General features: G+C 63.7%; 57 protein-coding genes and 2 tRNA genes (1 of these 59 only partly in view). 41 read left to right on the forward strand and 18 right to left on the reverse strand.

Annotated elements, in window-relative coordinates; translation table 11 throughout:
- The 9 genes from A6B35_RS21565 to A6B35_RS21605 form a co-directional block, all read left to right on the forward strand.
- Positions 1 to 44 carry the final stretch of a histidine phosphatase family protein gene (locus A6B35_RS21565; RefSeq protein WP_006203391.1) on the forward strand. It extends 505 nt beyond the left edge of the window, so 44 of the gene's 549 nt are visible here — the last part of the coding sequence; its start codon lies off the left edge, out of view; its stop codon occupies positions 42 to 44.
- A 228-nt stretch (positions 45 to 272) separates the two neighbouring features.
- Positions 273 to 346: transfer RNA gene (locus A6B35_RS21570), tRNA-OTHER, on the forward strand.
- Between the two features lies 1 nt (position 347).
- Positions 348 to 414 (forward strand) — tRNA-Met (locus A6B35_RS21575).
- A gap of 373 nt (positions 415 to 787) precedes the next feature.
- A complete protein-coding gene (locus A6B35_RS21580; protein WP_006203390.1) occupies positions 788 to 1927 on the forward strand; it encodes a slipin family protein in 1140 nt (379 codons plus the stop codon).
- Positions 1928 to 2105: 178 nt separating this feature from the next.
- Positions 2106 to 2387, forward strand: a complete 282-nt coding sequence (locus A6B35_RS21585; protein WP_006203389.1) for an acyl carrier protein — start codon at positions 2106 to 2108, stop codon at positions 2385 to 2387.
- 56 nt (positions 2388 to 2443) lie between these two features.
- Entirely contained in the window at positions 2444 to 3634 is a 1191-nt protein-coding gene (locus A6B35_RS21590) for a beta-ketoacyl-ACP synthase (RefSeq protein WP_006203388.1), read from the forward strand.
- Between the two features lie 20 nt (positions 3635 to 3654).
- Positions 3655 to 4926, forward strand: coding sequence for a beta-ketoacyl-ACP synthase (locus A6B35_RS21595; RefSeq protein ID WP_006203387.1), 1272 nt, complete (start codon positions 3655 to 3657; stop codon positions 4924 to 4926).
- Positions 4927 to 4962: 36 nt separating this feature from the next.
- Positions 4963 to 5991 carry a zinc-binding dehydrogenase gene (locus A6B35_RS21600; protein ID WP_006203386.1) on the forward strand — a complete coding sequence of 343 codons (1029 nt, stop codon included), beginning with the start codon at positions 4963 to 4965 and terminating at the stop codon, positions 5989 to 5991.
- A 2-nt stretch (positions 5992 to 5993) separates the two neighbouring features.
- A complete protein-coding gene (locus tag A6B35_RS21605) occupies positions 5994 to 6989 on the forward strand; it encodes a lipid A biosynthesis lauroyl acyltransferase (RefSeq protein WP_006203385.1) in 996 nt (331 codons plus the stop codon).
- 21 nt (positions 6990 to 7010) lie between these two features.
- Here the strand turns inward: A6B35_RS21605 and A6B35_RS21610 are convergent, their stop codons facing one another.
- Positions 7011 to 7442 (reverse strand): L,D-transpeptidase, encoded by a 432-nt coding sequence (locus A6B35_RS21610; RefSeq protein ID WP_006203384.1) that lies wholly within the window; start codon positions 7440 to 7442, stop codon positions 7011 to 7013.
- 221 nt (positions 7443 to 7663) lie between these two features.
- Here A6B35_RS21610 and A6B35_RS21615 point away from each other — a divergent pair, with 221 nt between their 5' ends.
- The 5 genes from A6B35_RS21615 (at position 7664) to A6B35_RS21635 (ending at position 14050) form a co-directional block, all read left to right on the forward strand.
- Entirely contained in the window at positions 7664 to 8944 is a 1281-nt protein-coding gene (locus tag A6B35_RS21615) for an acetylornithine deacetylase/succinyl-diaminopimelate desuccinylase family protein (RefSeq protein WP_006203383.1), read from the forward strand.
- 151 nt (positions 8945 to 9095) lie between these two features.
- Positions 9096 to 10574, forward strand: a complete 1479-nt coding sequence (locus tag A6B35_RS21620; protein ID WP_006203382.1) for an ABC transporter substrate-binding protein — start codon at positions 9096 to 9098, stop codon at positions 10572 to 10574.
- Positions 10575 to 10617: 43 nt separating this feature from the next.
- A complete protein-coding gene (locus A6B35_RS21625; protein ID WP_006203381.1) occupies positions 10618 to 11565 on the forward strand; it encodes an ABC transporter permease in 948 nt (315 codons plus the stop codon).
- Positions 11562 to 12431 carry an ABC transporter permease gene (locus A6B35_RS21630; protein WP_006203380.1) on the forward strand — a complete coding sequence of 290 codons (870 nt, stop codon included), beginning with the start codon at positions 11562 to 11564 and terminating at the stop codon, positions 12429 to 12431. The genes A6B35_RS21625 and A6B35_RS21630 overlap by 4 nt, the downstream gene beginning before the upstream one ends.
- A complete protein-coding gene (locus A6B35_RS21635; protein WP_006203378.1) occupies positions 12428 to 14050 on the forward strand; it encodes an ABC transporter ATP-binding protein in 1623 nt (540 codons plus the stop codon). The genes A6B35_RS21630 and A6B35_RS21635 overlap by 4 nt, the downstream gene beginning before the upstream one ends.
- A gap of 112 nt (positions 14051 to 14162) precedes the next feature.
- Here the strand turns inward: A6B35_RS21635 and A6B35_RS21640 are convergent, their stop codons facing one another.
- Positions 14163 to 14594, reverse strand: a complete 432-nt coding sequence (locus A6B35_RS21640) for a TerB family tellurite resistance protein (RefSeq protein ID WP_006203377.1) — start codon at positions 14592 to 14594, stop codon at positions 14163 to 14165.
- Between the two features lie 234 nt (positions 14595 to 14828).
- Here A6B35_RS21640 and A6B35_RS21645 point away from each other — a divergent pair, with 234 nt between their 5' ends.
- From A6B35_RS21645 to A6B35_RS21655, 3 genes are all read left to right on the forward strand, one after another.
- A complete protein-coding gene (locus A6B35_RS21645) occupies positions 14829 to 14999 on the forward strand; it encodes a hypothetical protein (RefSeq protein ID WP_006203375.1) in 171 nt (56 codons plus the stop codon).
- Between the two features lie 143 nt (positions 15000 to 15142).
- Positions 15143 to 15913, forward strand: a complete 771-nt coding sequence (locus tag A6B35_RS21650) for a helix-turn-helix domain-containing protein (RefSeq protein ID WP_050900752.1) — start codon at positions 15143 to 15145, stop codon at positions 15911 to 15913.
- Between the two features lie 75 nt (positions 15914 to 15988).
- Positions 15989 to 16408 (forward strand): VOC family protein, encoded by a 420-nt coding sequence (locus A6B35_RS21655; RefSeq protein WP_006203373.1) that lies wholly within the window; start codon positions 15989 to 15991, stop codon positions 16406 to 16408.
- Positions 16409 to 16411: 3 nt separating this feature from the next.
- Here A6B35_RS21655 and A6B35_RS21660 read toward each other — a convergent pair whose 3' ends face one another.
- On the reverse strand, positions 16412 to 17887 hold the full coding sequence (locus tag A6B35_RS21660) for a cobyric acid synthase (RefSeq protein WP_006203372.1): 1476 nt from the start codon (positions 17885 to 17887) through the stop codon (positions 16412 to 16414).
- Positions 17887 to 18501, reverse strand: a complete 615-nt coding sequence (locus A6B35_RS21665) for a dimethylsulfonioproprionate lyase family protein (protein WP_006203371.1) — start codon at positions 18499 to 18501, stop codon at positions 17887 to 17889. The genes A6B35_RS21660 and A6B35_RS21665 overlap by 1 nt, the downstream gene beginning before the upstream one ends.
- Positions 18502 to 18646: 145 nt before the next feature.
- Between A6B35_RS21665 and A6B35_RS21670 the strand changes: the two genes are divergently transcribed.
- Together A6B35_RS21670 and mmsB are read left to right on the forward strand one after the other, a co-directional pair.
- Positions 18647 to 19813 carry an isobutyryl-CoA dehydrogenase gene (locus A6B35_RS21670; protein ID WP_006203370.1) on the forward strand — a complete coding sequence of 389 codons (1167 nt, stop codon included), beginning with the start codon at positions 18647 to 18649 and terminating at the stop codon, positions 19811 to 19813.
- A 20-nt stretch (positions 19814 to 19833) separates the two neighbouring features.
- A complete protein-coding gene (gene mmsB, locus A6B35_RS21675; RefSeq protein WP_006203369.1) occupies positions 19834 to 20718 on the forward strand; it encodes a 3-hydroxyisobutyrate dehydrogenase in 885 nt (294 codons plus the stop codon).
- Positions 20719 to 21199: 481 nt separating this feature from the next.
- On the opposite strand, the gene A6B35_RS21680 is transcribed toward mmsB, so the two are convergent.
- Genes A6B35_RS21680 through A6B35_RS21690 form a run of 3 tightly spaced genes read right to left on the reverse strand, consistent with a single transcriptional unit; the run spans position 21200 to position 24861 of the window.
- Positions 21200 to 22579 carry an aspartate aminotransferase family protein gene (locus tag A6B35_RS21680; protein ID WP_006203368.1) on the reverse strand — a complete coding sequence of 460 codons (1380 nt, stop codon included), beginning with the start codon at positions 22577 to 22579 and terminating at the stop codon, positions 21200 to 21202.
- Between the two features lie 51 nt (positions 22580 to 22630).
- Entirely contained in the window at positions 22631 to 22753 is a 123-nt protein-coding gene (locus tag A6B35_RS21685; RefSeq protein WP_006203366.1) for a hypothetical protein, read from the reverse strand.
- Positions 22754 to 22785: 32 nt separating this feature from the next.
- On the reverse strand, positions 22786 to 24861 hold the full coding sequence (locus A6B35_RS21690) for a prolyl oligopeptidase family serine peptidase (protein WP_006203365.1): 2076 nt from the start codon (positions 24859 to 24861) through the stop codon (positions 22786 to 22788).
- Positions 24862 to 24984: 123 nt separating this feature from the next.
- On the opposite strand from A6B35_RS21690, the gene A6B35_RS21695 reads away from it, so the two are divergent.
- Positions 24985 to 25524 carry a hypothetical protein gene (locus tag A6B35_RS21695; RefSeq protein WP_006203364.1) on the forward strand — a complete coding sequence of 180 codons (540 nt, stop codon included), beginning with the start codon at positions 24985 to 24987 and terminating at the stop codon, positions 25522 to 25524.
- A gap of 19 nt (positions 25525 to 25543) precedes the next feature.
- Here A6B35_RS21695 and A6B35_RS21700 read toward each other — a convergent pair whose 3' ends face one another.
- Positions 25544 to 26704, reverse strand: a complete 1161-nt coding sequence (locus A6B35_RS21700) for an MFS transporter (RefSeq protein WP_040583090.1) — start codon at positions 26702 to 26704, stop codon at positions 25544 to 25546.
- 75 nt (positions 26705 to 26779) lie between these two features.
- Positions 26780 to 27955, reverse strand: a complete 1176-nt coding sequence (locus A6B35_RS21705; RefSeq protein WP_006203362.1) for an MFS transporter — start codon at positions 27953 to 27955, stop codon at positions 26780 to 26782.
- Between the two features lie 246 nt (positions 27956 to 28201).
- Between A6B35_RS21705 and A6B35_RS21710 the strand changes: the two genes are divergently transcribed.
- From A6B35_RS21710 to A6B35_RS21720, 3 genes are all read left to right on the forward strand, one after another.
- Entirely contained in the window at positions 28202 to 29779 is a 1578-nt protein-coding gene (locus A6B35_RS21710) for a trimethylamine methyltransferase family protein (protein ID WP_006203361.1), read from the forward strand.
- A 93-nt stretch (positions 29780 to 29872) separates the two neighbouring features.
- Complete coding sequence (locus A6B35_RS21715) at positions 29873 to 32443, forward strand: GcvT family protein (RefSeq protein WP_006203360.1); 2571 nt, start codon at positions 29873 to 29875, stop codon at positions 32441 to 32443.
- 10 nt (positions 32444 to 32453) lie between these two features.
- On the forward strand, positions 32454 to 33809 hold the full coding sequence (locus A6B35_RS21720) for a M24 family metallopeptidase (RefSeq protein WP_006203359.1): 1356 nt from the start codon (positions 32454 to 32456) through the stop codon (positions 33807 to 33809).
- Positions 33810 to 33811: 2 nt separating this feature from the next.
- Here A6B35_RS21720 and A6B35_RS21725 read toward each other — a convergent pair whose 3' ends face one another.
- Positions 33812 to 34612: a phosphate/phosphite/phosphonate ABC transporter substrate-binding protein gene (locus tag A6B35_RS21725; protein WP_006203358.1), complete on the reverse strand. Its 801-nt coding sequence runs from the start codon at positions 34610 to 34612 to the stop codon at positions 33812 to 33814.
- Positions 34613 to 34696: 84 nt separating this feature from the next.
- The gene (locus tag A6B35_RS21730) at positions 34697 to 35707 is read right to left on the reverse strand and encodes a fatty acid desaturase (RefSeq protein WP_006203357.1); all 1011 of its coding nucleotides are present in this window, start codon (positions 35705 to 35707) and stop codon (positions 34697 to 34699) included.
- A gap of 228 nt (positions 35708 to 35935) precedes the next feature.
- Between A6B35_RS21730 and A6B35_RS21735 the strand changes: the two genes are divergently transcribed.
- Together A6B35_RS21735 and bmt are read left to right on the forward strand one after the other, a co-directional pair.
- Entirely contained in the window at positions 35936 to 36778 is an 843-nt protein-coding gene (locus tag A6B35_RS21735) for a helix-turn-helix domain-containing protein (protein ID WP_006203356.1), read from the forward strand.
- Between the two features lie 86 nt (positions 36779 to 36864).
- Positions 36865 to 37881 (forward strand): betaine--homocysteine S-methyltransferase, encoded by a 1017-nt coding sequence (gene bmt / locus A6B35_RS21740; RefSeq protein ID WP_006203355.1) that lies wholly within the window; start codon positions 36865 to 36867, stop codon positions 37879 to 37881.
- A 30-nt stretch (positions 37882 to 37911) separates the two neighbouring features.
- Here the strand turns inward: bmt and A6B35_RS36690 are convergent, their stop codons facing one another.
- From A6B35_RS36690 to A6B35_RS21755, 3 genes are all read right to left on the reverse strand, one after another.
- On the reverse strand, positions 37912 to 38061 hold the full coding sequence (locus tag A6B35_RS36690) for a hypothetical protein (RefSeq protein WP_120013064.1): 150 nt from the start codon (positions 38059 to 38061) through the stop codon (positions 37912 to 37914).
- Between the two features lie 340 nt (positions 38062 to 38401).
- Positions 38402 to 40510: a vWA domain-containing protein gene (locus tag A6B35_RS21750; RefSeq protein ID WP_006203353.1), complete on the reverse strand. Its 2109-nt coding sequence runs from the start codon at positions 40508 to 40510 to the stop codon at positions 38402 to 38404.
- A gap of 2 nt (positions 40511 to 40512) precedes the next feature.
- Complete coding sequence (locus A6B35_RS21755; RefSeq protein WP_006203352.1) at positions 40513 to 41073, reverse strand: RNA polymerase sigma factor; 561 nt, start codon at positions 41071 to 41073, stop codon at positions 40513 to 40515.
- A 169-nt stretch (positions 41074 to 41242) separates the two neighbouring features.
- Between A6B35_RS21755 and A6B35_RS21760 the strand changes: the two genes are divergently transcribed.
- The 6 genes from A6B35_RS21760 to A6B35_RS21785 all read left to right on the forward strand — a co-directional run bounded on the left by A6B35_RS21760 (position 41243) and on the right by A6B35_RS21785 (position 43586).
- A complete protein-coding gene (locus A6B35_RS21760; RefSeq protein ID WP_006203351.1) occupies positions 41243 to 41566 on the forward strand; it encodes an ArsR/SmtB family transcription factor in 324 nt (107 codons plus the stop codon).
- Positions 41563 to 41973 carry an SRPBCC family protein gene (locus A6B35_RS21765; protein WP_006203350.1) on the forward strand — a complete coding sequence of 137 codons (411 nt, stop codon included), beginning with the start codon at positions 41563 to 41565 and terminating at the stop codon, positions 41971 to 41973. Before A6B35_RS21760 ends, A6B35_RS21765 begins: the two co-directional genes overlap by 4 nt.
- A gap of 64 nt (positions 41974 to 42037) precedes the next feature.
- Positions 42038 to 42430: a VOC family protein gene (locus tag A6B35_RS21770; RefSeq protein WP_006203349.1), complete on the forward strand. Its 393-nt coding sequence runs from the start codon at positions 42038 to 42040 to the stop codon at positions 42428 to 42430.
- Between the two features lie 34 nt (positions 42431 to 42464).
- Complete coding sequence (locus A6B35_RS21775) at positions 42465 to 42686, forward strand: hypothetical protein (protein WP_006203348.1); 222 nt, start codon at positions 42465 to 42467, stop codon at positions 42684 to 42686.
- 8 nt (positions 42687 to 42694) lie between these two features.
- Positions 42695 to 43144 (forward strand): DUF1801 domain-containing protein, encoded by a 450-nt coding sequence (locus tag A6B35_RS21780; protein ID WP_006203346.1) that lies wholly within the window; start codon positions 42695 to 42697, stop codon positions 43142 to 43144.
- Between the two features lie 34 nt (positions 43145 to 43178).
- Positions 43179 to 43586 (forward strand): DUF1801 domain-containing protein, encoded by a 408-nt coding sequence (locus A6B35_RS21785; protein ID WP_006203345.1) that lies wholly within the window; start codon positions 43179 to 43181, stop codon positions 43584 to 43586.
- Between the two features lie 14 nt (positions 43587 to 43600).
- Here A6B35_RS21785 and A6B35_RS21790 read toward each other — a convergent pair whose 3' ends face one another.
- From A6B35_RS21790 to A6B35_RS21800, 3 genes are all read right to left on the reverse strand, one after another.
- Positions 43601 to 44332, reverse strand: a complete 732-nt coding sequence (locus A6B35_RS21790; RefSeq protein ID WP_081482194.1) for a dienelactone hydrolase family protein — start codon at positions 44330 to 44332, stop codon at positions 43601 to 43603.
- A gap of 108 nt (positions 44333 to 44440) precedes the next feature.
- The gene (locus A6B35_RS21795) at positions 44441 to 45121 is read right to left on the reverse strand and encodes a 4Fe-4S dicluster domain-containing protein (protein WP_006203343.1); all 681 of its coding nucleotides are present in this window, start codon (positions 45119 to 45121) and stop codon (positions 44441 to 44443) included.
- 96 nt (positions 45122 to 45217) lie between these two features.
- A complete protein-coding gene (locus A6B35_RS21800; protein WP_006203342.1) occupies positions 45218 to 46792 on the reverse strand; it encodes a trimethylamine methyltransferase family protein in 1575 nt (524 codons plus the stop codon).
- A gap of 275 nt (positions 46793 to 47067) precedes the next feature.
- On the opposite strand from A6B35_RS21800, the gene A6B35_RS21805 reads away from it, so the two are divergent.
- Complete coding sequence (locus tag A6B35_RS21805; protein WP_006203341.1) at positions 47068 to 47766, forward strand: corrinoid protein; 699 nt, start codon at positions 47068 to 47070, stop codon at positions 47764 to 47766.
- 90 nt (positions 47767 to 47856) lie between these two features.
- On the opposite strand, the gene A6B35_RS21810 is transcribed toward A6B35_RS21805, so the two are convergent.
- Complete coding sequence (locus A6B35_RS21810) at positions 47857 to 47997, reverse strand: entericidin A/B family lipoprotein (RefSeq protein WP_006203340.1); 141 nt, start codon at positions 47995 to 47997, stop codon at positions 47857 to 47859.
- A gap of 64 nt (positions 47998 to 48061) precedes the next feature.
- Between A6B35_RS21810 and A6B35_RS21815 the strand changes: the two genes are divergently transcribed.
- From A6B35_RS21815 to A6B35_RS21855, 9 genes are all read left to right on the forward strand, one after another.
- Positions 48062 to 48691, forward strand: coding sequence for a DUF1638 domain-containing protein (locus A6B35_RS21815; RefSeq protein WP_006203339.1), 630 nt, complete (start codon positions 48062 to 48064; stop codon positions 48689 to 48691).
- Between the two features lie 26 nt (positions 48692 to 48717).
- The gene (locus A6B35_RS21820; protein ID WP_006203338.1) at positions 48718 to 49296 is read left to right on the forward strand and encodes a DUF4893 domain-containing protein; all 579 of its coding nucleotides are present in this window, start codon (positions 48718 to 48720) and stop codon (positions 49294 to 49296) included.
- Between the two features lie 104 nt (positions 49297 to 49400).
- Positions 49401 to 50183: a formyl transferase gene (locus A6B35_RS21825; protein WP_006203337.1), complete on the forward strand. Its 783-nt coding sequence runs from the start codon at positions 49401 to 49403 to the stop codon at positions 50181 to 50183.
- A 137-nt stretch (positions 50184 to 50320) separates the two neighbouring features.
- Positions 50321 to 50623 carry a virulence factor gene (locus A6B35_RS21830; RefSeq protein WP_006203336.1) on the forward strand — a complete coding sequence of 101 codons (303 nt, stop codon included), beginning with the start codon at positions 50321 to 50323 and terminating at the stop codon, positions 50621 to 50623.
- On the forward strand, positions 50616 to 51212 hold the full coding sequence (locus A6B35_RS21835; RefSeq protein WP_040583088.1) for a methylenetetrahydrofolate reductase C-terminal domain-containing protein: 597 nt from the start codon (positions 50616 to 50618) through the stop codon (positions 51210 to 51212). Before A6B35_RS21830 ends, A6B35_RS21835 begins: the two co-directional genes overlap by 8 nt.
- A complete protein-coding gene (locus tag A6B35_RS21840; protein WP_006203334.1) occupies positions 51209 to 52300 on the forward strand; it encodes a methylenetetrahydrofolate reductase in 1092 nt (363 codons plus the stop codon). Before A6B35_RS21835 ends, A6B35_RS21840 begins: the two co-directional genes overlap by 4 nt.
- Before the next feature lie 80 nt (positions 52301 to 52380).
- Complete coding sequence (locus A6B35_RS21845; protein ID WP_006203333.1) at positions 52381 to 53355, forward strand: methyltetrahydrofolate cobalamin methyltransferase; 975 nt, start codon at positions 52381 to 52383, stop codon at positions 53353 to 53355.
- Positions 53306 to 55435, forward strand: coding sequence for an ASKHA domain-containing protein (locus A6B35_RS21850; protein ID WP_006203331.1), 2130 nt, complete (start codon positions 53306 to 53308; stop codon positions 55433 to 55435). The genes A6B35_RS21845 and A6B35_RS21850 overlap by 50 nt, the downstream gene beginning before the upstream one ends.
- A 184-nt stretch (positions 55436 to 55619) precedes the next feature.
- The gene (locus A6B35_RS21855) at positions 55620 to 55805 is read left to right on the forward strand and encodes a hypothetical protein (protein ID WP_040583118.1); all 186 of its coding nucleotides are present in this window, start codon (positions 55620 to 55622) and stop codon (positions 55803 to 55805) included.
- Positions 55806 to 55896: the final 91 nt, after the last annotated feature.

Genomic DNA, 55896 nt, shown 5'->3' on the forward strand with positions numbered 1-55896 from the left:
CGCAGGGCGACGGCTTGCGCGTGCTCGGCCGCGTCACCTTCTGACGGCACCGAAGGCCCTGCCCGGGCGCAGAGCGAGTGTTGCCGAAATGCCACCATCGAGGGAAGCCGCAAATATGCCGCGACAATGCCGCTTGCGACAACCCGTCGCAGGGGCTATAGGCGCGCTCCCGGTCACGAAAACCGAAGCGAGCACAACGGTTGGAGCTTTCGCCTCCGCCCGCGCAGGTGGCTTTGCCGTCCTGTGTACGGCGCCGTTTCGGGGTTGGGATCGCGGATGTAGCTCAGGGGGAGAGCGCCGGATTTGGGTCCGGAGGTCGCAGGTTCGAATCCTGCTGTCTGCACCACGGATAGCTCAGTTTGGGTAGAGCATCAGACTCATAATCTGACGGTCGAAGGTTCGAATCCTTCTCCAATGGCTGATAGGCCACCACCCTTTCACGGTGTTATCTGAAAAACGGTCCGGGGACCGGAATGCTGAAGACCTGACGGACGGCCGAAGCCTTCGGGCCGAGACCGCACCGAAAGGTCTGACGCCGTCGGCTCGCGGCCAGGCCCGCGGTGACGATCAAGGCGCAGCGTCGCCGGCAAGGGAAGCTTCGGCTTCCGGCGCCCGCTTCGCTGCCTCGCGATCCGCTCCCGAAGGTCCGCCGCGAATTGATGCCACCGGTCCCTGGATCATCGTGCCGGGACGTGAAGCAAGAGACGAAGCGAAACGAGAAACGAAAAGGAAGATCGACGCATGACGTGACGCCTCGCATGGGGCCATGCCCGACAGGAGTAAGACAATGACCATTCTCGATAAGGTTTTGGGACGCGAGCGCGTCCTTGTTAAGGAAAACGAGCGTGCCGTCACCCTCTACAAGGGTGAGATCAAGGCTGTCCTGATGCCAGGCGAGCACTGGCTCGCCAACCGGCGCCAGAGCCTTGAAGTCTCGCGGCACGATCTGAAGAACCCGGAATTCGTTTCGGCGTACGAGAAGGCGTTGTTCGACAAGCTCCCGGATGTGGCCGCGCGTCATTTCACCGTCATTCGCACCGGGCGCATGGATGTCGCCGTCATCGAGCGTGACGGCAACCTCCATGCCGTGCTGGCGCCGGACCGCAAGCTCGTGCTGTGGACGGATGCCGGACCGTGGAAGGTGACGCTGGTCGACACGGCCGCGGAACTGGCGATCGAGCCTGCGGTGATGCGCCGGCTCGGCCAGGCCCGGAAGACGGAACTGATGTCCGTCCATCCGGTCGTCGACGGCCAGGCCGGACTGCTCTTCGTCGATGGTGTCCTTTTGCGGACGCTCACGGCGGGCGTGCATGCGTTCTGGAATGTCGGACGCATGGTGCAGGTGAAGGTCGTCGACCTCAAGCGCCAGTCGCTCGATGTCGCCGGACAGGAAGTGCTGACCAAGGATCGCGTCACGATCCGCGTCAACATCGCCGCCGAATACCGGGTCGTCGATCCGGTCAAGGCGGCGAGTGCTGTGAAGGACTTCGCGGAAGCCCTCTACCGCGCCCTGCAGTACGCCTTCCGCAAGACGCTTGGCGCGCTGACGCTCGACCAGATCCTCGAGAAGAAGGTGACGGTCGACGAGGAGGCCGCCGGCAAGGTCCGCGCCGACATGGCCGAGATCGGGGTCGAGGTCAGCGATATCGCGCTCAAGGATGTCATCCTGCCGGGCGAGATGCGCGAAATCCTCAACCAGGTGGTTTCGGCCGAAAAGCAGGCTGAGGCCAACGTCATCCGCCGCCGCGAGGAGACGAACGCGACGCGTTCGCTGCTCAACACGGCCCGGGTGATGGCCGAGAACCCGGTGATGCTGCGTCTGAAGGAGCTCGAGGCTCTGGAGACCATCGCCGGCAAGGTCGAGCGGCTGACCGTCCACAACGGAACGGGCGGGCTGCTGAACGACCTGGTCAAGCTCCGCGACTGAGCTGACCTTGCGTCAAATGGGAAGGGCCGCCGGACAAACCGGCGGCCCTTCTTGTCTTTGCAAGGCAGGCATCCCATCTGCGCCCGGCGTATCAGGCCTTTTCCTGCCCGGAAAAACCGATTAGACAGCGCCCAAACAAGATGCGGACAGATTCCGCCCGCAACCGAAGGAAGAGCCCTTGTCCACCACGTTCGACAAAGTCGCCAAGATCATTGCCGACACCAGCGAGATCGATATCGAGACGATCACGCCCGAAAGCCACACCATCGACGATCTCGGCATCGACAGCCTCGATTTCCTCGACATCGTCTTTGCCATCGATAAGGAATTCGGCATCAAGGTGCCGCTGGAGAAGTGGACGCAGGAGGTCAATGACGGCAAGGCCTCGACCGACGACTACTTCGTCATGAAAAACCTGTGCGCCAAGATCGACGCGCTGGTCGCCGCCAAGACAGCCTGACGTCAGTTGAGCGCGTGACCTTGACGCGCTCTGCCGCCTAACCCACAAAGCCGCCCATGAGCAGCCCCCGCGACGTCGTCATCACCGGCATCGGCCTTGTCTCTTCGCTGGGAGAAGGTCCGGATGCGCACTGGCAGAAGCTCGCCCAGCCGGGCCTGCAGCCGGTGCTGGAGGCCGCGCGCTTTGCGCCCTACACCATCCACCCGCTGCCCGAGATCGACTGGAACCTGCAGATCGCCAAGCGCGGCGACCAGCGGCAGATGGAGACCTGGCAGCGGCTCGGCACCTATTCCGCCGGCCTGGCGCTGGACGATGCCGGCATCAAGGGCAATGACGAGCTCTGCGCGACCATGGACATGGTGGTGGCCGCAGGTGGTGGCGAGCGCGACGAGGCGGTCGATGCCGCGATCCTCGCCGCTTCGGAAAGCCGCAACGACCGCGACGTGCTGCTCAACGAGAAACTGACCACCGAATTGCGGCCGACCTTGTTCCTGGCGCAGCTATCGAACCTGCTCGCCGGCAACATCTCGATCGTCCACAAGGTCACCGGTTCCTCCCGCACCTTCATGGGCGAGGAAGGTGCGGGCGTCGCTGCCGTCGAGACCGCCGCCGCGCGCATCCGCTCCGGACAGTCGACGCATGTGCTGGTTGGCGGCGCGTTCCAGACCGAACATTCCGACATGCTGCTCGGCTACGAGCTGGCCGGCTATCTGCATCGCGGCGCCTGGAAACCGGTCTGGCAGAGGCAAGGTGCCGAAGGCGGCGGCGTGGTGACTGGCTCCGGGGGCGCATTCCTGGTGCTGGAGCAGCGCGAGCACGCTGAAAGCCGTGGCCGCAAGATCTACGCCGAACTCGGCCACATCGTCTCCGGACGCGCCAGGCGGCGGCTCGGCGAACTCGACGCCGAGATCGCCTCACTGCTCAGCCAGGCTGCATCGCCTGACGGTGAATTGCTGGCGATCTCAGGTGCTTCCGGCGCTCATGCCGCGACCGCCGCCGAGAAAGCAACTTTCGACGCCCATCCGGCGATTGCAGCGCGCGCGTTCTCAACGCTGACCGGCCACATGAAGGAAGCGCAGTTCCCCTTCGCGGTGGCGCTGGCAGCGTTGGCCGTCGACCGCAAGGCCGCCTATCCCGCCTTCGATGCCACGGTCGAAAAGCCGTTCGTTGGCGTTCCCAGATCCGTGCTTGCAACGGCGATCGGCTATCACCAATTCGAGGGCATGGGGCTGGTAAAAGCCGCCTGAGCTACGACCTAGGACAAAACATGGCCAATCTGAACGATCACATGGGCAGGCCAATCGTCGCCGTCACCGGTATCGGCGTGGTGACGTCGCTCGGCGTCGGCAAGGCCGACAACTGGGCGGCGCTCACATCGGGCAAATCCGGCATCCATCCGATCACCCGCTTTCCGGTCGATCATCTCAACACCCGCATCTCCGGCATGGTCGACTTCCTGCCGTCGAGCTCGCAGGGCTCCAGCCACCTCACCTACGAACTGGCCGAAACCGCCGCGCGTGAAGCCGTCGCGGAAGCCGGCCTCGAATCCGCCGATTTCGGCGGACCGCTTTTCCTCGCCTCGCCGCCGGTCGAGCTCGACTGGGCCGACCGCTTTTCGCTCTACAATTCCGACAAGCAGGACGCCGGCGCCGAAAGACTGCTGCGCGTGGCGCGCGCGCTGAAGGAACTCGACATCTTCGAGACAACGCAGTTCGGCTCTATCGCCGACCGGCTGGCGGACAGGTTCGGCACCCGCGGCCTGCCGATCACGCTGTCGACCGCTTGCGCCTCCGGCGCCACCGCCATCCAGCTCGGCGTCGAGGCGATCCGCCGCGGCGAATGCGACAAGGCACTGTCGATCGGCGCCGACGGCTCGGCGACTGCCGAGGCGCTGATCCGTTTCTCGCTGCTGTCGGCGCTGTCCACCCACAACGACATCCCGGAAAAGGCCTCAAAACCCTTCTCCAAGGATCGCGACGGTTTTGTGCTCGCCGAAGGCTCCGGTGCGCTGGTGCTGGAATCGCTGGAGGCCGCCCTTGCCCGAGGCGCCACCATTCTCGGCATCATGCGCGGCTGCGGCGAGAAGGCCGACGATTTCCACCGCACCCGCTCGAAGCCCGACGGTTCGCCGGCGATCGCGGCGGTGCGCGCCGCGCTCGCCGATGCCGGCCTTGGCGAAGACGAGATCGATTATGTCAACGCGCATGGCACCTCGACGCCGGAAAACGACAAGATGGAACATCTGTCGCTGTCGACCGTATTCGGCGAGCGGATCGGCTCGATGCCGATCTCGTCGAACAAGTCGATGATCGGCCACACGCTGTCGGCCGCCGGCGCCGTCGAGGCGGCATTTTCGCTGATGACGATGCGTGAAAGTGTCATTCCGCCAACCATCAACTACGACAATCCCGATCCGGCGATCGTGCTCGACGTCGTACCGAACAAGAAGCGCAATGCCGAGGTTGGCACGGTCCTGTCGAATTCCTTCGGCTTCGGCGGCCAGAACACTTGCCTTGTCATGGCGCGGGAACCGGTCTAAGCGAGCGCTTTCCGCTCAACAGAACCGACAGGCTCCATGCGCGCACTGCAACTTATCGAGGACCGCCGTCTTGAGACGGTGGACCTGCCGCCTCCCCCGCCGCCCTCGCTCGGCGAGGTAACGCTGCGCATCAGGGCCGTGGCGCTGAACCATATCGACGTCTGGGGCTGGCGCGGCATGGCCTTCGCCAAGCGCAAGCTGCCGCTGGTCGTCGGCGCCGAGGCCTCCGGCGAGGTCGAAGCCGTCGGCCCCGGCGTATCCAGCCTCCTGCCCGGACAATTGGTGTCGATCTACGGCGCGCGCACCTGCGGCCTTTGCCGCGCCTGCCGCGAAGGCCGCGACAATCTCTGCGAGCATGTCTCCGGTGTGCACGGCTTCCACCTGGACGGCTTCGCGCAGGAGAAGATCAACCTGCCGGCACGGCTTCTGGTCCCGGCTCCGCCCGGGGTGAGCGAGATCGGCGCCGCTGTCGCGCCTGTCACATTCGGCACGGTCGAGCACATGCTGTTCGACAATGCCAGGCTGCAGCCGGGCGAAACGATCCTCGTCCATGCCGGAGGCTCGGGCATCGGTTCCGCCGCCATCCAGCTGGCCAAGAAGATGGGCTGTACCGTGATCACCACGGTCGGCTCGAACGACAAGATCGACAAGGCCAAGGCGCTCGGCGCCGACCATGTCATCAACTACCGCGACGACCGTTTCGAGGGCGTCGTGCGCAAACTGACCAAGAAGAAGGGCGTCGACGTCGTGTTCGAGCATGTCGGCGCCGACACCTTTGCCGCCTCGATGCTGTGCCTGAAGCGCGGCGGGCGCCTGGTCACCTGCGGCTCTACGTCGGGCGTGTCGACGCAAATCAATTTGATGCAGCTGTTCCAGCAGCAGCTGAAGCTGCTCGGCTCCTTCGGCTGCCGCATGGAGAATATGGCCGACGCCATGCAGAAGATGGCGGCGGGCCTCGTCGCGCCGGTGATCGACACCGAAGTCGGCTTCGACGACATCGATGCAGCGCTGAAGCGCATGGAAGGCCGCGACGTGTTCGGCAAGATCATCCTGCGCGTCGATTAGGAATGGTCGCCAAAGCCTTCAAGAAAGTCCGCAGGGACCTGGCGTTTCGCTATGGCCGGCGGCTTCGCCAGATGGAGCACTGGCTGGTCGCGCGCGTCGCGATGACGATCATTTCGCTGCTGCGCCTTTTGCCGCCCGACAGTGCGCTCAACTTCGCCGACCGCGTCGCCCGCCGCATCGGCCCGCTGGTTGGGCGCCACCGCGTCGCGACAAGCAATCTGCGCCTCGCCTATCCCGAGAAGAGCGACGCCGAGATCGAGGCCATCGCCCTGGACATGTGGGGCAACATGGCCCGCCTCGCCGCCGAGTACATCTTCCTCGACGCGCTTTTCGACTATGATCCGAAAGCGACGACGCCCGGTCGGGTCGAGGTCCGCGGCGTAGAGCATTTCCTTGAGATCGCCGGCGAAGACAAGCCGCACATCCTGTTCACCGGCCATCTCGGCAATTTCGAACTTTTGCCGGTGGCTGCCGCCACCTTCGGCATGAAGATCACGGCGCTGTTTCGTCCACCCAACAATCCCTATCTGGCCGACTACATCCATTCGACCCGCCGTTCGACGATGGGGGCCTTGCTGCCCTCATCGACCGGCGCATCATTCGCCCTCGCCGCCATTCTGGAGAATGGCGGCAATATCGGCGTGCTGGTCGACCAGAAATTCTCGAGCGGGCTGGAGACCACTTTCTTCGGCCGCCCGTGCCAGAGCAATCCGGTGCTGGGCATGCTTGCCCGCCACTATGATTGCGACGTCTATCCGGCGCGCTGCGTCAGGTTGCCGGGCAACCGGTTCCGCCTCGATATCGAGGACAAGCTGACCTTGCCGCGCACCGCGGGCGGCAGCGTCGACGTGCCGGCCACCACCCAGCTACTCGCCGACGTGGTCGAGCGCTGGGTGCGCGAGGATCCGGGACAGTGGATGTGGTTCCACAAGCGATGGGAAATCAGTGGCCGGCGTCGCCGCCAGCGCGGGCGGGCAACGGACGCTACCCGCCAGTAACCACAAGCGTCGGGCCCGGACCTAATCCGTGACGACGATCCGCGTGTTACCGTAGCCGGCTTCCCGCACCATCGAGTAGAAGGTCGCGGCATTGGCCGTGTGCAGGCGCACGCAGCCATGCGAGGCCGGGCGCCCAAGATACTTCACAGCACCCGTGCCGTGGATGGCGTAGCCACCGCGGAAGAACACCGAATAGGGCATCGGCGACATGTCATATTTGCGCGAATACCACATCCGCGCCGTCCATTGCGGGCGGTACTTGCCGCGCGGCGTGATGTAACCCTTGCGGGCGGTGGACACGCTCCACCGGTAAACCACCTGACCATAACGGCTGACGGTCATCGTCTGCGAAGATATGTCGATGTTGGCGACGAGAGCGGCTGCCTTGCTTTCGATTGAAGTGCCGAACAGCGCCGTTGCCAGTATCGCCGCCATGAGAACGGTCTTTTTCATGCGATCAAACCCCTTTGATTGCCCTTGCCCGCTGCCATCACGCTATTTTTCATGCTTTTAATGGCAGGTGAATGAAGTAACACACACTCATTGATAAATTCGCCAATCTAAAGCAGCGAATTTGAACGATTTTCCCGTCATAGTTGCCGCTGTGACACGCAGGTTCAGCGGCCTCAGCATCATGCTTGCAAAATGACCCAGTTCGCTGCTCAACTCCGGGAATGAACGAACGACTCCTCAAGGCCGTCGACGCTCGGGTCGACGACCTGGTTGCACTGACCGCCGAGCTGATCCGCTTTCCGACCATCAATCCGCCCGGCGAGGCCTACAGGCCGTGCGCGGAATACATCGGCGCGCGACTGAAGAAGCACGGGTTCGAAACCGAGTTCATCCGCGCCGAAGGCACACCCGGCGACACCGACCGCTATCCTCGTGTCAATGTCGTCGCCCGTTTCGACGGCCGCTCGCCCGGCGCCTGCGTGCATTTCAACTCGCATATCGATGTCGTCGAGGCCGGCGACGGCTGGAGCGTCGATCCCTTCGCCGGCCTGGTGAAGGACGGCAAGGTCTATGGCCGCGGCGCCTGCGACATGAAGGGGGGCCTGGCTTCCTCGATCATTGCTGCCGAAGCCTTCATGGAGATCTTCCCGGACTTTCCGGGCGCCATCGAAATATCGGGCACGGTCGACGAGGAGTCCGGTGGCTTCGGCGGCGTCGCCCATTTGGCCAAGCTCGGCTATTTCTCGAAGCCCAGGGTCGACCACGTCATTATTCCCGAGCCGCTGAACAAGGACCGCATCTGTCTCGGCCATCGCGGCGTCTGGTGGGCGGAGATCGAGACCAAGGGCGAGATCGCACATGGCTCGATGCCGTTCCTCGGCGACAATGCCGTGCGCCACATGGGCGCCGTGCTGCAGGCCTTCGAGGATGAATTGTTTCCCGCACTTGACCGCAAGATGACGCGCATGCCGGTGGTGCCCGAAGGCGCCAGGCGCTCGACCATGAACATCAATTCGATCCATGGCGGCCAGACCGAGGATTTCCGGCCTGGGCTGCCCTCACCCAACGTGCCCGATTCCTGCCGACTGACCATCGACCGCCGCTTCCTGCTCGAAGAGGATCTTGCCACGGTCAAAAGCGAAGTGACCGATATCCTCGAGCGGCTGAAGCGGGAGCGCAAGAAATTCGACTACGAGATTCGTGACCTGATGGAGGTGCTGCCGCTGATGACCGAGCGCGACGCGCCGGTGGTCAAGGCGGTGGCGCAGGGGATCATGGCGATCTTCGACCGCGAACCGGACTATGTGATCTCGCCCGGCACCTACGACCAGAAGCACGTTGCCCGCATCGGCCACATCTATGACTGCATCGCGTACGGTCCGGGCATTCTCGATCTCGCGCACCGGCCCGACGAATGGGTTGGCATTGCCGATATGGTGGAATCGGCCAAGGTGATGGCGATCGGGCTCAACGTGCTCCTGCGCGGCACGGCAACGGATTAGTCCGCCGACAAAGGGGATAAGCGCTAATCGGCTACGCAATGCCAACAGGAAAAACATTCCCCCTGGTGCTGCCCGGCAGCACGAAACGCAATTTACTCCACCTCGAAATCACGCTTCTATCCACCCGGTTTGAGCATATGGGAGTTGCACGATGAAATTGTGGAAAACCATTCTGGCCGCTGCGGCCCTGGCGCTTGCCGCCAGCACCTCGTCATTTGCCGCGCGCACCGACCTGGTCATCGGCATTCCGCTCGAACCCCCGCATCTCGACCCGACCGCGGGCGCCGCGGCGGCGATCGATGAAGTGCTCTACGCCAACGTGTTCGAGGGCCTGACCCGCATCGGCCCAAACGGCGAGGTGCTGCCTGATCTCGCAGAGAGCTGGGCCATTTCCGATGACGGCAAGGTCTACACCTTCAAGCTGCACGCTGGCGTGAAATTCCACGACGGCACCGATTTCAATGCCGACGACGTAAAATTCTCGCTCGACCGCGCCAGAGCCGACAATTCGGTCAATGCGCAGAAGGGCCTGTTCGCGGCCATAGACAAGGTCGACGTGGTCGACCCGGCGACAGTGAAAGTCACGCTGAAGAACCCGCAAGGCTCCTTCCTCTACAATATGGGCTGGGGCGACGCGGTGATGGTGGCGCCGGAGTCCGCCGACACCAACAAGGAAAAGCCCGTCGGCACCGGCCCGTTCAAGTTCCAGAGCTGGGCCAAGGGGTCGTCGATCACGCTGGTCAAATCGGACAATTACTGGGGCGCGCCCGTGGCGCTCGACAAGGCCGAGTTCCGCATCGTTCCGGATGCCGCGGCCGCCGTGCCGGCACTGCTCTCCGGTGACATCCAGGCCTTCCCGTTCTTCGATCCCGACAGCGTCGCCCAGGTCAAGGACGATCCGCGCTTCAAGGTGGTGATCGGCTCGACCGAGGGCGAGACTATCCTGTCGATCAACAACAAGAAGCCGCCCTTCGACAAGCTGCAGGTCAGGCAGGCGATCTCCTACGCGCTCGACCGCAAGGCGATCATCGACGGCGCCTCGGCCGGCCTCGGCGTGCCGATCGGCTCGCATATGTCGCCAGCCAACAAGGACTATGTCGACCTCACCGGTCGCTATCCGCATGATGTCGCCAAGGCCAAGGAACTCTTAAAGGAGGCCGGCCTCGAGAACGGCTTCAAGGCAACGCTGAAATTGCCGCCGCCCTCCTATGCGCGGCTCGGAGGCGAGATCATCGCCTCGGAGCTTCGCGACGTCGGCATCGATCTGGAGATCATTCCGGTCGAATGGGCGCAGTGGCTGGATCAGGTGTTCACCAAGAAGGACTACGACCTGACCATCGTCTCCCACACCGAGCCCAACGACATCGATATCTATTCGCGCAAGGACTACTACTTCAACTACGACAATCCGGCCTTCGACAAGATCATCGCCGATCTGAACCTCACCTCCGATGAGGCCAAGCGCAAGGAGCTTCTGGGGCAGGCGCAGAAGATCCTCGCCGACGACGCCGTGGTCGGTTTCCTCTACGAGCTGCCGAAGGTTGGTGTCTGGGACGCCAAGCTGCAGGGGCTTTGGGAGAATGCGCCGATCCAGGCCAATGACCTGACCAAGGTGAAGTGGAGCGAGTGACGGCTGCTGGCCAAAGGCGAAACTTGCGTTCTCTCACACCGCCATGACCGCCTACCTCCTCAAACGCCTCATCATCGCACTCGCCACGCTGGTGCTGGCCTCCATGGTGGTGTTCGCCGTGCTTGAGATCATTCCCGGCGACCCGGCGCGGCTGATGCTGGGCCTGAACGCCAGCGCCGATCAGGTCGAGGTGCTGCGCAACCAGATGGGCCTCAATGCGCCTCTCGCCATTCGCTATCTGCACTGGGCCGGCGGCTTGCTCAGCCTCGATTTCGGCCGCTCTTACACTTATTCGGTGCCTGTCATCGATCTCGTGCGCGAGCGCATCGTCGTCTCGCTGCCGCTGGCGCTGATCGCGCTCGCTCTCTCCACGATCATCGCCATTCCCGTCGGGCTCTATTCCGCCAGCCGCCGCGGCCGGGCCGGCGATGCGATTGCCATGGGCGTCACGCAATTCGGTGTCGCCGTGCCGAACTTCTGGTTCGCGCTGATGCTGATCTACCTCTTTGCCGTCTGGCTGCGACTGGTGCCGGCCGGAGGCTTTCCGGGCTGGAGTGCCGGCGTCTGGCCGGCATTGAAATCGCTGCTGTTGCCGGCCGTGGCACTGGCGCTGCCGCAGGCGGCGATCCTCGCCCGTGTCGCCCGCTCGGCACTGATCGAGGTGCTCAACGAGGACTATATCCGAACCGCCCGCGCCAAGGGCCTGCCCTACCGTGCCGTGCTCTGGCGGCATGCGCTGCGCAACGCCATGATCCCGGTGCTGACCATTCTCGGCTTGCAGTTCGCCTTTTTGCTCGCCGGCACCATCATCATCGAGAATGTCTTCTACCTGCCCGGCCTGGGACGCCTGGTCTTCCAGGCGATCACCCAGCGCGACCTGATCGTCGTCGAAAGCGTCGTCATGCTGCTGGTCGCCGCCGTCATTGCCGTCAACCTCCTTGTCGACCTCTCCTATGCGGTGGTCGATCCGCGCCTGAGAAGCAGGCAATGACGCTGCACGTCGACATCCCCGAAGAAACCCTTGCCAGCATTCTGGCCAAGGCGTTGCGCAATCGATCGTTCCTCATCGGCCTCGCCATCACCGCGCTGGTGGCGGCGGTGGCGATCCTCTCCTATGTCTGGACGCCCTACGACGTCACCAGACTGGTGATATCGGACAAGACGCAAAGCCCGTCGCTGGCGCATTGGTTCGGCACCGATCATTTCGGCCGCGACATCCTGTCGATGATCATGGTCGGCGCCCGCAACTCGATCGCGGTGGCCCTGGTCGCGGTCGGCATCGGCATGGGTGTCGGCGTGCCGCTCGGCGCCTTTGCCGCGGCGCGCGGCGGCCTCATCGACGAAGTGCTGATGCGCATGAACGATCTCGTCTTCGCCTTCCCGGCCCTGCTGTCGGCGATCATGATCACCGCCATCTTCGGGCCGGGCGCCATCAACGCCATCATCGCCATCGGCATCTTCAACATCCCGGTGTTTGCGCGTGTGGCGCGGGCCGGCGCACTGGCGATCTGGCCGCGCGAATTCATCCTCGCCGCGCGCGCCGCCGGCAAGGGCAGCACGCTGATCACCATCGAGCACATTCTGCCGAACATCGCCACGCTGCTCCTGGTGCAAGGCACGATACAGTTCGCGCTCGGCATCCTCGCCGAAGCCGGGCTTTCCTATGTCGGCCTCGGCGCCCAGCCGCCGATGCCGAGCTGGGGCCGCATGCTGTTCGACGCCCAGACCCGCATGGTGGTGGCGCCGTGGATGGCGATCTTCCCGGGCATGGCGATCGTCGTCACCGTGCTTGGCCTCAACCTGCTCGGCGACGGCATCGCCGACATCCTCGACCCGAAATCGCGGCGGCAGCGATGAGCCTGCTCGAGATCGAGAATCTTTCACTGGCGATCGGCGACACGCCGATCCTGAAAGGTGTCGAGCTTTCCGTCGCGCCCGGCGAGGTGATGGGCCTGGTCGGCGAATCCGGCTCCGGCAAGTCGATGACGGCGCTAACAGTGATGCAGCTCCTGCCTTTCGCGGCGCGCGCCACTGGACGCGTCACCTTCGACGGCATCGACATTCTCGCCGCCAGCGAGGACCAGATGTGCGCGCTGCGCGGCGACGACATCGGCATGGTGTTCCAGGAGCCGATGACCGCGCTCAACCCGGTCAAGACCATCGGCGAACAGGTGGCCGAGGGCATCCGCTGGCATACAAGGTCAAGCCGCGCCGAGGCCGAGGACCGGGCGCGAAAAATGCTCGACCGGGTCGGCCTGCCGGCAGCACTATTCCCGCTGTCGCGCTATCCGCATGAACTCTCCGGTGGCCAGCGCCAGCGCGTCGTCATCGCCATCGCCTGTGCGCTGAAGCCGAAGCTTTTGATCGCCGACGAGCCGACGACGGCCCTCGACGTGGTGCTGCAGGCGCAGATCCTCGATCTCTTGCGCGACCTTGTCGCAGAAAACCGCATGGGCCTGCTGCTGATCTCGCACGATCTCGCGGTCGTGACGGAGATGGCCGATCGCATCACCATCCTGCGCCATGGCGAGGTCATGGAGGCCGGCGACACCGCGCGAACGCTGTCCGAACAGCTCCACCCCTACACGCGCCAATTGGCGCAGGCCTCCATGCATGTGCCGGCCCGCCCCAAAACGCACGCTGCTGGCTCGGCCAAGCCACTGCTTCAGGTCGAAGGCGTGACGCGCGATTACCCGGGACGGCGCATGTCCCTGTTCAAGCGCGCCACACCGGTCCGCGCCGTCGACGACGTGTCCTTGTCAATCGCGCCTGGCCAATCAGTGGCGCTGGTCGGCCGATCCGGCTGCGGCAAGTCTACCCTCGCCCGCATGATCCTGGCGCTGGACAGATCGACTTCAGGAACGATCCGCTTTCGCGGCGAGACCATCACCGGCAAGAGCGAGACCGAACTCAAGCCGGCGCGGCGCGACATGCAGGTGGTGTTCCAGGATCCTTACGGCTCCTTCGATCCGCGCCAGAAGGTCGAAAAACTCGTAGCCGAACCGCTGCATGTGCTGGACAAGAAGCCAGCGCCTGCGGAGCGCCGCGAGATGGTGGCGCATGCGCTGCACGAGGTCGGCCTCGGCCCGCGCGACATGGACAAATACCCGCATGAATTTTCCGGCGGCCAGCGTCAGCGCCTGTCGATCGCCCGCGCTATCATCACCCGCCCGAAACTGGTCGTCGCCGACGAGCCGGTCTCGGCGCTCGACGTCTCGATCCGCGCCCAGATCCTCGACCTGTTCGCCGAGCTCAACCAGAAGCTCGGCATCGCCTATCTGTTCATCACCCACGACCTGACCGTCGCCCGCGCCATCACCGACGAGGTGCTGGTCATGCATGACGGCAGGATCGTCGAGCGCGGCATGACGAGCGAGGTCCTGGATCATCCGCAATCGGAGGCAGCCAAGGCCCTGGTCGCCGCCGCTCCCGACTTGCATCGGGCCATCGCGCGGCGATTGCAGGAGCAAGGGTGAGCGACCGGCTCGCGAAGCGATTTCATCGTGGAGGTGGCACGATGAAAGGTCAGCGAGCGCCGGGGTCCTGCGAAGCAGCGGGGACCCGAACGGGCGACCGTCGAAACAAAGCCTATTCTTCCGGCTTCACCACATCGACCGGGCTGATGTCGAGCAGGTCGAGCGTGCGGCGCAACAGCCGCACCTCGCTCTCGGCCAGTTGCGAGTCGGCCTTGGCGATCTCGGCCATATGGCGGGCGAGCAGCTTGCGCCGCTCGACGTCGAGATCGCGGAATTGCGCAACGGCCTGCGAGCCGTTGGTCTCGTAGCCGAATTCGTTGAGATACTCGATGACGTTGTCGATGCTGGCCTCGGGAATGCCAAAGGCCTCCTTGCAGATGCGGCGGAAGGCGACCATTTCGCTCTCCGAGACCGAGCCGTCGGCCAGGATCATGCGAAACAGCATCAAGAGTTCCGCTGACAGTACCGGGTCGTCGGCGACCTTGCGCACACCGGGATCGCCTTCGAAGATCGAGCGTATCTGGTCAAGCAATGCGAACGCCATCAGAGCCCCTTTTCCGATTCTTGTAGAATAGGTAGCGCGGAATCGGCCTTGCGCAAACGGGGTAGCGGTGGTCGAACGCGCACAATTCTTTCGACGGGCAAAATCCTCCTCGCCCGCGTGGCGTTCGCGATAAAGCGCCCAGCCGACGCGGCGAACCCGCTGCGCACCTTGATTGGTGTATGACCCCGCGCCTGTTAGAATGCCGGCGTACGAATCATGTTGGAGGAGCCACACATGAATCTTAGTGCACCCACTCAGCTTATTTTCATTATAGCCCTTGTCATCGCCATCATCGGCGTTCTCGCTGCTCTTGGCGTTCTTGCGTTCATTCCCCTCGCATCAGTTTGGATCGTGCTCATCGCCTACATCGTGCTTGCCGGCGGCTGCATGATGCGCGGCGCCTAGGCACTTCAAGATCTCAGGTAACCGCGAAGCGCCCGGTCCCAAGCCGGGCGCTTTTGATTTTGACGCATGGTCTGCTAGTTTCCTTTGCCGGAGGAGACGCCGTGGCCACCGATAGCGAAGAGCCTTATCCGAGCCGGTTCGAGATGGTGCGTCGCCTACCCGGCCCGCAGCTTCAGGGCGCGGTCACCGACATGTGCGGCTACCGCGAGACGATTTCAGGCCATTTCCGCAGCGTCGAATATGCCTCGCTGACCGTGCCGCTGGTCATCAGCTTCGCTGAGCCTTTCGCCATCGGTCTGGGCAAGAACCCTGGCGGCAACGACCGCTTCGCCAGCTTTGCCGCCGGCCTTTTTGCCGGGCCGGTGATGATCGAATCCTTCGGCGGCGCCTGCTGCGTGCAGATCAACTTCACGCCGCTCGGCGCCCGCCGTTTCTTTGGCCAACCGATGAGCGAATTGACTGACCGCATGGTTGGCCTCGACGATGTGCTTGGCCTCGAGGGCAACACGCTGCGCGAAAGGCTCGGCGATGCGCGGGATTGGAGCGCTCGCTTCGCCATTGCCGAGAGCTTCGTCGCTGCCCGGTTGGCTTCGACGGATCCCATGCAGGCCGAAATCGGCTGGGCCTATGACAGCATCATCGCCTCCGGCGGGCGCACCCGCGTCGCCACGCTGGCCGGAAGACTAGGCTGGAGCCGCAAGCACCTTGCGCGAAAATTTTCCGACGCGGTCGGCGTAGGCCCGAAGACACTGTCGCGCATCGTCCGCTTCAACCGCGCGCTTGGCCTCTCGAGACAGGACAACAGCGATTGGGCCGACATCGCTGCCGATTGCGGCTATGCCGACCAGGCGCATCTGGTGCGCGAGTTCCGCGACCTCGCAGGCGAGACGCCGACCGCAATCGCCGCCGGGTAACATTTCTTCAAGACGCCGCAGCGACCTTTGCCCAGACTGGGTTATCGACCAACCCTAGTTGAAGGAGGTTCCCCAATGCCCACGACCAGCGAAGCACCCCGGCTCTACCCTGCCTTGCGCTACAAGAATGCGGCAAAAATGATCGACTGGCTCGGCGATGCGTTCGGCTTCACCGTTCGCGCCCGCTATGGCGAGGGTGACGTCGTGCACCACGCCGAACTCGTCTTCGGCTCCTCGATGATCATGCTGGGCACCGCGCGCGAGGACGATTACGGCAAGATGGTTGGCGAGCCGGGCTCAGGCGGTGGCAAATCGATCTACGTCGCCGTCGACGATGCCGACGTCGCCTATGCCAAGGCCAAAAAGGCTGGCGCCACGATCATCCAGGAACTTGTTGACCGCGATTACGGCAGCCGTGAATTCATCTGCCGCGATCCCGAAGGCAATGTCTGGTCCTTCGGCACCTACTGGCCGAAGGCCGGGGAAAAGGCTTAGCGCCTAGCGTGCCAGCGCGAAAATCGCGTCGCAGTCGAGGTGGGTTTCCAGCTCGACTGCGACCTCGTCCAGCGCCCGTTCGACCTCAGCGCGATAGTCGATGCCGCCGCCCCTGACACCGAGGCTTTCCAGGAATTTCGTCCGGAAGGCGTCGGCGGAAAACAGCCCGTGCAGATAGGTGCCCATCACCTTGCCGTCGGCGGAAACCGCTCCGTCCTCGACGCCATTGATGATCGCCGACGGTCGCGCCATGTCGGGACCGGTGGTGCGGCCGAGATGGATCTCGTAACCTTCCAGCGGCAGGTCGAACTGTACCGACCGGGCGCTGGAATTGCGCACGATCTTTTCCGGCTCCATCACCGTTTCGAAGTCGAGCAAGCCAAGGCCCTCTGTTTCGGTGACGCTGCCTTCAATGCCGTCGGGATCGCGCACCATGCGGCCCAGCATCTGAAAACCACCGCAGATGCCGACGACATGGCCGCCGCGTTTGCGATGCGCGAGAAGGTCGCGATCCCAGCCATTCTCGCGAAATTTCAGCAGATCGCCGATCGTCGATTTGGAGCCGGGAATGACCACCAGCCCGGCGGCTTCCGGGAACCGCTGTCCGGGCGGCACGAACACCACCTCGACCTGCGGTTCGGCCTTGAGCGGATCGAGGTCGTCGAAGTTGGCGATGCGGCCAAGCATCGGCACGGCCACTTTCAGCGCACGCTTCTCGCCCGATGCCAGCCGTTCGAGCACCACCGAATCCTCCGAAGGCAAGCGCGCCGCAGCCTTCAGCCACGGCACGACGCCGAAGCAGGGCCAGCCGGTGAATTTTTCGATCGCCTTGATGCCGTCGTCGAACAGCGAGACATCGCCGCGGAACTTGTTGATGAGGTAGCCGACGATCATGCGCCGGTCGTCTTCCGGCAGGATCAGATGCGTGCCGGCGACCGAGGCGATGACGCCGCCGCGGTCGATGTCGCCGACCAGGATCACCGGCACGTTGGCGCGCGTCGCAAAGCCCATATTGGCAATGTCGCGGCTCCTGAGATTGATTTCGGCCGGCGACCCCGCGCCCTCAACGATGACGAGGTCGGCGCCCTCGCCGACCTCGTCCCAGGACTCCAGCACAGCCTCCATCAGCCGGCCCTTCATGGCCTGATAGTCGCGCGCCCTGGCCTCGCCGAACACCTTGCCCTGCACCACCACCTGCGAGCCGATATCGGTCTGCGGCTTGAGCAGCACCGGGTTCATGTGGACAGACGGCGCAACACCGCAGGCGACCGCCTGCAGCCATTGCGCGCGGCCGATCTCGCCGCCGCCGGCATTGTTGTCGCCGGGAATGTCGGCGACGGCGGCGTTGTTGGACATGTTCTGCGGCTTGAACGGCCGCACCTTCAGCCCGCGTTTCTTCGCGGCGCGGCAGAGACCCGCGACCAGCACGGTCTTGCCGACATCAGAGCCGGTGCCTTGCAGCATGATCGCCCTGGCCATCACGCCCTGCCCTGTGCGACGGTGCCGGTGATTTCGGACTTCTGCGCCAGCGGCCCACCGCGCCAGATATAGAGCGCCAGCAGCGGCTCCTCGGCCGTGCGCATGGCATGGCTGACATTCGAGGCATGGTGGATCACCTCGCCGGCCTCACGAACTTCAAAGCCGCCCTCACCCGTGCGCCACTCCGTGCCGCCGGTCAGCGGAACGTAGATCTCCTCGGCAATGTGATTGTGGTCGGGATAGACGATGCCAGGCCCAAGGATCAACAGGCCGGCCGCGACCTCGTCATTGGCGAAATGGCCGCGCGTGCCGAACACCTCCAGCCAGCCATATTTTTCCAGGAATGCCGCGCCGAAATCGGTCACGCTGTAGGTCTGCCCCCAGCGGAATTCGTTCCGGCGCCGGGCCAGCAGCCGCGCCAGCGGCTTGGCACTGGCCGGAGCAAGCTCGACGATACGGTCGAGGTAACGAAGGCAAGGCAGCGCATGCGGCGCCAGTGCACGGGCCGGCATGTTCCACTCGATCCGCGCCACCGCTTCCCGCACCAGCGGACTGTCCACCGTGTCCAGATAGCCACGGAAGCCATCGAGGAGGTCATCGAAATGTGTCGGCACGCTATGCTCCGCTGATCCATTCGCGCACAGCCGCTGCGCAGCAGGCTGGGTTGCGCGGCGGCATCATTGGTCTAGATTGAGCGGCGCGCAAAGCCAAAAACGACAGGCCAGCCGACTGGCTGGCCAAGGACATAGGGAGCACGCCATGGACGCCGCGGTCGATGCGAGCACCAGCCAGTTCGAACTCAACGAGGAGCAGCGTGCCATCCAGGAGATGGCACAAGCCTTCGCCACCGACCGCGTCGCGCCGAATGCGCTTGACTGGGACCGGGCGAAGCATTTCCCCGCCGATGTGATCCGCGAGACAGGCCCGCTCGGCCTTGGCGGTATCTATGTTCGCGACGATGTGGGCGGCTCGGCCTTGGGGCGGCTCGACGCCGTGCTGATCTTCGAGGCGCTGTCGCGCGCCGATCCGGCCTTTTCCTCCTTCATCTCGATCCACAACATGGTGGCGTCGATGATCGACCGCTTCGGCAGCGAGGAGCAGCGCCAGCGCTTCCTGCTGAAACTGACCTCAATGGAGTGGCTGGCCAGCTACTGCCTGACCGAACCAGGTTCAGGCTCGGACGCAGCGGCGCTGAAGACGCGTGCGGTGAAAAGCGGCAGCGACTATGTGCTGAACGGCGCCAAGCAGTTCATCTCTGGCGCCGGCGACAGCGACCTCTATGTGGTCATGGCGCGCACCGGCGCCGACGGGCCGAAGGGCATCTCTACCTTCGTCGTGCCAAAGGATGCGCCGGGCCTTTCCTTCGGCGCCAACGAGCACAAGATGGGTTGGCACATGCAGTCGACCCGCCAGGTCATCTTCGAGGACTGCAAGGTGCCGGCGGAAAACCTGCTTTCGGGCGAAGGCGCCGGTTTCGGCATCGCCATGGCCGGCCTCGATGGCGGCCGGCTCAATATCGCGGCCTGTTCGCTCGGCGGCGCGCAATCGGCGCTCGACAAGGCGCTCGCCTACACCGCGGAGCGCAAGGCCTTCGGGTCGAAGATCAATCAGTTCCAGGCCCTGCAGTTCAAGCTCGCCGACATGGAGACCGAGCTGCAGGCGGCCAGGATGTTCCTCTACACCGCCGCCTCGAAGCTCGACCGCAAGGCACCCGACGCCGGCAAATGGTCGGCCATGGCCAAGCGCTTCGTCACCGACACCGGCTTCAATGTCGCCAACGAGGCCCTGCAGTTGCATGGCGGCTACGGCTATTTGCACGACTACGGCATCGAGAAACTGGTGCGGGACCTGCGCGTCCACCAGATCCTCGAAGGCACCAACGAGATCATGCGGGTCATCATCGCCCGCGCGCTGATCGGCCGCTGAGCAGAACCGGAGACATTTCGATGACCACCATCGCCTTCATCGGCCTCGGCAACATGGGCAATCCAATGGCCGCCAATTTGGTCAAGGCTGGGCATGCAGTGCACGGCTTCGACCTGCTGCCGGAGAACCTCACCGTCGCCAGGGAGCATGGCGTCGTGATCATGGCCAATGCGGTTGCCGCGGTGAAGGACGCCGATGCGGTCATCACCATGCTGCCGGCCGGCAAGCATGTGCTCTCGGTCTATGAGGACATCGCACCCAAGGCGAAGAAAGGCGCGCTGTTCATCGATTCCTCGACCATCGACGTCGAATCGGCGCGCAAGGCGCATGCCATCGCCAGCAGGCATGGGCTGGCGTCGATCGACGCGCCGGTCTCCGGCGGCACCGGCGGCGCCACCGCCGGCACGCTGACCTTCATGGCCGGCGGCTCGGACGACGCATTCGCGGCGGCCGAGCCGGTCCTCAAGCCGATGGCCGGTCGCGTCGTCCATTGCGGCGGCGACGGCGCCGGCCAGGCAGCAAAGATCTGCAATAACATGATCCTCGGCATCTCGATGATCGGCGTTGCGGAAGCTTTCGTGCTGGCGGAAAAACTCGGGCTTTCGCACCAGGCGCTATTCGATGTCGCGTCCACCTCGTCGGGCCAATGCTGGTCGCTGACCAGCTACTGCCCGGTGCCAGGGCCGGTTCCGGCGTCACCTGCCAACCGTGATTACAAGCCCGGCTTTGCCGCCGCACTCATGCTGAAGGACCTGAAGCTGTCGCAGGAGGCCGCCCAAGGCGCCGGCGCAGTGACGCCGCTCGGCGCCGAGGCGACGCAGCTCTACGCGCTGTTCAACGCGCAGGGGAATGCTGGCGCCGATTTTTCCGGCATTATAAATTTCCTGCGCGGCGCTTCCAATTAAGCTTCGAATTTCACAGCGCTTTTTTCGCTTTTCTCGGCGGAAAGAGCGCAAATTTAGATTTGCTTAAGTTCTCGATAACCGGCCGGTAACGATGTGCCTATAAAACGGACAGCGAGGCGGACATATCGCATCCGCCCGGCGCTCCGGATCAGGTCTCGCGTACCGGAGCCCGTAAGTTTCGCAAGTGTTTTGTTGGCGAAACGCCATGCGTATCTGGCAAAGCCGCGTTCCCGGTGGGGCGCGGTTTTTGCGTTTCCGCCGGCTCAACTGGCGAGTCTCATATTCCGACTGCCGCGTCCGGAATCGCTACATGGTCTTCATTGACCATGATGATCGGCGCTTTGACCCTTCGATCGCGGGCTGGTTGAGCGGTGTACGGCCATGATCCTCCGTATCGGCAAAATTGCACTGCGGGTTCTAGACCATGATAGCCGGCAATGGAATCAGCCGGGCGTTATCGCTTGACGCCCGGCCGTACAGGTCAGCGCTTGCGCAGATCCACCTCCGCCAGGTCGAGCGCCTTGGCGATGCGCTCGCAGGCCATGTCGATCGTCTCACGCGTCCAGATCAGCGGCGGCGACAGGATCATCGTGTCGCCGGTGGCGCGCAGCATCATGCCTTGCGCGATGGCGTGGTCGCGAACGACGACGGCCGCACTGCCCGACGGTAGGTAACGCTCCTTCGTCGCCTTGTCCTTGACGATCTCGATCGCCCCCATCAATCCGATCGAGCGCACTTCGCCGACCAGATTGTGGCCGGCGATGCGCTCCTGCAGCGCCTGGGCGAAGTAAGGTCCGGTGTCATTTTTGACGCGGTCGACCAGGCCTTCCCGCTCGATGATCTCGAGGTTCTTCAGCGCCACCGCGCAGGCCACGGGATGACCGGAATAGGTGTAGCCGTGGTAGAACTCACCGCCCTTCTCGACCAGCGTCGCCGCGATGCGGTCCCCGACCAGAAGCGCCGACAGCGGCTGATAGCCGGAGGTCAGCGCCTTGGCCGTGGTGATGGTGTCGGGCTCGATGCCGAAGGTTTGCGCGGCAAACCACTCGCCGGTGCGGCCATAGCCCGTGATGACCTCGTCCAGCATCAGCAGCACATCGTATTTGCGGCAGATGCGCTGCACTTCCGGCCAGTAGCTCATCGGCGGGATCTTCACCCCGCCCGCGCCCATCACCGGCTCGCCGATGAAGGCCGCGACCTTGTCGGCGCCGGCTTCGAGGATGGCGTCCTCGACCGCCTTGGCCGCGCGCAGGCCGAAATCGTGGTCGCTTTCGCCGGGCAGCGCCAGCTCATAGGCATAGGGCATCATCACATGGACGATGTTGGGCACCGCGCCGCCGAGCTGCTTGTGCATCGGCTCCATGCCGCCGAGCGAGGTGCCGGCGATGGTCGAGCCGTGATAGCCCATCTTGCGCGAGATGATGCGGTTCTTCTCCGGCTTGCCTTCCAGCGCCCAGTAGTGGCGCACGAGCCGCAGCGCCGTGTCGTTGGCCTCTGAGCCCGAAGAGCCGTAGAACACCTGGCTGACGCCCCTGGGCGCCAGTTCGGCGAGCTTCTTCGACAACAGCACCGGCGTCGGTGTCGAACATTTGAAGAAGGAGTTGTAGTAGGGCAGCTCCTTCATCTGGGTATAGGCGGCCTCGGCCAGCTCGTCGCGGCCGTAGCCGACATTAACGCACCACAGCCCAGCCATGCCGTCGAGGATTTCCGTGCCGTCGGCGTCGTAGATGAACGGCCCATTGGCATGGGTGATGATACGCGAGCCGGCCTCGCGCAATTCCTTGTGGTCGGTGAACGGATGCAGGTGGTGCGCGGCGTCGATCTGCTGAAGCTGCTTCAGCGAATAATTCTGATAGGTCATGATTTTGGTCTTTCCTCTGGAACCAATCCGGCAGGAGCCGGGGCGGATTCGTCAGAGGAAGACCGGTGGCGAATAGCCGATGCGGGCGCACAGGCGCAGAAGCTCGGCACGCAGCGTGCGGGGTGACGGCGTCACCGCCACCCCGAATGCGCTGGATGTCTTCATCAGAGCCATGGCGGCACCTTAAGCCGCCCGAGGCCTTGTGTTCAAGCCGTCGCGGTCAAAGCCCGCTGCAGAAAGACATAGCGCATCGCGGCCTGTGCCGCTTGCGGCCGGCGATCGCCGCGCCCGCCATGCCCGCCCTCGGTCTCCTCGAAGAACAGCGCTTTCGCATGGCCGGCGGCCTGCAGCCGCGCCGCCATCTTGCGCGCGTGGCCGGGATGGACGCGATCGTCGGCGGTCGAGGTGGTCAAGAACACCGGCGGATAGGCGGCGTCGGCCTCGACATGCTGGTAGGGCGAGTAGGCGCCAAGCCACGCCGCCTCTTCCGGCTTCGAGGGATCGCCATATTCGGCCATCCAGGAAGCGCCGGGCGGCAGTTCGGTGTAGCGCAGCATGTCGAGCAGCGGCACGTCGATGATGACGGCACCAAATAGCTCAGGGCGCTGGGTCAGCGAAACGCCGGTGAGCAGGCCGCCATTCGAGCCGCCCTGGATACCGAGCGAAGCCGCGGTGGCGATGCCGCGCCTGACGACATCCTGTGCAACCGCGGCGAAGTCGTCGAAGGCGTTCTGGCGGTTGCCCTTGAGCGCCGCCTGGTGCCAGGCCGGGCCGAACTCGCCACCGCCGCGGATGTTGGCCTGCACATAGGCATTGCCCTTCTCCAGCCAGAGCCTGCCGCGCACGCCGGCATAGCCGGGCAGCAGCGGCACTTCGAAACCGCCATAGCCGTAGAGCAGCGTCGGCACCGGCCCTTTCTGGTCGCGCCGCCGGACGACGAAATACGGGATCATGGTGCCGTCCTTCGAGCGCGCCTCGAACTGCTCGGAGACATAGGGCGAAGCGTCGAAACGCGCCGGCTGCGCCTTCACCGTCGCCAGCGTCTCGCCATCATTGTCCGACCAGATGATCGAGCTCGGCGTCAGGAAATCGGTGAAGGAGAAGGACACGCTGGCGCCGAAATGCTCGGCATGGCTGATGCCGACATTGCCGTTTTCGGGCAGCGCGACGGGCTTCAGCGACCAGCCGCTGCCGACGCGGTCGCAGGCGATGACCTTGCCGCGCACATTGTCCATCAGATTGATGAACAGTCGCTCCTCTGTGCGCGCGAGCCCGGCGATCGAGACCCGGTGCGCCGGTTCGAGCACGGTTTCGACAGGCCCCAGCACCCCGGTTTCGATCCAGCGCTCGAAATCCACCGAATACAGAGCGTCGGACAGACAGTGCGTGCCGTCAGGTGCAGTCCACGGGCTGCGCACGCCGAAGATGAGCTGCCCCTTGAAGATAGCCGTGTCGGTGACGTCGTCCGGCAGCGGGATGCGCCTGTTCTCGCCTGAAGGCAGCCGCAGGAAGCTGTGCGAGGAGAAGAAGTCGATGGTGCGGGCGAGGAACAAATGCCGCCTGTCGCCGTCGATCTCGACCCCGCCGCCGGCCGCGAGATCCTGTTTTTCGGCCTCGAAGATCGGCGTCGCGTCCTCCAGTTTCGTGCCGCGCCGCCAGAGCTTGACCACGCGTGGATAGCCGGACTGGGTCTTGTCCTCCTCCTCGAAGGCGGCCGAGACAATGACAGTGTCCCTGTCCAGCCAGGAGAAGCCCGACTTCGAGGCTGGCGCGCGAAAGCCGTCCTCGACGAAGGATTTCGCCGCGATGTCGAACTCGCGCATCTCGCTGGCATCGCCGCCATCCGGTGACATCGAGACCAGGCAGAGGGTGAAGTCGGGATAGAGGCGGCTCGCCCCGCTGAACACCCATTTGATGCCCTCTTTGGCCGAGAGCACGTCGAAGTCGATGATCGTTTCCCATTGCGGTTTGTCGGTCTTGTAGGAGGCGACCGTCGTGCGGCGCCAGAGGCCCAGAACATTGGTCCTGTCCTGCCAGAAATTGTAGACATGGCCATTGAGCGCGGCGCCAACGGCGATGTTGTCCTCGGCCGTCATCAGGTCGAGCGCGGTTTCGAACGCCGCCTGGTAGGACGGGTCACCCTGCAATTCGCCGACCGTCACTTCATTCTGGCGATGCACCCAGTCGAGCGCCTGTTTGCTCGTCCGGTCTTCCAGCCAGAGGAAGGGGTCCTGGGTCTCCCCGGCTGGCTCTTGCAGCCTCGGTGCGATCGACTTGGTCATGTGGCCTCCGGAAAAATTCGTCAGCTGGGTGCCACAAACATCGGCATGGCGCTACCGACATTCAACCGGAACAGGTAAAAACGATTACACCCTGCCATCTGCCCGAGCAGCGAAGAAACCCTGATGCAACGGCTTTACATCGCAGTCGAAAAATTTGGCCCGTCCGGCGGCATTGGATGGAAAAAGTACGTCGAGTGGTCGGGCCTCACCCAACTCACCGAGGTCGTCACACTCGATGGTATGCTCTGCCACTTCGCACTCCCGGAAACGAAAGACACTCACTGGCCCCATATCGTTCACGAAGACAACATGCTCAATTTCTTCGTGGATTTGGACTTCCTCCTTTCCGAGCTCGACGACACGATCAATCTGAACATTCTTGGTGTGATCCGACGACCTTCGGCGGATGTAAGCTTGCTTGATTGGGACGGGTTCGTATTCCTTGGGTACGACCTTATGGACAAGGACGTCGGCAACAGTGCATTGACCAATTGCGGAGGCTTTCCGGAAGCATTCGCGAACTCGGAACTGTCCAGCGTCGGACTGATCTCGAACTTTGAGCGCGCCGTGGAAATTCAGCGGGCGCTGCGCACTAAATATTATCCGCCGGAACACCACGCCGATTGCGATCTTTGGGCCATTTTCAGACGGCAAAACGACTGAGGGGCTGCCCCACCTCGCCTTACACCATCCGCCGACGCAAGATGGTAGCCACCGCCAGCGCCAGGCAGATAGCGCCGAGCGTGAACGGCAGGCCGGGCGCGCCGATCACATCCATGACGCCGCCGGTGAGCGGCGGCACGAGAATGCCGCCGACGCCCCACATCAGCGAGAAGGCGGCATTGCCGGCAACCAGCGCCGAGCCTGTAAAACGCTCGCCAAGCTCGATGATCGACATCGTGTAGATGCCATAGGAAACCGCGCCCCAGAGGAAGACGCACGGCCAGATCAGCGGCGTCTCGATGAGCAGCGGCAACAGCGCGCAGCCGAGCACGGTCAGCGACACGCAGATGAACCGCACCAGCCGCGCTGTCAGCCTTTCCGCCAGCAGGCCGAGCGGCACCTGCATGGCGATGTTGCCGGCAATCATCACGGACAGCAGCGCCGACATACGGACTTCGGCAATGCCGTAATGGGTGCCATAGACCGGAAGCAGCGCCAGAACCGCCTGCTCGAAGCCGGCGGCCACGACGACCGTCGACAGCAGCAGCCAGGCCATCGGCATGAACCCCATCACCGAAACCCCGTGCCCGGCCTCGTCGACCTTAGGCAACCGAGGCAGCACCAGCGCCAGGCAGCCACCGCAAAAAACGAAGGCGGCAATCCCCACCAGAAACGGCGGCCAGCCTTCGGTGCCGACGGCAAGCAGGCAGAGCGGACCGGCGGCGAAACCGGCCGAAATGATCGTCGAATAGACGCCCATGACGCGACCGCGCCGCGACGGTGGGGCAAGTGCGATCACCCAGATCTCACTAAGAACATAGAGCGGGTTGGTGACCACGCCGATCAGGAAGCGCAGCGGGAACCACAGATAGACGTTCTGCGTCCAGCCGATCAACGCCAGCACGAGTGCGGATAGGGCTGCGCAGGTCAGCGCCGTGCGCCCTGCCCCGAACCGCCGTGCCAGGCCAGGTATCAGTGGCGACGACAGGATGAAGCCGACAGGCGTCATCGCCGCCGAAAGCCCGATCATGGCCGGCGAGACGCCCTGGCGCTGCAGGATGAAGCTCAGCAGCGGATAGGAAAGCCCTTGCGCGATGGCGAAGACGGAAACGGTCGCGATCACACCCGTGATCGCCGCCCATTGCATCGGCTCGTCTCTGCTCGTTTCCGCCAAATCCATGTGGGCAGCCTTAGCGGCTCGCCTCGACGGTCGTAAGCCCCGCCGGCGAAAACCGCTTGCTCCAGCCAAAGCCTGTCAGGAGTTTTTGCGCCTGGCCGAGCGATACAGCGCGAAGGCAATCAACACCGCATCGAGCCCGGCGATCACCGCCGGCACGCCGAGCGGGCCGATCGCCTGCATCAGCGCGCCCGCGCCGGGCGGGCCGACGATGCCGCCGGCACCCCACATCAGCGCGAAGGCGGCGTTGCCGGCGACAAGCGCTGTTCCCCTGAAGCGACTGCCAAGCTCGACCAGCGCCATCGTGTAGACGCCGTAGCCGACCGCGCCCATCACCACCAGCACCGGCCAGACCAGCGGCGTCGTGATCAGCACCGGCAGCGACAGCGCGCAAGCCGCCGTCGCCAGCGCGCAAAAAACGATCATCGCCCGGCCGCCGAAGCGTTCCGCCATCAGCCCAAGCGGGATCTGCAAGAGGATGTTGCCGGCCGACAGCGCCGTCACCAGCGCCGCCAGCTTCGCCTCGGGTAAGCCGTAGCCGGTACCGAAGACAGGGATAAGCGCATAAGTGCTTTGCTGCACCGCCGCCGAAACCAGAACCGCCAGCAGCAGCGCCGGCGCCAGCCTGGCGAAGCCGACAAGGCCGCCGGAGGCCTGGCCGTCTTCCTCGAAGCCGGTGAGCTTCGACGACACGGCGCGCAGGATCAGCGCGCAGAGCGCAAAACCTGCAATCGCGGCGATGAAAGGAGGCCATCCCGACGCGCCGACGGTGATCAGGATCAATGGCCCCGCCGCGTAGCCGGCGCCCATCAGCGCGTTGAACACCCCCATCACCCTGCCCCGGCGCGACGGTGGCGCCAGCGACAGCGCCCAGACCTCGCCAAGCACATAGAGCGGGTTGATGACCACGCCGACGAGGAAGCGGAGGATGAACCACGCAACCCAATCCTGCAGATAGCCGATGGCCAAAAAGCACACCGCGCCGGCCAGCGAACAGCCGACGGCGAGATTGCGCGCCCCGAAGCGCCGCACGGCAGCCGGCACGAACGACGCCGAGAGAATCAGGCCAACCGGCATCATCGCGGCGGAAAGCCCGATCAGCGCAGGCGACATGCCTTGCCGCTGCATCAAGAGCGTGAACAGCGGATAGCTCAGCCCTTGCGCGGCGCCGAACATGGCGAGCGCCGCAGTGACGCCGGCAAGCGCCGCCCATTGCGTTGCCGCCTCGCCATCTCGCGAATCGGTCGCGACCATGCTGCCATCCCTGTGAAAACGCCTACCTGCGGCCGGTAAGCTATCCGGCTAGCGGTTCGATCTGGGAAAAGGAAGGGCCGCCCCGGCAAATCCGCTGCGCCAAGTCACCTGGGCGACGCAGGTACCAGCAATCCTGCTGCCCTTCCGGCATGTCGCTTCCATCGCCCTAGTGGTCGCCGCCTCCGTACCGGCAGCATTGCCGCCGGTCCATTATGCCGCCCACTTTCGCATTCCATGAGGCCTGTCATGACCGCCGCCCTTCATCCCGCCGAACCGGCACTGGCAACCGACCGCGCCCGTCGCGGCGGCCGCGCGGGAAAGCGCGCCGGCGGCTCGGCCGCGTTCGAGCAGCCGCCCTTTCGTCAGCTCAGAAACCCTCTGACGCCGACCAAGCTGGTCTCCGACGACGAGCTGGAATCGATCCACCTCGCCTCCTTGCGGGTGCTCAGGGAAATCGGCGTCGACGTGCTGCATGACGAAGCAAGACGCATCATGAAGGCCCATGGCGCCGATGTGCGCGAAGGCAGCGAGCGGGTGCGCTTCGACAGCGACATGATCCTCGAGCTGGTTTCGAACTGCCCGTCTGAATTCACCATCCATGCCCGCAACCCCGCGCACAATGTGCGCTTCGGCGGCAACAATCTGATCATCTCGATGATGGCGTCGGCGCCTAACTGCTCCGATATCGATCGCGGCCGCCGGCCCGGCAACCAGGCGGACTACCGCAACTTCCTGCGGCTGACGCAGATGCACAACATCCTGAACTGCACCGGCGGCTACCCGGTCGAACCGATCGACATCCATCCGTCGGTCCGCCACCTCGAATGCATCCGCGACCTCAGCCTGCTTACCGACAAGGTGTTCCACATCTATTCGCTCGGCAAGGAGCGCAATGTCGACGGCATCGAGATCGCCAGGATCGCACGCGGCATCAGCCACGAACAGTTGCTCGAGCAACCGTCGGTCTTCACCATCATCAACACCAATTCGCCGCTCAAGCTCGACGTGCCGATGATGGAAGGCATCATCCAGATGTCGAGCAAGGGCCAGGTCGTCATCGTCACCCCGTTCACGCTCTCCGGCGCGATGGCCCCGGTGACCATCGCCGGCGCGCTGGTGCAGCAGAACGCCGAGGCATTGTCCGGCATCGCCTTCGCGCAGATGGTGAGGAAGGGCGCGCCTGTCGGCTATGGCGGCTTCACCTCCAATGTTGACATGAAGTCCGGCGCGCCGGCCTTCGGCACACCCGAATACATGAAGGCGCAGCTGGTCGGCGGCCAGCTCGCCCGCCGCTACAACATCCCCTACCGCACCTCCAACACCTGCGCCGCCAACACGGTCGACGCGCAGGCCGCCTATGAAAGCGTGTTCTCGCTTTGGGGCGCCATCCAGGGCGGCGGAAATCTGATGATGCATGCGGCCGGCTGGCTCGAAGGCGGCCTGCGCTGCTCCTACGAGAAGACTATCCTCGACATCGACCTGTTGCAGATGGTGGCCGAATTCCTGACCCCGCTCGACCTGTCCGAGGAGGCGCTGGGCTTCGACGCCATTCAGTCGGTCGGCCCGGGCGGCCATTTCTTCGGCACCCAGCATACGCAGGACCGTTACAAGACCGCCTTCTATTCGCCGATCCTTTCCGACTGGCGCAATTTCGAGACCTGGGCGGAAGCTGGATCGCCGACCGCGATCGAGAAGGCAAACAAGGTCTGGAAGGAGCGGCTGGCTTCCTATGAGGAACCTTACATCGACCCGGCGATCCGCGAGGAACTCAACGACTTCGTCGACAAGCGCCGCGCCGAAGGCGGCGCGCCGACCGATTTCTGACCGACAAGTAGCGGCACGTTGACTTCCGTTTCGAGGCGCGCGCATCGCTGACCAATAACCTGATTCAATTTACGCAAAGACGGACCTATCTTCATGAAATCTAACGTTAAAGCGGTTGTCATCGGCGGCGGTGTCGTCGGCTGCTCGGTGCTCTATCACCTGGCCAAGGCCGGCTGGACCGACATCATGCTGATCGAGCGTTCGGAGCTGACCTCCGGCTCGTCCTGGCACGCGGCGGGCGGCTTCCATACGCTGAACGGCGATCCCAACGTCGCCAAGCTGCAGGCCTATACGGTGCAGCTCTACAAGGAGATCGAGGAGATTTCCGGCCAGTCCTGTTCGCTGCACCTCACCGGCGGTGTGATGATGGCCGATACGCCCGAGCGCATGGACTTCCTGCGGCTCGCCCACGCCAAGGGTCGCTATCTCGGCATGGACACCGAACTGATCACACCGTCTGAAGCCAAGGCGATGTTTCCGCTGATGGACGAGAGCAATTTCGTCGGCGCCATGTGGGACCCGGTCGAAGGCCATCTCGATCCCTCCGGCACCACCATCGCCTACTCCAAGGCGGCGAAGAAGCTCGGCGCCGAAATCGTGCTGCGCAACCGCGTTGTCGAACTGACGCAGGAGGTCGACGGCACCTGGAACGTCGTCACCGAGCAAGGCACGGTCAAGGCCGAGCATGTCGTCAATTGCGGCGGCCTGTGGGCGCGCGAGATCGGCCGCATGGTCGGCGTCGAACTGCCGGTCCTGGCCATGGAGCACATGTACCTGCTCACCGAGCCGATGCCGGAGGTCGAGGAATTCAACAAGTCGACCGGCCGCGAGATGATCGGCGTGCTCGACTTCAAGGGCGAGATCTACACCCGCCAGGAACGCAACGGCATCCTGCTCGGCACCTACGAGAAAGCCTGCAAGCCGTGGTCGCCGGTCAACACGCCGTGGGATTTCGGTCACGAGCTGCTGCAGCCCGACATCGACCGCATCGCGCCGTCGCTGGAGATCGGCTTCAAGCATTTCCCCGGCATCGAGAAGGCCGGCATCAAGCAGATCATCAACGGCCCCTTCACCTTCGCGCTCGACGGCAACCCGCTGGTCGGCCCGGTGCAGGGCCTGACCAATTTCTGGTGCGCCTGCGCCGTCATGGCCGGCTTCAGCCAGGGCGGCGGCGTCGGTCTCGCGCTGTCGAACTGGATGGTCCATGGCGATCCCGGCTTCGACGTCTGGGGCATGGATGTCGCGCGCTTCGGCGAATGGGCGAGCCTGCGCTACACCAACGCCAAGGTCCGTGAAAACTATTCGCGCCGCTTCTCGATCCGCTTCCCCAACGAGGAATTGCCGGCCGCTCGACCCGCCCAGACGACACCGCTCTACGACACCATGCTCGCCAACAACGCGGTGATGGGCGACAGCTGGGGCCTGGAGACACCGCTCTGGTTCGCACCGAAGGGCAAGGAGCCGAAGGACATCGTCTCCTTCCACCGCTCGAACGATTTCGGCCCGATCGGCGAGGAAGTGCGCGCCACACGCGAGCGCGTCGGCGTCACCGAGATCGCCAACTTCGCCAAATACGAAGTGTCCGGACCGGCGGCGGAGGAGTTCCTCAACAGGCTGATGACCAACCGCATGCCCAAGATCGGCCGCATCGTGCTGACGCCGATGGTCAACGAATTCGGCAAGCTGATCGGCGACTTCACCATCGCCAAGGCCGGTGAAGACCGCTTCATGATCTGGGGCTCGTCCGCCGCGCAGAAGTACCATATGCGCTGGTTCGAAAAGCATCTGCCGAAGGACGGTTCGGTGCGCATCCACCGCTTCGACCAGACGTTGGTGGGTCTTTCGATCGCCGGACCGAAATCCCGCGACCTTTTGCAGAAGTTGGTCGATGTCGACATCTCGACCAAGGCCTTCCGCTTCATGGATTTCCGCGAGATGGCGGTCGGCGGTGCGCCCTGCATGGTCAACCGCATCACCTATACCGGTGATCTCGGCTACGAAATCTGGATGGCGCCGGCCTATCAGCGCCTGGTCTACAAGGCCATCAAGGACGCCGGCGAGGAATTCGGCCTGGTCGATTTCGGCATGCGCGCGCTCTTGTCGATGCGCCTTGAGAAGAACTTCCCGACCTGGTTCCGCGAGTTGCGGCCGATCTACGGCCCGTTCGAAGGCTCGATGGACCGCTTCATCAAGCTGGAAAAGAACGACTTCATCGGCCGCGAGGCATCGGCGAAGGAGCACGCCGAAGGACCAAAACTGCGCCGCGTTTCCTTCATCGTCGACGCGGCGGACGCCGACGTCATGGGCGACGAACCGATCTGGGCCAAGGTCAGCAAGGATTACGGCACGGTGGAAAAGCCGCATGGCTACGGCGCGCCACGCTTCGACACATCAGGCACGGAAGTGCGCGGCTCGAAGGCCGCCGAAGGCGCTTCGGCGGTGCGCGGCATCGTCGACGGCGACTGGCGCGTGGTCGGCTGGGTCACGTCGGGCGGCTATGCGCACTATGTGCAGAAGTCGATGGCGCAAGGCTACGTTCCGGCAGCGCTGTCCGAGGATGAAAGCGCCGGCCTGTTCGAGATCGAGATCCTCGGCCACCGTCGCCCAGCCCGCATCAATGTCGAAGCTCCCTTCGATCCGAGCGGCGAGAAGATGCGGACCTGAGGTTTCGACCATGGACAGCGCGGCGCCAAAGGGCAGCTTCGGCCGGCATCGCAAGATCATGCCGTTCGAGCCCGGCTCGATCGAGGCGCTGCGCGAGGACTCGCGCCAGAAGGCGGCTTCGCTCAACCAGCATGTTCTTGGCTACGGCGCGATTGCCGAAGACGAGTGGGCAGCGGCAGGCATTGCCGCGCCCGATCTGCCGGCGATGCGCAAATACCGACTCGAGCGCATCCGCGCCGAGCTGAAGCGTCGTGGCTATGCCGGCGCCCTGCTCTACGATCCCGTCAACATCCGCTACGCGACCGACTCGACCAACATGCAGCTCTGGGTCGCGCACAATCCGACCCGCCACTGCTTCGTCGCCACCGAAGGCCCGGTCGTGCTGTTCGACTATTTTTCCTGCGAGCACCTGTCCGACCATTCGGGCGTCGTCGACGAAGTACGCCCGGCCGTGTCATGGATGTATCTCTACAGCGGTGAACTGACGGAGCTGAAAGTGCGCCGCTGGGCCGCCGGCATCGCCGATCTGGTCAGGGAACATGGCGGCGGCAACAGCCGCATCGCGGTCGACCACATCAATCCGGAAGGCGTCGAGGAACTTGCCCGCCTTGGCATCTCCATCGGCAATGGTGAAGCCGTGATGGAGAATGCGCGGCTGATAAAATCATCAGACGAGATCCTCGCCATGCGCCGCGCCATCGTCGCCTGCGAGGCGGCAATGGGCGAGATGGAGCACGCGCTGAAGCCTGGCATTTCCGAAAACGAACTATGGGCCGAACTGCACCGCGGCAATATCGCGCGCGGCGGTGAATGGATCGAGACCCGGCTGCTGTCATCAGGTCCCCGCACCAATCCCTGGTTCCAGGAATGCTCGTCGCGTGTCATCGAAGCGGGAGACCTGGTCGCCTTCGACACCGACCTGATCGGCCCTTACGGCTTCTGCGCCGACCTGTCGCGCACCTGGCTTTGCGGCGACGGGCGGCCGACGAACGAGCAACGCGATCTCTACCGCATCGCCGCAGACCAGATTGCCCACAACACCGCGCTGATGCGGCCGGGCACGTCCTTCCGCGACCTTGTCGTACGCTCCGCGGTACCGCCTGGCGATTGCTTTCCGACCCGCTACGGCGTGCTCTATCACGGCGTCGGTCTGGCCGACGAGTATCCGACGCTGCCGCATGCGAGCGACTGGACGGCGGATACGCCGGACGGCGTGATCGAACCTGGTATGGTGCTTTGCGTCGAAAGCTATATAGGCCGGCTGGGCGGGCACGAGGGCGTCAAGATCGAGGAGCAGATCCTGATCACCGAGACCGGCAACGAGCAGCTGTCGACCTACCCGCTCGACGAGCGGCTGCTGGGCTGAGCCTATCGGAGACCCGCGACGGCTTCCCGCAAGGCGGCCACCGTCTTCTCCGGCGTCGTCCTGGCGGTGATCAACGGCAGGCCCTTGCGCCGGCCCGTCCAGCCGACGACCTTCACGTGCCGCGCCGCCGGCTCGAAGCGCTGCGCCAGCGCCCAGCTCTCACAGTCGATGGCCGCAACATCCGCCTTGCCCTCGGCGATGGCGACGATCGAGGACCGGTGGCCGCCGCTCAGGCTGCGCGATGCAAAGAGGTCGAGGCTTTCGCCCATCGCTTCAAGATCGCGCTTCAATCCGAGGAAGCCCGACATGGAACCCGTGTCGTTGAAGGTGAAGCGCTTGCCGCGCAGGAGATCGAGCGGGATCAGCGGAGCGCCGTCATCCGGCGACGCAACCGATGGGCCGCCATCCGCCGGCATCACCAGCGCGCTTGAATAGAGTTCGCCCTGCCCGCCTTCATAGGCATCGTAGCTCGGCTGGGCGACCACCTGCACGTGTTCGGCGAGTCCAAGCTCCATCGGCCCCCAGCAGGTCTGCCCGAAGAGCAGCGCCGGGTGCAGCCAGAGCTTGTGAAGGTCCAGTTCGTCCGGCGGCAGCGTCGCCGGATCGGGCGCGATGACCATGCCGTCGCCGTCACGAATGCCGCCCGGCACCGGCGGCAGATCGCCATTGGCACGCGCGATCGTCTCCGGCGCATCGATCCCTCGCTGCCGGAAGGCGTCCCGCAGCCGCGCCCATCGGGCATCGACCTCGCTCCGCATTTCGGGCCAGTCATACATCGGCAACGCCGCAACGAATTCGCTCATGCCGGGATTGGACCGCTATTGTTGGAAACTGACAAGATCATGGACGCCAAGCGCCCGGCTATCCCGCCGGCAATGCCGCAGAAATCATTCCTTCGGCGGCTCGGCGGGAACCGGCGCACTGCCAAGCCCCGAGAGGCTGCGCGCCCTGACGCGTGGCTTGAACGCCCGGCCCGGCTCCGGCGCGCGCCGCAGCACCGGGTGGACGATCGGCTCCTTGGCCTTGAAGGCATAGGCCTTGAGCAGGGCGAAATAGTTCGGATAGGCATAGCCATTGTTCATCCGCAGCCACTCGTCGCGACGGTCGCGGAACAGCTTCGGCAGCCGGTACCAGGCCACTGTCGGGCTCTTGTGGTGGACGAAATGCAGATTGTTGTTGAGGAACAGGAAGGACAGCGGCGAGCGCTCGACGATCACCGTGCGGCCCTCGGGATGTTCCGACCACTGGTGTTCGGCATAGGTGCGGATCGAAATCAGCGACTGGCCGAGCCACACCGGCACCAGAATGTAGAGCCAGATCGGAATGCCGAAGCCGAACTGGACAACCGGCAACACCACGGCGAGGCCGATTGCGTGCAGCAGCCAGGCCTTGCGGATCGCCTTGTCGCCGGCGGCGATCTGCTTGGCATCGTCGATGAAGAAGCCGATGCAGGACAGCCAGGGACCGAGGAAGAAGCGGCCAACCATGGTGTTGTTGATCTTCAGCAGGAATTTCATCGCCGGCGGCAAGTCGTCGTGGTGCCAGAGCGCCTTATAATAGCTTTCGGGATCGTCGAGCGGATCGGTCAGCCGCTCGTCCGCGTGATGCCGCAGATGAATGGTCTTGAACCGGCGGAACGGCCAGACAAGGCCGATCGGCAGGAAGACGAAGGCTTCGTTGATCCGTGCGTTGCGGGTCGGATGACCGTGCAGCACTTCGTGCATAATCGATGATTGCAGAGCGGCGGTAAAAGCCAGGATGGCGAGGGCAAGGATCGGATAGGAGGGCCAGACAAGGAAGCCGGCCACGAGCCAGACGCCGTAACAGAAAAGGGTGAGAAACACGGTCGGCCATTCGATGGCCGGTGTACTGCTGCGTCTCTTGCCTATGCTCGTCATGCTATCGACCACTGCCTTTCAGTCGCCGGAACCCCTCTGATTCCTGACAGCATTGTGTCAGGAGTGTCGGGTTGCAGCAACGCGACAATGCGCACAAACTGTTGAGACTGCGCATTTTCAGCCGCACATGTTATATATTGTAAACAGCCATAGGGATTCATTTACGCCTGAACCGCGATCCCGGCGGCCACAGAGCAAATTTTTCCTCCCTCATACTGGAGCGAAACTATGGACAAACGTGACCTGTCGACGATCTTCCGCGAGCGCCTGAAAATGCTCTTGACACGGTCGGATCTGAACCAGTCGGCCTTCGCAACCGCGGTCGGCATCGACCGTTCGGCGCTATCGCAGCTCCTCTCAGGCGCCTCGACCCGCCTGCCCCGTGCCGAAACGCTGCTCAACATTGCCGCCGAATTCAAAGTGTCGCTGGACTGGCTGCTGGGCTTGAGCCAGGACGAGGGCGTCACCGGCGAAATCCGCGAGAGCCTCGAGATCGAGGAAGCCCCCGACGGCTTCGACCGCACGCTGCTTGCCAAATGGCATGCCGAGGCCGCGGGCACCAAGATACGCTACGTGCCGGCCGGCATTCCGGACCTTCTGCGCACCGAAGCGCTGGTCGACTACGAGGCCGGCATCACCAACAAGAGCCGCGAGGCGCAGGCCGGCGAGACACAGTACCGCATCGACTACAACCGGCGGCCGGAGACCGACATGGAAGTCTGCATGCCTCGCCACACGCTGGAGATCTTTGCGCGCGGCCTTGGTGTGTGGGATCGTTTCCCCGAGACGGACCGCCGCCAGCAGCTCCTGCACATGGCGACGCTGCTCGACGACCTCTACCCGACATTCCGCCTGTTCCTCTATGACGGGCGCATGCGCTATTCGATCCCCTACACCATTTTTGGACCCTATCGCGCCGCCATCTATGTCGGCGACATGTATCTGGTGCTGAACGCGACGCAGCCGATCCGTACCTTGACCAGCCATTTCGACAATCTGATCCGCGCCGCCGACATCAACGCCCATGAATCGGCTGCCTTCGCGCAAAGGCTGGCCGATATGCGATTTTGATGCGTGTCTACCCCGGTTTTCATTGACGTCATATAAAGAGTTCTTTATATCGTTATCTCAATAAATCCTGGAAGGCGTATGCCATCATGACCAATCCGATCGAAGCGCTGCTTGCCGAGAAAGGCGTTCTGCTCGCCGATGGCGCCACCGGCACCAATCTGTTCGCGATGGGGCTCGAGGCCGGCGAAGCGCCGGAACTGCTGAACGAGACCGCGCCCGCCACCATCACCAGCCTGCACCAGAACTTTGTCGATGCCGGCGCCGACATCATCCTGACCAATTCCTTCGGCGGCACCCGCCACAGGCTGAAGCTGCACCATGCGCAGGACCGCGTGCATGCGCTGAACAAGCGCGCCGCCGAGATCGCCTGCGCGGTGGCCGACAAGGCCGGCCGCAAGGTGATCGTCGCCGGCTCGGTCGGCCCGACCGGCGAACTTCTGGTGCCGCTCGGCGCCATGACCTATGACGAGGCGGTCGACGCCTTTGCCGAACAGATCGAAGGTCTCAAGGACGGCGGCGCCGAAGTCGCCTGGATCGAGACCATGTCGGCGCCGGACGAGATCCGCGCCGCCGCCGAAGCGGCGATCCGCGTCGGCCTGCCCTACACCTATACCGGCTCTTTCGACACCGCCGGCCGCACCATGATGGGCCTGCTGCCGAAGGACATCCACGGCGTCGTCGACGGCTTGTCCACAGCCCCGCTCGGCGTTGGCGCCAATTGCGGCGTCGGCGCGTCCGATATCCTCGCTTCGCTGCTCGACATGACCGACGCGAAGCCGGAGGCGACGGTGATCGTCAAGGGCAATTGTGGCATTCCGGAATTCCGCGGCACCGAGATCCACTATTCCGGCACGCCGGAGCTGATGGCCGACTATGTCCGGCTCGCCGTCGATGCCGGCGCAAGGATCGTCGGCGGCTGTTGCGGCACCTCGTTCCAGCATCTTGCCGCCATGCGCAAGGCGCTCGACGCACACACCAAAGAAGGCCGGCCGACCGTCGAAACGATCGTCGAGCGCATTGGCCCGATGCGCAACAAGGTGGCGACCGCAAACACCGCCGAGACCAGCGAAGCCCGCCGCGAACGGCGTCGCGGCCGGGCCTGATCCGATCGGCCTGACTGTTCGCTGTTTCGGCTATTCGCTGTTTTCGGCGTAGCTCGACTGAGCCGACTTGAAATCCGTACCGGCCGCATCGCTGCGCATCGTCATCAGGGCTCCCGACGACTGTGGGTCGCTGATCTGCTCCAGCATGACCCGGAAACGGTCATTGTTCAGTGCCGACATTGCGGTGTTCCTGGCGGCGGCGACATCATCGCTGATGCGTCTGAGTTCCGGCGAAGGCGCTTGCGAAGCGGTCGACTGAACGTCCCGTGCAGCCGGCATTGAAGTCGCAATGTCTCTGATCAGCAATTCCGGCCCCCACAAGCCCGTACATTAGCCCTGCATAACAAGAGGGAATTGCGATCCTGTTCCGGAAATGCCGCGCAATTTAACGATTGCCGGCAGCGCCAGTCGAAAAAAAGGCCGGCAAGGGAAGAACCCTCGCCGGCCTGCCTCACCCGCCCGTAGGCCGGCTCCCCCTATCAGAACGATCCCGTCTGAATGGAACCGGCCCTCATTGCCACTACCGGTTACCGCCCAGCGCCGAGGCAAGGCGCACAAGCGACAGGAATTCCGACCTGTACCCAAACGGGTCGGCTCCTCGGGCGGCGGTGGCAATCTCGATGATCTTGTCGTAACCGAACTTCGCGGTCGCATCCTCGTCGCGCAACTTCTGGCCGAAGGCTGCGACAGCGACGGAGAAGCGCTGGTCGGTGCCGGCCTGGTCGAAGGACGCGACCTCATTGGCCGAGGTGACCGGCGTCGTGATCAGCTTCGAAACGTCCTCATTGGGCAGTTTGTAGCGGATTTTGACGAAGGCATATTCGTCCGCATTGGCGACGCCGCCATTGTTCACCGTTGCCTGGCCATAGCGCAGCGGGTCGATCTGCTCGCCGCCACTCCCTTTCGGCGTGATCTCGTAGATCGCCGTCACCGAATGTCCGGAACCGATGTCGCCCGCATCGACGCGATCGTTGTTGAAGTCCTCGCGATTGAGCGCGCGGGTTTCATAGCCGATCAGCCGGTACTCCGAGACCTTGTTCGGATTGAACTCGACCTGGATCTTCACGTCCTTGGCGATGGTGAACAGCGTCGAGGACGCGTCTTCGACCAGGACCTTCTCGGCCTCGGCGAGCGTATCGATATAGGCGGCGGTGCCGTTGCCGTTCTGGGCGATGGTCTGCATCATCTGATCGTTCAAATTGCCGCGACCGAAGCCGAACACCGACAGGAAGACGCCGGTCTTGCGCTCCTGCTCGATCAATCGCTTCAGGTCGTCGTCATCTGTCTGCCCGACATTGAAGTCGCCGTCTGTGGCGAGCATCACACGGTTGACGCCGTCCTTGACGAAGGATTTCTGCGCCAGCCTGTAGGCTTCCTTGATACCCGCCTCACCGGCTGTGCTGCCGCCGGGCGTCAAGGTGTCGATGGCATGGAGGATCTTGTCCTTCTCGGTAGCCTTGGTCGGCTCCAGGACGGTGCCGGCATCACCGGCATAGGTGACGATCGAGACGGTGTCGTCAGGCTTCAGCTTGCTGACCAGCAGGCGGAAGGCCGACTGCAAGAGCGGCAGCTTGTCCTGTTCGTTCATAGAGCCCGACACGTCGATCAGGAACACCAGATTGGCCTTTGGCTGCTCGACCGACTTGACGTCAAAGCCCTTGATGGCGACGTGCATCAGCTTGGTGTGCTCGTTCCACGGGGTTGGCATGACGCTGACGGTCGAGTTGAACGGAGTCGATGCGGAGTCCGGCCCCTTCCAATCATAGGGGAAGTAGTTGACCATCTCCTCGACCCGGACCGTATCGGCTTGCGGCAGATAACCTTCCTTCAGCGAGCGCCGCACGAAAGAATAGGAGGCGGTGTCGACGTCGATCGAGAAGGTCGAAACCGGATCCTCGAGTGCGGCATGCACCGGATTGCTCTTGAAGCCCTCGACACGATCGTTGTTTTCCGGTTGCGGCAGCAACTGATCCACGGGCGCGGTCGACGGCTGCACCATCAACTTGGACTCGGCTGTCGTGCCAGGGATGCGGCCCCGCGCGGCATCCGCCGGGGCCGAGGCGCCACCATCGAGGGCAACCACGCCGTTGGCCGTCGGCGCAGGCGCCGGCTCGGTGCGCTGAAGCGCGTCCTGCCGCACCAGGCCACCCACTTCCTGCGCTTCGGATTTCGGCTGCGAAGCCGGCGCGCCCAGCTCTTCCGCAGCGTCGCGGCTTTCGCTGTCGGTGTCTTTCTTCAGCTTGTCGGCCTCGGCAGGCACCGGCTTCACCGTCGCCGGCCCGTTGGTCGCCGGCTTGTCGGCCAGCGTCTCCGTGATCTTCTCGTCGCCGGCGAATGTCGACGGCTGTTCCCTCAGCATGTGGAAGGTGGCGTATCCGGCGATCGGCAGGGCGACGAGCCCGGCAAGGGCCGGCGTGGCGATGAGTTTCTTTTGCATGATCTCTCTCCAGAGCTTTTGTGCTCGCTCTGTGAGACGAAGCCCGCCAACCGATCCTTGGGCGGCGGCAAAAGTTTTTTCTTCCAAATCATAGGCGCGCATGGCGGCCGCGAAGGCACGCGCCTTGGCGTCCTCGCCGGGTGCCGGTGCTGCGATGTCGCGCAGCCTCTCGAGTTCGTTGTCGTCGACCATGGTCACACTTCCCCGGCTGAACGCATCAAGATCTTCAGCCGTTTCTTCGCTTCATGGATATGCCAGGAAACCGTCGTCTCCGAGATCGCCATCGCCTCGGCGGCGGCCGCGTGGCTCAAGCCTTCGCCATAGACCAGAAGCACCGCGTCGCGCTGCTTGTCCGGCAGCTTGCGCACCGCTACCCACAGCGCCTCGGCCGGATCCTCCGGATCGTCTTCGGCCTCGCCCGAGATCAGCGCGTGCACGCCATAGGCTTCGGTCTTTGCGGTGTCGCGGGCGGTCTTGCGCATCATGTCACGCGCCGCGTTCAGCGTCATGGTGTAGAGCCATGTCGTGAAGGCGCCGCGGCCATGATAGTCGCGGATCGCGCGGCCGAGCCTGACACAGACTTCCTGGGCGATATCCTCGGCGTCGGCCTTCCTGCCGCACCAGCGATAGGCGGCGCGATAGACGAAGCCGTAGTGCCTTTCGAGCAATTTGCCGAAGGCACCCCTGTCTCCGCCCTTCGCCCGCCCGATCAATTCGGCGTCGGAGGCTTCGCTTTCGTCGAGCATCATCGCCATCATTTGCCTGTTGGACGCAGGCTAATGGCGATTCCTTGGGGTGATGGAAAGATTTTTTTCGGAAACGGTCGGGTCGTGTCCCTGACCAGCCCAGAACCCGTTCCCGCTTGACATATCCATATCCCGACAGTTATACGTCAATCAATAGCCAGCAGGTTATCGATCACAGATGCCGAACGCTCATGATGTCCTCTTCAGAACCCTGGCCGATCCGACCCGGCGCGCTATCTTCGAGCGCCTGTGCCGGGAAGGAGAGCAGACTGTCGGCGCACTGACGTCTCAATCCGGAGTCTCGCAACCAGCCGTCTCAAAGCATCTCGGCCTTCTGAGGCAGGCCGGGCTGGTGCGCGACCGCCATGAAGGACGACAGACCCATTATAGCGCCCAGCTCGGCGCGCTTTCGCCGCTGATCGACTGGACAAGCCAGATGGCCGGGTTCTGGGAAACCCGGTTCGACGAACTCGAAGACCTGCTTAAAAGAATGGACCAATGACCAATACTGCGACCGAAACCCGCGCCGTCATTGTCGAACGTGAAATCCCTTTTCCGCCGGAAAAGATCTGGCGCGCGCTCACCCAACCGCACCTGATCGGGGAGTGGCTCATGAAGAACAACTTCAAGCCGGTCGTGGACCATCGTTTCAGTCTTAGCGCGGACTGGGGCGCCGTCGACTGCCAGGTCCAGACAGTCGAGCCCAACAAGACGCTGTCCTACACGTGGGACACCAAGGATCTCGAGAGCGTGGTCACCTGGACGCTCACGCCTACGAGCGCTGGGACCCATTTGCGCATGGAGCAGACGGGCTTCCGGGCGGATCAACGGCCATATTACCAGGGCGCCACGGTCGGGTGGCAACGATTCCTTACCGCCCTTGAGCAGGTCCTGGCGCGGATAGACTGAATTCAAAGCACACACCGTGTTCACAGAGCGGTACACCGCTGACGAGACCAATGGAGGAGATACGATGAAGATCAAGCTGACCAGCGTCTACGTGGACGACCAGGAAAAAGCCCTGGGCTTCTACACCGACGTGCTGGGCTTCACCAAGAAGGCCGATTTCAGCAACGGGCCGTATCGCTGGCTGACCGTGGCTTCACCTGACGAGCCTGAAGGAACCGAGCTGCAGCTGGCGCTCAACGACAATCCGGCGGCCAAGGCCTACCAGCAGGCCATATTCAAGCAGGGCCAGCCCGCGCTGATGTTCTTCACCGACGACGTCAAGGGCGACTATGAGCGCATCAAGGGGCGCGGCGCCGGTTTCGCCATGCCGCCTACCGAAGTGACCGGCTCGACCATCGCCCAGTTGAACGACACCTGCGGCAACCTCGTCCAGATCACTCAGCTGGCGCGCTGGTAGGGCGGCCCGACATTCGTTTTTAGAGGAGGTCGCATTGAACTTTAGCAAGTGGATTCGCCAGATTCACCGTTGGCTGTCGATCATCTTTACGCTGACCGTCATCGCCAACTTCGTCGCCATGGGATTGGGGGAGCCTCCCGCCTGGGTGGTCTATTCGCCGCTCCTGCCGCTCTTCCTGCTGCTGTTTTCCGGCCTGTACATGTTCGTGTTGCCATATGTCGCCCGGTCGACTGACGAGCAACGCGCGGGCGGATAGGAGGCACGATGGCCAAGGCACACCGGAAATCGACGTCCCCCGAGCAGGTCGGCACGAAGCCGGCCCTGCTTTCGGGAGGCAATCCGCAGATCGCGAAGGCCTATGGCGACGCCCCGGTGCAGGCCTACATCGCAGCCATGCCGGGCTGGAAGAGCGACGTCGGGCGCCGCCTCGACGCGCTCATCGAGCGCACCGTGCCGGTCGTGCACAAGGCAGTCAAATGGAACTCGCCGCTCTATGGCATCGAGGGCCAGGGCTGGTTCCTCGGCATCCATTGCTTCACGAAATACGTCAAAGTGGCTTTCTTCCGCGGCGCGTCACTGCATCCCGTCCCGCCTGGCGCTTCCAAGACCAAGGAAACGCGCTACCTCGACATCCACGTGGACGACGAGCTCGACGAAGCCCAGTTCGCCGCTTGGGTGAAGCAAGCCAGCCAATTGCCCGGCGAACGAATGTGAGCGGCGCTACAACAAAGGAGGAATCGACGACACCATGAAGAAGAGCGGCTCGACGGAAGGAACCAGTGGGAAGTCTCCCTCTCAGCTCATCGATGCGAGAATCGAGGAGCTGGGTGATTGGCGCGGCGAGATGCTTGCCAGGCTGCGAGCGCTCATCAAGCAGGCCGACCCCGAAGTGGTCGAGGAATGGAAATGGCGCGGCGTTCCGGTGTGGGAACATGCCGGCATCATCTGCACCGGCGAGACCTACAAGGCTGTCGTCAAGATGACCTTTGCCAAGGGCGCGGCGCTGGAAGACCCATCCGGTCTCTTCAACTCCAGCCTCGAAGGCAACACCAGGCGCGCCATCGACTTCCATGAAGGCGAGACGATCAACGAGGAAGCCCTAAAGGCGCTCATCCGCGCCGCCGTGGCCTTGAACACGTCGGTGCGACGTCGATGAAACGGGCTGCGCGGCTACCCTAAAGATTCCGCAAACAGTGTGATCAACCGCTTCCAATGGCGCTCGGCGCCGGCAGCGTCATAGACGCTGTGGTCCGGCACGCACCAGCCATGCCCCATGCCGACATAGTTCTCGATGACATGGTCGACTTCAGCCACCCGCAATGCCTCGGCCAGTCGCGCCGACTGTTCCGGCGGGAAGCTGCGGTCGATACCCGATGTGCCGACATAGACACGCGCCTTGATCGACGCCGCCTTGCGATGCGGGCTATCGGGAGCATCGCTGGCCAGATTGCCGCCATGGAAACTGGCCGCGGCAACGATGCGATCGGGATAGGTCGCCGCAGCATTCAGCGCCCGCGCGCCGCCCATGCAATAGCCGACGACACCAACCGGCCCGGCGACACCTTCAGCAACCAGCGCATCGAGGAAGGCGCTGCCGTCGCGAATGGTCATGTCCTGCGTCGTGCCGCCGCTCAAGGCCGACAGCCCAGCCTTGCTCTTTTCCTCGGCAAAGGCCGTCTTGGGATCGAACGGGCCATAGGGCACGTTGCGATAGAAGAGATCGGGCACCAGCACGGCATAGCCATTTCCGGCGAGGCGCTCGGCCATCTGGTCGAGCGCCGGACGCGGGCCGAAAACATCCATGTAGAGGATGACGCCAGCCTTGGCTGTGGCCGCCGGACGAAACAGCCCCGCTCTGGCCGAGCCGTCCTGCGTCTTGATCTCAATTTCCTGCTTCGCCATCACGCGCTCCATTGCCTTTGCTGCGCGATAGATATCCGCGCAGGCTTGCACGGCAAGTCATAAGCTGGCCGTGCCATTCAAGATTTCGTGCGGCATGGGGGAACTGAACTAGAGGCCAGCGAAACTTGCCATGTGAAAGGCCTGAACCTCCGGAGGGTAACGATAGGCCGTGCCGTAGGGACAGGCATTGCGGTCGAGGCAACCACCCGTCCGACACGGCGCGCCATTCGCGCCCCGCACATGTGCAAGACAAGCCTGATAGGCAAAGCCATCCAGGGAATAGGCGTCGACCGGACAGGATTTCAGGCAAGGCTTTTCGACACATGCGTCGCAAAGGTGAATCGCTTCCTGAATTTCCGGAAACGCGATCCCATCCTCGAACAACAGCGCGCCGCGATAGGCATGCCATAGCCCGTAGCGCGGATGCATGAGGATGCCGAGAGGCGACGGCTTTAGCTTCTCCGCCCGCATCGCCCATTGCTGGAACGGCAGATAGGGCCGGTCGGAAGGCGAGACGGCACGCGCGCCAAAATCTTTCGCGACCGCGCCAATCACCTCGCGCGCCCAGGTGTCGAGCGGGTTGGCCATGGTCTGCGGTTGCCTCTCGCGCCAGCGCAGGAAATGCGGCCACGGCGCAGCACCCGCCTGCCCCACCAGGAGGGCAGATTTGGCCGACAGGCCTGTCGGACCGGAAGGGGCCTCCTCGTCATCGGCGAAAATGAAGCCGCCGCGCAAGACCAGGCCGTTATGCGCCAGCGCCGATACGATGCTTTCGATCGCGTCCCGCAAACATCATCCCTTCTTGTCCGGATCGGAGAAGGCGCTCCGCCAGACTTCCTTGTGGATGATGTTGGCGACTTTAGCCCCGCCTGACTCGGGCTCCTTTCAAGTGAAGGCGTCGGGCATCGACCCCTTCTTCCTTGCGATGAAGTCCTTCAGCCCGTCATCGATGCCCTGATCGAGATGCGGCGCTTCATAGGTCTCCAGCCAGCGGCGGGCGAGTTCGTTGGCGCGCTGCGGCGCCGTCTTCTGGCCCTCGGCCAGCCACTGTTCGTAGGAATTGTTGTCGGCAATGCTGGAGCGGTAGAAGGCGGTCTGGAAATTGGCCTGCGTGTGGTCGCAGCCGAGATAGTGGCTACCCGGACCGACCTGGCGGATGGCGTCCATCGCCTGGCCGTTCTCGGACAGGTCGACGCCCTCGGAAAACTTCTGCGTCATGCCGAGCTGGTCGATATCCATCATGAACTTTTCGTAGCAGGAGGCGAGCCCGCCTTCGAGCCAGCCGGCCGAATGCAGCACGAAATTGGTGCCGGCAAGGATGGTCGAATTCAGCGTGTTGGCGCTTTCATAGGCGGCCTGCGCATCCGGGATCTTCGAGGCGCAGAGCGAACCGCCGGTGCGGAACGGCAGGCCGAGCCGGCGCGCCAACTGTGCAGCGCCATAGGACACCAGCGATGGTTCCGGCGTGCCGAAGGTCGGCGCGCCCGACTGCATCGAGATCGACGAGGCGAAGGTGCCGAACAGCACCGGCGCGCCGGGACGGATCAACTGCGTGAACGAAGCGCCGGCCAGCACCTCGGCCAGCACCTGCGTCAGCGTGCCGGCGACCGTAACCGGGCTCATCGCGCCGGCCAGGATGAAGGGCGTGACGATGCAGGCCTGGTTGTGACGCGAATAGACTTTCAGCGCGCCGAGCATCGTCTCGTCGAACACCATCGGCGAGTTGGCATTGATCAGGCTGGTCAGCACCGTGTTGTTCTCGACGAAATCGTCGCCGAACACGATCTTGGCCATGGCAACCGTATCTTCGGCCCGCTCCGGCGCCGTCACCGAGCCCATGAACGGTTTGTCCGAGTAGCGGATGTGGCTGTAGACCATGTCGAGATGGCGCTTGTTGACCGGCACGTCGACCGGCTCGCACACCGTGCCGCCCGAATGGTGGATCGAGGGCGCCATATAGGCGAGCTTCACGAAATTCTGGAAATCCTCGATCGTCGCGTAGCGGCGGTTGCCGTCGAGATCGCGCACGAAGGGCGGCCCGTAGACCGGCGCGAAGACGGTGGCGTTGCCGCCGATCTGCACCGAGCGCTCGGGGTTGCGGGCATGCTGGGTGTAGATCGACGGCGCGGTCTTGAGCAGCGAGCGGCAGAGCCCCTTGGGGAAATGCACGCGCTCGCCCTTGACGTCGGCGCCGGCCTCTTTCCAGAGCTGCAGCGCTTCGGCGTCATCGCGAAAAATGATGCCGATTTCTTCCAGCACCGTGTCGGTGTTCTTCTCGATCAGCGCCAGGCCTTCCTCGTCCAGCACCTCATAGATTTTGATCTTGCGCTTGATGTAGGTGAGCTGGGTGCCTGGGCCGCCGCCCGAGCGCGCCGCCCGCCGGGCAGCCGCTCCGCCGCTGGCGCCACGCCCGCGCCGCGCGTTTGACGCTTCCTGGTCGACTGCCGCGTGTTCGCTCATGGTGGTTCTTCCCTAAATCTGTTCTTGTCTGAAATCCGCTGCGGCCGCATCTTGCCGCTCCTGCCCGGATCGTAGCCATGCACCCTATTCGAAACGGCCAGCCAGCGCCAACGCCTGTCGCAAAATCGACAAGAATTCCAATAGATTTGCGGTCGCTTTCCTTTTGCGGGAAGTCGCAAATCAGCTATGGATACCCGCCCCTAGCGGGTTAGGTATGGACGCAAATATGTTGTGCCTTGCGACGCAGTCGCGATGCCGTGAGGAGCTGGATCAAAATGGCCGACGACGAGATCATCCTTTCCAAGCTTTCCGACGACGAGCTGGTGCAGCAGATGCACGACGACCTTTATGACGGGTTGAAGGAAGAGATCGAGGAAGGCACGCAGATCCTGCTCGAGCGCGGCTGGGCACCCTACAAGGTGCTGACCGAGGCGCTGGTTGAAGGCATGCGCATCGTCGGCGAGGATTTTCGCGACGGCATCCTGTTCGTGCCGGAAGTGCTTTTGTCCGCCAACGCAATGAAGGCCGGCATGTTCATCCTGCGCCCGCTGCTTGCCGCCACCGGCGCGCCGAAGCAGGGCAAGATGGTGATCGGCACCGTCAAGGGCGACATCCACGACATCGGCAAGAACCTCGTCGGCATGATGATGGAGGGCGCCGGCTTCGACGTCATCGATCTCGGCATCAACAACGCGGTCGAAAAATACCTCGACGCCATCGAACAGCACCAGCCCGACATCATCGGCATGTCGGCGCTTTTGACCACCACCATGCCCTACATGAAGGTCGTCATCGACACGATGAAGGAAAAGGGCATCCGCGACGACTATGTCGTGCTGGTCGGCGGCGCACCGCTCAACGAGGAATTCGGCAAGGCCGTCGGCGCCGACGCCTATTGCCGCGACGCGGCGGTGGCGGTCGAGACCGCCAAGGACTTCATGAAGCGCAAGCACAATGTGCGCGCTTCGGCCTGATCTAGCCCAATCCGGCACGGACAATGGAGAAAGCCGCGCCTTGCAGCGCGGCTTTTTTGTACCCAGATGATGAAGAAGGCTGGGCGCGGATCAGGGTTTGGTGACGGTGTCGTCAACGGCCTTGGCCGTGGACTTGATATCCTTGCCGACGCCGCGGACGGTGTTCGCGCATGCCGTGAGGGCCAGAGCGCAGGCCAAGATGGCAATCGGCGCGATGCGTAGCAGTTTCATGGACGGTGTCTCCCTCAATAGATAAATTAGCCCTAGAGCAACGAAGGCCGGTTCGACTGGTTCCATGGCCAAGATACAAAAAACGAAACCGAATCAAACGGACAGGCTGCTCGTCATCGCCTGCGGGATGATTGCGCGCGAAGTTTTGGCCGTCAAGGAACAGCTCAAACTGGATCATCTCGAATTGACCTGCCTGCCGGCGGAGTTTCATTTCTATCCGGACCGCATCCCGCCGGCCATGGACAAGGCCATCGAGAAGGCCAAGGCGGACGGTTACGAACACATCTTCGTCGGCTATGCCGATTGCGGCACCGGCGGCCTGCTCGACCGCATCTGCGAGAAGCACGGTGTCGAGCGCATGGCCGGCCCGCACTGCTTCGCCTTCTACCAGGGCATGGACGCCTATGCGAAGATCGCCGACGACGACATGATGTCGTTCTACATGACCGACTTCCTGTGCCGGCAGTTCGACGCCTTCTTCATGAAGCCGCTCGGCCTCGACAAGCACCCGGAGCTGATCAAGGACTATTTCGGCAATTACGAGAAGCTGGTCTATATCGCCCAGACCGACGATCCGGAGCTCGACAAGGTTGCCGAGAAGGCGGCGAAGCTGCTCGGCCTCGCTTATGAGCGCCGCTCGACTGGCTATGGCGACCTGACGAAAGAGCTGGCAGAGGCCTCATCAGTCGCCTGAGACACTGACCAAGAGGGGGAAATCCCATGTCTGTTCGGCCGTTGCTTCTATCTCTGTGCCTGGGCGTCTGCGCTGTCCTGCCGGCTCACGCCGACGGCGAGGTGCAAAAACTGATCACCGCGGCCGACAAGGCGCGGCTGGACAAATATGGCGAGACGCGCAAGGCGGCCCTCGATGAGGCCAAGGCCGGCGACCCTGCCGAGGCCAAGCAGCTCGATGCTCTGCTGGCAAAGCCGCTGGTGGCGTTTTCCGACAAGGACCTGACCGGCAACTGGAAGTGCCGCACCATCAAGGCCGGTGGGCTGAGCCCGCTCGTCATCTATGGCTGGTTCAAGTGCAAGGTGAGCGATGACGGCTCCGGCTGGCGGCTGGAAAAGGTAAGCGGCTCGCAGCGCACCAAGGGCCGCTTCTTCGACGACGGCGAAAAGCGCGCCATCTATCTCGGCTCCTTCACCGTCAACGAGGATCCGGCGAAGCCTTACGGCAGCGGTCCGCAGAGCGACCAGGTCGGCTATGCCTTCCGCAACAGCGCCAGCGAATGGCGCATCGAATTTCCGGCGCCCAATTACGAATCCAAGCTCGACATCATGGAATTCAAGCGTTGATCGGCGACGCAACCCGGTGGCGGGTGGCAATCACCAAGGATTAACCCGGACAGCCTAGCATCCGGCCTGCCGATAGCAGGTCATCCCCAGGCACGTCGAAAACCATGGAACCGTCGAAAGCAAACCCACGGCCGATCGTCGTCGTCACCGAAGGCGGGCCGCATATCTGGGCCATCATAAACGCCATCGCCGACCGGCTTGGCCCTGTCAGCGTCGTCCTCGAAACACCTGAATCCAAAAAGCAATTGCTGCTTGGACGCGCCCGCCGCCAAGGCTGGGTCTCGGCCGTAGGTCAACTCGGCACGATGGTGCTGACCCGGCTCGGCAAGCGTTTTTTCGCCAGCCATGCGGCGCGATTGATTGTCGACCAGAAGCTTCAGACCGAGCCGAAGCTGGGCCAGAAGACCATCAACGTTCCGTCGGCAAACGCGCCGGAATGCCTGCAGGCGATCACGGACCTCCAGCCAGGTGTGGTGCTGCTTGCCGGCTGCCGCCTGTTGTCCAGGCAGACGCTGGCGAAGATGCCTTGCCCGGTGCTCAACTATCATGCCGGCATCGCCCCGAAATATCGCGGCATGAATGGCGGCTACTGGGCCCTTGCCTTAGGCGATGCGCAGAACTTCGGCACGACCGTGCATCTGGTCGACGCCGGCGTCGACACCGGCGGCGTGCTGAAACAGGCGCGTGGCAGGCCCGAGCCGGGCGACACCATTTCGAGCTATGCGCTGCGTCAGGCGGCTTTCTCGCGCGACATCTGCTTCGAGGCGCTCAGCGACGCGCTGGCGGGGAAACTTGCCACGTCAGATCCGGATCTGCCTTCGAAACAATGGTACCATCCGACGATCTGGTTCTATCTTTGGACCGGCGTGACCAAGCGGGTCTGGTAGCCACATCACTCCCAAGAATCTCGCCTTTCCACTGCAGCATTCAATAGCGTCGCTTTTGAATGCGCGCGCGTCGTCCCATAACAAGCGGCCCCCATGCGCATGCGGCAATGCTCGATGCTTAGAGGAGTGAGAATTTCATGGCCGATCTGATCGTCGTGTACTGGCGCGACATCCCCGCCCAGGTCATCGTCAAGAAGGGCCGGCAGAACGCCAAGCGCGAGCTGCCGCTGCGTTTCACCGAGGCGATCGATATGTGCGCCATGCGCACCGGCGCCGGCGGCACGGACGATTATCTCGCCGAATGGCGCAAAGCCGACCCGGTTCCGGTCGGCGACGATCTCGAAGCCGAGGTCGAAAAGGCTTTTCAGGAGCTCGATGCGAAATATGACCGCGAGCGGTTGGTCGCTCTGGTCAAGGCAGGCGGGAAAGAACATGTCTGAGCCTCAGCCGGCGGTTACCCAGGCCACTTTGGTCAAGAAGGCAGCGCCGAAGTCCGACTACAAGCCGGCCGACGTATCGCCGCAGCGGCGCGTGCAGCGCTCGTTCGCAGTGCGGCTTTGGTCGATCCGCCATTCCCGCCTGCTCGAATGGTTCTATTCCCGCTTCGCCGACATGTTCCTGCTGCTGCATCCGCTGTGGAAGGGCATCGGCTACGGCCGCGTCGAAGCCCCGATCAAGTTCGTCGAAAAGCGCGTCAAGGGTTTCATGTTCGACTGCCGCATGTGCGGGCAGTGCGTATTGTCCTCGACCGGCATGTCGTGCCCGATGAACTGCCCCAAGCAGTTGCGCAACGGCCCTTGCGGCGGCGTGCGCGCCAACGGCAATTGCGAGGTCGAGCCCGATATGCCCTGCGTCTGGGTCAAGGCCTGGGAGGGCTCGCAGAACATGGTGCATGGCGACAAGATCCTCGACGTGCAAAAGCCCGTCGACCAGTCGCTGCGCGAAACCTCTGCCTGGCTGCGGGTGACCGCACAGGCAGCCGCCGCGCGTGAAGCCGCCCAGGCGCCCAAGACCGGAGCCTCGGCATGATCGCCCGCCAGCTCGACGAGAACCCCGCCGGCATCCACCTGCCGCTCGATCCCCTGCCCGGCCACTCTTCGCGCGGCCGGCTGGAGCGCGTGCTGCGGCGCGGCGAATTCGCGGTGACGACCGAGCTCAACCCGCCCGACAGCGCCGATCCGGAAGACGTCTACAACCGCGCGAAAATCTTCGACGGCTGGGTCGACGCCATCAATGCCGTCGATGCCTCCGGCGCCAATTGCCACATGTCCTCGGTGGGCATCTGCGCGCTGTTGACCCGCATGGGCTATGCCCCGATCATGCAGATCGCCTGTCGCGACAAGAACCGCATCGCCATCCAGGGCGACGTGCTGGGTGGTGCTGCGATGGGCGTCGCCAACATGTTGTGCCTGACCGGCGACGGCGTGCAAGCGGGCGACCAGCCGGGCGCCAAGCCGGTGTTCGACCTCGATTCCATGTCGCTGCTCGAGACCTGCCGCATCATGCGCGACAACGGCAAGTTCCTGTCCGGCCGTAAGCTGACGACGCCGCCGCAGATCTTCCTCGGCGCCGCCGTCAATCCGTTCGCGCCGCCCTTCGACTTCCGCCCCATCCATCTCGGCAAGAAGATCGCCGCCGGGGCGCAGTTCGTGCAGACGCAGTATTGTTTCGACGTGCCGATGTTCAAAACCTTCATGCAGAAGGCGCGCGATCTCGGCCACACCGAAAAGGTATTCATCCTGTGCGGCGTCGGCCCGCTGGCCTCGGCCAAGACGGCCAAATGGATCCGCAACAACGTACCGGGCATCCATATCCCCGACGCGATCGTCAAGCGGCTGGAAGGGGCCCAGGACCAGAAAAAGGAAGGCAAGCAGCTCTGCATCGACATCATCAACGAGGTGAAGGAAATCCCCGGCATATCCGGCGTCCATGTGATGGCCTACCGCCAGGAGGAATATGTCGCCGAGATCGTCGATGAATCGGGCGTGCTCAAGGGCCGCCAGCCATGGAAGCGCGAGATCCGTCGCGACGACCAGATGGTCGCCGACCGGCTCGGCCACATACTGCACGACGAAATTACCGAAACCCAGGTGGATATGGTGAAGACCGCGCATTGACGGCGCCAACGGTCACCATTCGCTTGAACGAAATCAGATAACGATATAAAGAACTCTTTATATCACGACGGAGAGATTTCATGACCCGCACCATCGTCGCCTCGGCGACACGAGAAATCATCATCGGCTTCGACCAGCCCTTCTGCGTGATCGGCGAACGCATCAACCCGACCGGCCGCAAGAAGCTCGCCGCCGAGATGGTGGTCGGCAATTTCGAGACCGTTATCAAGGACGCACTGGAACAGGCTGCCTGCGGCGCCACCATGCTCGACGTCAATGCCGGCGTAACCTCGGTCAACCCGAACGAGACCGAACCCGGCCTCCTGGTGCAGACTCTGGAGATCGTCCAGGGCCTGGTCGACCTGCCGCTGTCGATCGACAGCTCGGTCACCGCGGCAATCGAAGCGGCGCTCAAGGTCGCCAAGGGTCGGCCGCTGGTCAATTCCGTCACCGGCGAGGAAGAAAAGCTCGAAGCCATCCTGCCGCTGGTCAAGAAGTACAACGTCCCGGTAGTGGCCATCTCCAATGACGAGACCGGCATCTCGATGGACCCGGACGTGCGCTTCGCCGTCGCCAAGAAGATCGTGCAGCGCTGTGCCGATTTCGGCATTCCGGCGCATGACGTCGTCGTCGATCCCCTGGTCATGCCGATCGGCGCGCTGGGCGATGCCGGCCGCCAGGTGTTCGCGCTGTTGCGTCGGCTCCGCGAAGAACTCAAGGTCAACACCACCTGCGGCCTCTCCAACATCTCCTTCGGCCTGCCGCACCGCCACGGCATCAATGCCGCCTTCATCCCGATGGTGATCGGCGCCGGCATGACCTCGGCGATCATGAACCCGGTGCGCCCGCAGGAAATGGAAGCCGTGCGCGGCGCCAATGTGCTCAACGGCACCGACGAGAACTGCACCAACTGGATCAGGACCTACAAGGACTACAAGCCGGCCGAAGGCGGCCAGGCGGTCGCAGCGCCCACCGCGGTCAACGCACCGGGCGAAGGCGGCGGCAATGGCGGCCGCCGACGCGGCGGACGTGAAGCCCGCATGGCCAGGGGATAAGCGCGCAATCGTGAACTCGCCTGCCAACATCACCGATCCGCTCGTGCTGTTCATGCCGTCGGGCAAGCGCGGGCGGTTTCCGGTCGGCACGCCGGTGCTCGATGCCGCGCGCCAGCTCGGTGTCTATGTCGAGAGCGTGTGCGGCGGTCGCGCCACGTGCGGTCGCTGCCAGATCGAGGTGCAGGAAGGCAATTTCGCCAAGCACAAGATCACCTCCTCCAACGACCACATCTCGCCCAAGGGCGCCAAGGAAGAGCGCTATGAGCGCGTCCGCGGCCTGCCCGAACGGCGCCGCCTGTCCTGCTCTGCGCAGATCCTCGGTGACCTCGTCATCGACGTGCCGCAGGACACGGTCATCAATGCGCAGACCATCCGCAAGGATGCTGACACCAGGGTCATCGCCCGCGATTCGGCGATCCGCATGTGCTATGTCGAGATCGAAGAACCCGACATGCACAAGCCGCTCGGCGATCTCGACCGCCTCAAGATCGCTTTGATGAAGGACTGGGGTTTCAAGAGCCTCGAATTCGATTTCTATCTGTTGCCGCAGGTGCAGGGCATTTTGCGCAAGGGCAACTGGACCGCGACCGCCGCCATCCACAAGGATGCCGACAGCGACATCGCCCGCGTCATAGCACTCTGGCCCGGCCTCAAGAACGAGGCCTATGGGCTCGCCTGCGATATCGGCTCGACCACGATTGCCATGCATCTGGTGTCGCTGCTGTCGGGCCGCGTCGCCGCCTCATCGGGCACCTCGAATCCGCAGATCCGCTTCGGCGAGGATCTGATGAGCCGCGTCTCCTATGTGATGATGAACCCGGACGGCCGTGAAGGCATGACGGTGGCGGTGCGCGAGGCGGTGTCAGGCCTTGTCGACAAGGTCTGCGCCGAAGGCAATGTGCAGCGCGGCGACATCCTGGATTCTGTCTTCGTCGGCAATCCGATCATGCACCATCTGTTCCTCGGCATCGATCCGACCGAACTCGGTGGCGCGCCGTTTGCGCTCGCCGTCTCCGGCGCGGTGCGCATCAAGGCGTCGGATATCGGCCTGAAGCTCAATCAGGGCGCGCGTCTCTACATGCTGCCCTGCATCGCCGGCCATGTCGGCGCCGACGCGGCCGCTGTGACGCTGTCGGAGGGCCCGCACCGCCAGGACGAGATGATGCTGATCGTCGATGTCGGCACCAATGCCGAAATCGTGCTCGGCAACAAGACACGCGTGGTGGCCGCCTCCTCGCCCACCGGCCCGGCCTTCGAGGGCGCGGAAATCTCCGGCGGCCAGCGCGCCGCGCCCGGCGCCATCGAGCGCGTGCGCATCGATCCCGAAACGCTGGAGCCGAAGTACCGCGTCATCGGCTCGGAACTGTGGTCCGACGAACCCGGCTTCCTCGACAGCGTGCAGGCGACCGGCGTCACCGGCATCTGCGGCTCCGGCATCATCGAAGTGGTGGCAGAGATGTATCTCGCCGGCATCATCTCCGAGGACGGCGTCCTCGACGGGTCGCTGGGTGCGCGCTCGCCGCGCGTCGTCGCCAACGGCCGCACCTTCTCCTACGTGCTGAAGGAGGGCGAACCCAAGATCACCATCACCCAGACCGACGTGCGCGCCATCCAGCTTGCCAAGGCGGCGCTCTATGCCGGCACCAAGCTGTTGATGGAAAAGCAGAACGCCGACCATGTCGACCGCATCCATTTCGCCGGCGCGTTCGGCTCCTTTATCGATCCGAAATACGCCATGGTGCTGGGCCTGATCCCCGATTGCGACCTCGACAAGGTCTCGGCCGTCGGCAACGCCGCCGGCGCCGGTGCGCGCATGGCATTGCTCAATCGCGGCTATCGCCGCGAGATCGAGGAAACGGTGAGCCGCATCGAGAAGATCGAGACCGCGCTGGAGCCGAAATTCCAGGAGCATTTCGTCTACGCCATGGCGCTGCCGAACAAGGTCGACCCGTTTCCGAAACTGTCGGCGGCGGTCAAACTGCCGCCCAGGAAAACCGTCAGCGAGGACGGCATTGCCGGCGACGCCACGCCGCGCCGGCGTTCGCGCGAAGGCCACGCTGCACGGCGCGGGCGGGAATAGGCCGTCTGCCGTAAGCCGGCAGGTTCGTTCAATTTCATTTGCATGCGAATGTTTCCAGATCAGCTCGATCTGAAACAAACCGCCATTTTCGTGAAATCCACCAGATACACGCACGGGGCATACAACCGGCATCGAACGGCAGGCAGGAAATGTCTTTCAGCCGCCGCAACCGAGGGAGATGAAGATGTCGATGTTCGAAAGCCTCGGCCGCTATGGCGCGGCCATCAAGCATGCACACAGCAGGAGCAAGTCGATCCGCGCTCTGAACAGCCTGCCGCCCGAACTTCAGAAGGACATCGGCTGGAGGGTGTCGCCGCGCAATGACGTGCAGGCCACCCTTTCGGCCCTGCTTCTGGGTTCGGCGCGCTGATGAGCTTCGCCGACAAATGCAAATTGCTCGGCACCCGCCGGGGTCGTCCTTCGGCCTCGGCGGCCAGCAACAACAAGCTGCGCGCCGCGCT

This window comes from Mesorhizobium amorphae CCNWGS0123, assembly GCF_001686985.1.
In the GTDB taxonomy this organism is placed as follows: Bacteria; Pseudomonadota; Alphaproteobacteria; order Rhizobiales; family Rhizobiaceae; genus Mesorhizobium; species Mesorhizobium amorphae.

Coding starts and splice junctions, on each gene's coding strand:
- A6B35_RS21615 (WP_006203383.1), top strand. CDS start 7,664: ATGAACGAACGACTCCTCAAGGCCGTCGACGCTCGGGTCGACGACCTG.
- A6B35_RS21845 (WP_006203333.1), top strand. CDS start 52,381: ATGACCCGCACCATCGTCGCCTCGGCGACACGAGAAATCATCATCGGC.
- A6B35_RS21835 (WP_040583088.1), top strand. CDS start 50,616: ATGTCTGAGCCTCAGCCGGCGGTTACCCAGGCCACTTTGGTCAAGAAG.
- A6B35_RS21610 (WP_006203384.1), bottom strand. CDS start 7,442: ATGAAAAAGACCGTTCTCATGGCGGCGATACTGGCAACGGCGCTGTTC.
- A6B35_RS21630 (WP_006203380.1), top strand. CDS start 11,562: ATGACGCTGCACGTCGACATCCCCGAAGAAACCCTTGCCAGCATTCTG.
- A6B35_RS21650 (WP_050900752.1), top strand. CDS start 15,143: ATGGTGCGTCGCCTACCCGGCCCGCAGCTTCAGGGCGCGGTCACCGAC.
- A6B35_RS21820 (WP_006203338.1), top strand. CDS start 48,718: ATGTCTGTTCGGCCGTTGCTTCTATCTCTGTGCCTGGGCGTCTGCGCT.
- A6B35_RS21640 (WP_006203377.1), bottom strand. CDS start 14,594: ATGGCGTTCGCATTGCTTGACCAGATACGCTCGATCTTCGAAGGCGAT.
- A6B35_RS21635 (WP_006203378.1), top strand. CDS start 12,428: ATGAGCCTGCTCGAGATCGAGAATCTTTCACTGGCGATCGGCGACACG.
- A6B35_RS21715 (WP_006203360.1), top strand. CDS start 29,873: ATGAAATCTAACGTTAAAGCGGTTGTCATCGGCGGCGGTGTCGTCGGC.
- A6B35_RS21765 (WP_006203350.1), top strand. CDS start 41,563: ATGACCAATACTGCGACCGAAACCCGCGCCGTCATTGTCGAACGTGAA.
- A6B35_RS36690 (WP_120013064.1), bottom strand. CDS start 38,061: ATGTCGGCACTGAACAATGACCGTTTCCGGGTCATGCTGGAGCAGATC.
- A6B35_RS21730 (WP_006203357.1), bottom strand. CDS start 35,707: ATGACGAGCATAGGCAAGAGACGCAGCAGTACACCGGCCATCGAATGG.
- A6B35_RS21590 (WP_006203388.1), top strand. CDS start 2,444: ATGAGCAGCCCCCGCGACGTCGTCATCACCGGCATCGGCCTTGTCTCT.
- A6B35_RS21700 (WP_040583090.1), bottom strand. CDS start 26,704: ATGGATTTGGCGGAAACGAGCAGAGACGAGCCGATGCAATGGGCGGCG.
- mmsB (WP_006203369.1), top strand. CDS start 19,834: ATGACCACCATCGCCTTCATCGGCCTCGGCAACATGGGCAATCCAATG.
- A6B35_RS21620 (WP_006203382.1), top strand. CDS start 9,096: ATGAAATTGTGGAAAACCATTCTGGCCGCTGCGGCCCTGGCGCTTGCC.
- A6B35_RS21690 (WP_006203365.1), bottom strand. CDS start 24,861: ATGACCAAGTCGATCGCACCGAGGCTGCAAGAGCCAGCCGGGGAGACC.
- A6B35_RS21785 (WP_006203345.1), top strand. CDS start 43,179: ATGAAGAAGAGCGGCTCGACGGAAGGAACCAGTGGGAAGTCTCCCTCT.
- A6B35_RS21680 (WP_006203368.1), bottom strand. CDS start 22,579: ATGACCTATCAGAATTATTCGCTGAAGCAGCTTCAGCAGATCGACGCC.
- A6B35_RS21750 (WP_006203353.1), bottom strand. CDS start 40,510: ATGGTCGACGACAACGAACTCGAGAGGCTGCGCGACATCGCAGCACCG.
- A6B35_RS21695 (WP_006203364.1), top strand. CDS start 24,985: ATGCAACGGCTTTACATCGCAGTCGAAAAATTTGGCCCGTCCGGCGGC.
- A6B35_RS21830 (WP_006203336.1), top strand. CDS start 50,321: ATGGCCGATCTGATCGTCGTGTACTGGCGCGACATCCCCGCCCAGGTC.
- A6B35_RS21580 (WP_006203390.1), top strand. CDS start 788: ATGACCATTCTCGATAAGGTTTTGGGACGCGAGCGCGTCCTTGTTAAG.
- A6B35_RS21770 (WP_006203349.1), top strand. CDS start 42,038: ATGAAGATCAAGCTGACCAGCGTCTACGTGGACGACCAGGAAAAAGCC.
- A6B35_RS21625 (WP_006203381.1), top strand. CDS start 10,618: ATGACCGCCTACCTCCTCAAACGCCTCATCATCGCACTCGCCACGCTG.
- A6B35_RS21725 (WP_006203358.1), bottom strand. CDS start 34,612: ATGAGCGAATTCGTTGCGGCGTTGCCGATGTATGACTGGCCCGAAATG.
- A6B35_RS21760 (WP_006203351.1), top strand. CDS start 41,243: ATGCCGAACGCTCATGATGTCCTCTTCAGAACCCTGGCCGATCCGACC.
- A6B35_RS21685 (WP_006203366.1), bottom strand. CDS start 22,753: ATGGCTCTGATGAAGACATCCAGCGCATTCGGGGTGGCGGTGACGCCG.
- A6B35_RS21655 (WP_006203373.1), top strand. CDS start 15,989: ATGCCCACGACCAGCGAAGCACCCCGGCTCTACCCTGCCTTGCGCTAC.
- A6B35_RS21595 (WP_006203387.1), top strand. CDS start 3,655: ATGGCCAATCTGAACGATCACATGGGCAGGCCAATCGTCGCCGTCACC.
- A6B35_RS21755 (WP_006203352.1), bottom strand. CDS start 41,073: ATGGCGATGATGCTCGACGAAAGCGAAGCCTCCGACGCCGAATTGATC.
- bmt (WP_006203355.1), top strand. CDS start 36,865: ATGACCAATCCGATCGAAGCGCTGCTTGCCGAGAAAGGCGTTCTGCTC.
- A6B35_RS21800 (WP_006203342.1), bottom strand. CDS start 46,792: ATGAGCGAACACGCGGCAGTCGACCAGGAAGCGTCAAACGCGCGGCGC.
- A6B35_RS21855 (WP_040583118.1), top strand. CDS start 55,620: ATGTCGATGTTCGAAAGCCTCGGCCGCTATGGCGCGGCCATCAAGCAT.
- A6B35_RS21720 (WP_006203359.1), top strand. CDS start 32,454: ATGGACAGCGCGGCGCCAAAGGGCAGCTTCGGCCGGCATCGCAAGATC.
- A6B35_RS21790 (WP_081482194.1), bottom strand. CDS start 44,332: ATGGCGAAGCAGGAAATTGAGATCAAGACGCAGGACGGCTCGGCCAGA.
- A6B35_RS21710 (WP_006203361.1), top strand. CDS start 28,202: ATGACCGCCGCCCTTCATCCCGCCGAACCGGCACTGGCAACCGACCGC.
- A6B35_RS21605 (WP_006203385.1), top strand. CDS start 5,994: ATGGTCGCCAAAGCCTTCAAGAAAGTCCGCAGGGACCTGGCGTTTCGC.
- A6B35_RS21645 (WP_006203375.1), top strand. CDS start 14,829: ATGAATCTTAGTGCACCCACTCAGCTTATTTTCATTATAGCCCTTGTC.
- A6B35_RS21735 (WP_006203356.1), top strand. CDS start 35,936: ATGGACAAACGTGACCTGTCGACGATCTTCCGCGAGCGCCTGAAAATG.
- A6B35_RS21825 (WP_006203337.1), top strand. CDS start 49,401: ATGGAACCGTCGAAAGCAAACCCACGGCCGATCGTCGTCGTCACCGAA.
- A6B35_RS21850 (WP_006203331.1), top strand. CDS start 53,306: ATGGCGGCCGCCGACGCGGCGGACGTGAAGCCCGCATGGCCAGGGGAT.
- A6B35_RS21660 (WP_006203372.1), bottom strand. CDS start 17,887: ATGGCCAGGGCGATCATGCTGCAAGGCACCGGCTCTGATGTCGGCAAG.
- A6B35_RS21810 (WP_006203340.1), bottom strand. CDS start 47,997: ATGAAACTGCTACGCATCGCGCCGATTGCCATCTTGGCCTGCGCTCTG.
- A6B35_RS21805 (WP_006203341.1), top strand. CDS start 47,068: ATGGCCGACGACGAGATCATCCTTTCCAAGCTTTCCGACGACGAGCTG.
- A6B35_RS21780 (WP_006203346.1), top strand. CDS start 42,695: ATGGCCAAGGCACACCGGAAATCGACGTCCCCCGAGCAGGTCGGCACG.
- A6B35_RS21840 (WP_006203334.1), top strand. CDS start 51,209: ATGATCGCCCGCCAGCTCGACGAGAACCCCGCCGGCATCCACCTGCCG.
- A6B35_RS21600 (WP_006203386.1), top strand. CDS start 4,963: ATGCGCGCACTGCAACTTATCGAGGACCGCCGTCTTGAGACGGTGGAC.
- A6B35_RS21815 (WP_006203339.1), top strand. CDS start 48,062: ATGGCCAAGATACAAAAAACGAAACCGAATCAAACGGACAGGCTGCTC.
- A6B35_RS21670 (WP_006203370.1), top strand. CDS start 18,647: ATGGACGCCGCGGTCGATGCGAGCACCAGCCAGTTCGAACTCAACGAG.
- A6B35_RS21705 (WP_006203362.1), bottom strand. CDS start 27,955: ATGGTCGCGACCGATTCGCGAGATGGCGAGGCGGCAACGCAATGGGCG.